Origin of the sequence: Phaeobacter sp. B1627, from assembly GCF_006265095.1 — a bacterium.
In the GTDB taxonomy this organism is placed as follows: Bacteria; Pseudomonadota; Alphaproteobacteria; order Rhodobacterales; family Rhodobacteraceae; genus Epibacterium.
Genome location: NZ_VCNK01000023.1, coordinates 57672 through 113736, shown reverse-complemented (window position 1 = coordinate 113736; position 56065 = coordinate 57672). Strand labels below are relative to the sequence as shown.

Annotated in this window: 55 protein-coding genes (2 of these 55 only partly in view); 32 read left to right on the top strand and 23 right to left on the bottom strand. The window is 60.2% G+C overall.

Annotated elements, in window-relative coordinates; translation table 11 throughout:
- Positions 1–336 carry the 3' portion of a shikimate kinase gene (locus FGE21_RS13825; protein ID WP_139663888.1) on the top strand. Its footprint begins 258 nt before the window's first position, so the window shows 336 of its 594 coding nt (coding positions 259–594); the start codon falls outside the window, past its left edge; its stop codon occupies positions 334–336.
- Positions 336–1454: a 3-dehydroquinate synthase gene (gene aroB / locus FGE21_RS13820; RefSeq protein ID WP_139663887.1), complete on the top strand. Its 1119-nt coding sequence runs from the start codon at positions 336–338 to the stop codon at positions 1452–1454. The genes FGE21_RS13825 and aroB overlap by 1 nt, the downstream gene beginning before the upstream one ends.
- A 332-nt stretch (positions 1455–1786) precedes the next feature.
- Here aroB and ssb read toward each other — a convergent pair whose 3' ends face one another.
- Positions 1787–2347, bottom strand: a complete 561-nt coding sequence (gene ssb, locus FGE21_RS13815) for a single-stranded DNA-binding protein (protein WP_139663886.1) — start codon at positions 2345–2347, stop codon at positions 1787–1789.
- 258 nt (positions 2348–2605) lie between these two features.
- On the opposite strand from ssb, the gene FGE21_RS13810 reads away from it, so the two are divergent.
- The 4 genes from FGE21_RS13810 to FGE21_RS13795 all read left to right on the top strand — a co-directional run bounded on the left by FGE21_RS13810 (position 2606) and on the right by FGE21_RS13795 (position 6545).
- A complete protein-coding gene (locus tag FGE21_RS13810) occupies positions 2606–3181 on the top strand; it encodes a lytic transglycosylase domain-containing protein (RefSeq protein WP_139663901.1) in 576 nt (191 codons plus the stop codon).
- Positions 3182–3320: 139 nt separating this feature from the next.
- Complete coding sequence (locus tag FGE21_RS13805) at positions 3321–3698, top strand: hypothetical protein (RefSeq protein WP_139663885.1); 378 nt, start codon at positions 3321–3323, stop codon at positions 3696–3698.
- A 150-nt stretch (positions 3699–3848) separates the two neighbouring features.
- Positions 3849–4979, top strand: coding sequence for a cytochrome-c peroxidase (locus tag FGE21_RS13800; protein ID WP_139663884.1), 1131 nt, complete (start codon positions 3849–3851; stop codon positions 4977–4979).
- Between the two features lie 150 nt (positions 4980–5129).
- Positions 5130–6545: a sulfotransferase gene (locus FGE21_RS13795; protein ID WP_139663883.1), complete on the top strand. Its 1416-nt coding sequence runs from the start codon at positions 5130–5132 to the stop codon at positions 6543–6545.
- Positions 6546–6787: 242 nt separating this feature from the next.
- On the opposite strand, the gene FGE21_RS13790 is transcribed toward FGE21_RS13795, so the two are convergent.
- The 6 genes from FGE21_RS13790 to miaA all read right to left on the bottom strand — a co-directional run bounded on the left by FGE21_RS13790 (position 6788) and on the right by miaA (position 15371).
- Complete coding sequence (locus FGE21_RS13790; RefSeq protein WP_139663882.1) at positions 6788–8875, bottom strand: ABC transporter ATP-binding protein; 2088 nt, start codon at positions 8873–8875, stop codon at positions 6788–6790.
- 92 nt (positions 8876–8967) lie between these two features.
- Positions 8968–10404 (bottom strand): ABC transporter permease, encoded by a 1437-nt coding sequence (locus tag FGE21_RS13785; RefSeq protein ID WP_139663881.1) that lies wholly within the window; start codon positions 10402–10404, stop codon positions 8968–8970.
- A gap of 15 nt (positions 10405–10419) precedes the next feature.
- Positions 10420–11472: an ABC transporter permease gene (locus FGE21_RS13780; protein WP_139663880.1), complete on the bottom strand. Its 1053-nt coding sequence runs from the start codon at positions 11470–11472 to the stop codon at positions 10420–10422.
- Positions 11473–11636: 164 nt separating this feature from the next.
- Positions 11637–13301 (bottom strand): ABC transporter substrate-binding protein, encoded by a 1665-nt coding sequence (locus tag FGE21_RS13775; protein WP_139663879.1) that lies wholly within the window; start codon positions 13299–13301, stop codon positions 11637–11639.
- Positions 13302–13548: 247 nt separating this feature from the next.
- Positions 13549–14379, bottom strand: coding sequence for an AraC family transcriptional regulator (locus FGE21_RS13770; protein WP_139663878.1), 831 nt, complete (start codon positions 14377–14379; stop codon positions 13549–13551).
- Between the two features lie 128 nt (positions 14380–14507).
- Positions 14508–15371 (bottom strand): tRNA (adenosine(37)-N6)-dimethylallyltransferase MiaA, encoded by an 864-nt coding sequence (gene miaA / locus FGE21_RS13765; protein WP_139663877.1) that lies wholly within the window; start codon positions 15369–15371, stop codon positions 14508–14510.
- Positions 15372–15513: 142 nt separating this feature from the next.
- On the opposite strand from miaA, the gene pyrH reads away from it, so the two are divergent.
- From pyrH to lpxB, 14 genes are all read left to right on the top strand, one after another.
- Positions 15514–16260: a UMP kinase gene (gene pyrH / locus FGE21_RS13760; protein ID WP_139663876.1), complete on the top strand. Its 747-nt coding sequence runs from the start codon at positions 15514–15516 to the stop codon at positions 16258–16260.
- Positions 16261–16502: 242 nt separating this feature from the next.
- On the top strand, positions 16503–16946 hold the full coding sequence (locus FGE21_RS13755) for an F-box protein (protein ID WP_176695442.1): 444 nt from the start codon (positions 16503–16505) through the stop codon (positions 16944–16946).
- Between the two features lie 301 nt (positions 16947–17247).
- A complete protein-coding gene (gene frr, locus FGE21_RS13750; protein ID WP_139663874.1) occupies positions 17248–17811 on the top strand; it encodes a ribosome recycling factor in 564 nt (187 codons plus the stop codon).
- Between the two features lie 63 nt (positions 17812–17874).
- On the top strand, positions 17875–18591 hold the full coding sequence (locus tag FGE21_RS13745) for an isoprenyl transferase (RefSeq protein ID WP_139663900.1): 717 nt from the start codon (positions 17875–17877) through the stop codon (positions 18589–18591).
- Positions 18588–19361, top strand: a complete 774-nt coding sequence (locus FGE21_RS13740) for a phosphatidate cytidylyltransferase (protein ID WP_139663873.1) — start codon at positions 18588–18590, stop codon at positions 19359–19361. Before FGE21_RS13745 ends, FGE21_RS13740 begins: the two co-directional genes overlap by 4 nt.
- A 3-nt stretch (positions 19362–19364) precedes the next feature.
- Positions 19365–20537 (top strand): 1-deoxy-D-xylulose-5-phosphate reductoisomerase, encoded by a 1173-nt coding sequence (dxr, locus tag FGE21_RS13735; protein ID WP_139663872.1) that lies wholly within the window; start codon positions 19365–19367, stop codon positions 20535–20537.
- Positions 20538–20541: 4 nt separating this feature from the next.
- Positions 20542–21894, top strand: coding sequence for an RIP metalloprotease RseP (gene rseP / locus FGE21_RS13730; RefSeq protein ID WP_139663871.1), 1353 nt, complete (start codon positions 20542–20544; stop codon positions 21892–21894).
- A gap of 176 nt (positions 21895–22070) precedes the next feature.
- Positions 22071–22199 carry a hypothetical protein gene (locus FGE21_RS20435; RefSeq protein ID WP_255731592.1) on the top strand — a complete coding sequence of 43 codons (129 nt, stop codon included), beginning with the start codon at positions 22071–22073 and terminating at the stop codon, positions 22197–22199.
- A 307-nt stretch (positions 22200–22506) separates the two neighbouring features.
- Positions 22507–24792: an outer membrane protein assembly factor BamA gene (gene bamA, locus FGE21_RS13725; RefSeq protein ID WP_255731594.1), complete on the top strand. Its 2286-nt coding sequence runs from the start codon at positions 22507–22509 to the stop codon at positions 24790–24792.
- Positions 24793–24829: 37 nt separating this feature from the next.
- Positions 24830–25420, top strand: a complete 591-nt coding sequence (locus FGE21_RS13720) for an OmpH family outer membrane protein (protein ID WP_139663869.1) — start codon at positions 24830–24832, stop codon at positions 25418–25420.
- Between the two features lie 63 nt (positions 25421–25483).
- Positions 25484–25966, top strand: a complete 483-nt coding sequence (fabZ, locus tag FGE21_RS13715; protein WP_139663868.1) for a 3-hydroxyacyl-ACP dehydratase FabZ — start codon at positions 25484–25486, stop codon at positions 25964–25966.
- Positions 25966–26751 carry an acyl-ACP--UDP-N-acetylglucosamine O-acyltransferase gene (gene lpxA, locus FGE21_RS13710; RefSeq protein ID WP_139663867.1) on the top strand — a complete coding sequence of 262 codons (786 nt, stop codon included), beginning with the start codon at positions 25966–25968 and terminating at the stop codon, positions 26749–26751. Before fabZ ends, lpxA begins: the two co-directional genes overlap by 1 nt.
- Before the next feature lie 15 nt (positions 26752–26766).
- Positions 26767–27555, top strand: a complete 789-nt coding sequence (locus FGE21_RS13705) for an LpxI family protein (RefSeq protein WP_139663866.1) — start codon at positions 26767–26769, stop codon at positions 27553–27555.
- A 1-nt stretch (position 27556) separates the two neighbouring features.
- Positions 27557–28741: a lipid-A-disaccharide synthase gene (lpxB, locus tag FGE21_RS13700; RefSeq protein WP_139663865.1), complete on the top strand. Its 1185-nt coding sequence runs from the start codon at positions 27557–27559 to the stop codon at positions 28739–28741.
- Positions 28742–28947: 206 nt separating this feature from the next.
- Here lpxB and mnmA read toward each other — a convergent pair whose 3' ends face one another.
- Positions 28948–30093, bottom strand: coding sequence for a tRNA 2-thiouridine(34) synthase MnmA (gene mnmA, locus FGE21_RS13695; RefSeq protein WP_139663864.1), 1146 nt, complete (start codon positions 30091–30093; stop codon positions 28948–28950).
- A gap of 157 nt (positions 30094–30250) precedes the next feature.
- Between mnmA and FGE21_RS13690 the strand changes: the two genes are divergently transcribed.
- The 5 genes from FGE21_RS13690 to FGE21_RS20430 all read left to right on the top strand — a co-directional run bounded on the left by FGE21_RS13690 (position 30251) and on the right by FGE21_RS20430 (position 36206).
- Positions 30251–30529 (top strand): DUF1153 domain-containing protein, encoded by a 279-nt coding sequence (locus tag FGE21_RS13690; RefSeq protein ID WP_139663863.1) that lies wholly within the window; start codon positions 30251–30253, stop codon positions 30527–30529.
- Between the two features lie 125 nt (positions 30530–30654).
- Positions 30655–31374, top strand: coding sequence for a response regulator transcription factor CtrA (gene ctrA / locus FGE21_RS13685; protein WP_139663862.1), 720 nt, complete (start codon positions 30655–30657; stop codon positions 31372–31374).
- 245 nt (positions 31375–31619) lie between these two features.
- A complete protein-coding gene (gene ligA / locus FGE21_RS13680) occupies positions 31620–33839 on the top strand; it encodes an NAD-dependent DNA ligase LigA (RefSeq protein ID WP_139663899.1) in 2220 nt (739 codons plus the stop codon).
- A 7-nt stretch (positions 33840–33846) separates the two neighbouring features.
- Positions 33847–35937 carry an ATP-dependent DNA helicase RecG gene (gene recG, locus FGE21_RS13675; RefSeq protein ID WP_139663861.1) on the top strand — a complete coding sequence of 697 codons (2091 nt, stop codon included), beginning with the start codon at positions 33847–33849 and terminating at the stop codon, positions 35935–35937.
- Positions 35938–36083: 146 nt separating this feature from the next.
- Positions 36084–36206 carry a hypothetical protein gene (locus tag FGE21_RS20430; protein ID WP_255731590.1) on the top strand — a complete coding sequence of 41 codons (123 nt, stop codon included), beginning with the start codon at positions 36084–36086 and terminating at the stop codon, positions 36204–36206.
- 252 nt (positions 36207–36458) lie between these two features.
- On the opposite strand, the gene FGE21_RS13670 is transcribed toward FGE21_RS20430, so the two are convergent.
- On the bottom strand, positions 36459–36911 hold the full coding sequence (locus tag FGE21_RS13670) for an iron-sulfur cluster assembly scaffold protein (protein ID WP_139663860.1): 453 nt from the start codon (positions 36909–36911) through the stop codon (positions 36459–36461).
- Positions 36912–36971: 60 nt separating this feature from the next.
- Between FGE21_RS13670 and hisI the strand changes: the two genes are divergently transcribed.
- Positions 36972–37361: a phosphoribosyl-AMP cyclohydrolase gene (gene hisI / locus FGE21_RS13665; protein ID WP_139663859.1), complete on the top strand. Its 390-nt coding sequence runs from the start codon at positions 36972–36974 to the stop codon at positions 37359–37361.
- Positions 37362–37363: 2 nt separating this feature from the next.
- On the opposite strand, the gene gluQRS is transcribed toward hisI, so the two are convergent.
- The 3 genes from gluQRS to trmFO are packed head-to-tail and all read right to left on the bottom strand — an operon-like array spanning position 37364 to position 40212.
- Positions 37364–38224, bottom strand: coding sequence for a tRNA glutamyl-Q(34) synthetase GluQRS (gene gluQRS / locus FGE21_RS13660; RefSeq protein WP_139663858.1), 861 nt, complete (start codon positions 38222–38224; stop codon positions 37364–37366).
- Positions 38221–38835, bottom strand: a complete 615-nt coding sequence (locus FGE21_RS13655) for a class I SAM-dependent methyltransferase (protein WP_139663857.1) — start codon at positions 38833–38835, stop codon at positions 38221–38223. The genes gluQRS and FGE21_RS13655 overlap by 4 nt, the downstream gene beginning before the upstream one ends.
- Positions 38836–38868: 33 nt before the next feature.
- A complete protein-coding gene (gene trmFO, locus FGE21_RS13650; RefSeq protein WP_139663856.1) occupies positions 38869–40212 on the bottom strand; it encodes a methylenetetrahydrofolate--tRNA-(uracil(54)-C(5))-methyltransferase (FADH(2)-oxidizing) TrmFO in 1344 nt (447 codons plus the stop codon).
- 382 nt (positions 40213–40594) lie between these two features.
- Between trmFO and FGE21_RS13645 the strand changes: the two genes are divergently transcribed.
- Positions 40595–41017, top strand: coding sequence for a PaaI family thioesterase (locus FGE21_RS13645; RefSeq protein WP_139663855.1), 423 nt, complete (start codon positions 40595–40597; stop codon positions 41015–41017).
- Positions 41018–41071: 54 nt separating this feature from the next.
- Here FGE21_RS13645 and speE read toward each other — a convergent pair whose 3' ends face one another.
- From speE to FGE21_RS13630, 3 genes are all read right to left on the bottom strand, one after another.
- Positions 41072–41926 (bottom strand): polyamine aminopropyltransferase, encoded by an 855-nt coding sequence (gene speE, locus FGE21_RS13640; RefSeq protein ID WP_139663854.1) that lies wholly within the window; start codon positions 41924–41926, stop codon positions 41072–41074.
- On the bottom strand, positions 41923–42429 hold the full coding sequence (gene speD / locus FGE21_RS13635) for an adenosylmethionine decarboxylase (protein WP_139663853.1): 507 nt from the start codon (positions 42427–42429) through the stop codon (positions 41923–41925). Before speD ends, speE begins: the two co-directional genes overlap by 4 nt.
- Before the next feature lie 247 nt (positions 42430–42676).
- On the bottom strand, positions 42677–42907 hold the full coding sequence (locus FGE21_RS13630; protein WP_139663852.1) for a DUF1127 domain-containing protein: 231 nt from the start codon (positions 42905–42907) through the stop codon (positions 42677–42679).
- A gap of 92 nt (positions 42908–42999) precedes the next feature.
- Between FGE21_RS13630 and FGE21_RS13625 the strand changes: the two genes are divergently transcribed.
- The 3 genes from FGE21_RS13625 (at position 43000) to rpsI (ending at position 45539) form a co-directional block, all read left to right on the top strand.
- Complete coding sequence (locus FGE21_RS13625; protein WP_139663851.1) at positions 43000–44415, top strand: PLP-dependent aminotransferase family protein; 1416 nt, start codon at positions 43000–43002, stop codon at positions 44413–44415.
- 171 nt (positions 44416–44586) lie between these two features.
- Positions 44587–45045 carry a 50S ribosomal protein L13 gene (gene rplM, locus FGE21_RS13620; RefSeq protein ID WP_139663850.1) on the top strand — a complete coding sequence of 153 codons (459 nt, stop codon included), beginning with the start codon at positions 44587–44589 and terminating at the stop codon, positions 45043–45045.
- A gap of 5 nt (positions 45046–45050) precedes the next feature.
- The gene (gene rpsI / locus FGE21_RS13615; RefSeq protein WP_139663849.1) at positions 45051–45539 is read left to right on the top strand and encodes a 30S ribosomal protein S9; all 489 of its coding nucleotides are present in this window, start codon (positions 45051–45053) and stop codon (positions 45537–45539) included.
- A gap of 88 nt (positions 45540–45627) precedes the next feature.
- Here rpsI and FGE21_RS13610 read toward each other — a convergent pair whose 3' ends face one another.
- The 7 genes from FGE21_RS13610 to guaA all read right to left on the bottom strand — a co-directional run bounded on the left by FGE21_RS13610 (position 45628) and on the right by guaA (position 53108).
- Entirely contained in the window at positions 45628–46248 is a 621-nt protein-coding gene (locus FGE21_RS13610; protein WP_139663848.1) for a TetR/AcrR family transcriptional regulator, read from the bottom strand.
- On the bottom strand, positions 46241–47110 hold the full coding sequence (gene ppk2 / locus FGE21_RS13605; RefSeq protein ID WP_139663847.1) for a polyphosphate kinase 2: 870 nt from the start codon (positions 47108–47110) through the stop codon (positions 46241–46243). Before ppk2 ends, FGE21_RS13610 begins: the two co-directional genes overlap by 8 nt.
- Positions 47111–47177: 67 nt before the next feature.
- Positions 47178–48116, bottom strand: a complete 939-nt coding sequence (gene metA, locus FGE21_RS13600; protein WP_139663846.1) for a homoserine O-succinyltransferase — start codon at positions 48114–48116, stop codon at positions 47178–47180.
- 57 nt (positions 48117–48173) lie between these two features.
- Positions 48174–49037 (bottom strand): ATPase, encoded by an 864-nt coding sequence (locus tag FGE21_RS13595; RefSeq protein WP_139663845.1) that lies wholly within the window; start codon positions 49035–49037, stop codon positions 48174–48176.
- A gap of 158 nt (positions 49038–49195) precedes the next feature.
- Entirely contained in the window at positions 49196–50335 is a 1140-nt protein-coding gene (locus tag FGE21_RS13590; protein WP_139663844.1) for an OmpP1/FadL family transporter, read from the bottom strand.
- Between the two features lie 130 nt (positions 50336–50465).
- Positions 50466–51335: a DMT family transporter gene (locus FGE21_RS13585; protein WP_139663843.1), complete on the bottom strand. Its 870-nt coding sequence runs from the start codon at positions 51333–51335 to the stop codon at positions 50466–50468.
- Between the two features lie 210 nt (positions 51336–51545).
- Positions 51546–53108: a glutamine-hydrolyzing GMP synthase gene (guaA, locus tag FGE21_RS13580; protein ID WP_139663842.1), complete on the bottom strand. Its 1563-nt coding sequence runs from the start codon at positions 53106–53108 to the stop codon at positions 51546–51548.
- 260 nt (positions 53109–53368) lie between these two features.
- On the opposite strand from guaA, the gene FGE21_RS13575 reads away from it, so the two are divergent.
- Positions 53369–54913: a trimethylamine methyltransferase family protein gene (locus FGE21_RS13575; protein WP_139663841.1), complete on the top strand. Its 1545-nt coding sequence runs from the start codon at positions 53369–53371 to the stop codon at positions 54911–54913.
- 51 nt (positions 54914–54964) lie between these two features.
- Here the strand turns inward: FGE21_RS13575 and FGE21_RS13570 are convergent, their stop codons facing one another.
- Positions 54965–55321, bottom strand: coding sequence for a DUF6477 family protein (locus FGE21_RS13570; protein WP_255731584.1), 357 nt, complete (start codon positions 55319–55321; stop codon positions 54965–54967).
- Between the two features lie 233 nt (positions 55322–55554).
- Between FGE21_RS13570 and FGE21_RS13565 the strand changes: the two genes are divergently transcribed.
- Positions 55555–56065, top strand: the 5' portion of a protein-coding gene (locus tag FGE21_RS13565; protein WP_139663840.1) for a DUF6456 domain-containing protein. The gene runs 539 nt beyond the window's last position; 511 of the gene's 1050 nt are visible here — the first part of the coding sequence; its start codon is at positions 55555–55557; its stop codon lies beyond the right edge, outside the window.

Sequence of the window (56065 nt, the reverse complement as noted above, 5' to 3'; positions counted from 1 at the left end):
CTCCTGAAGGAGGAATGCGGCGTGCTGTCGACCGGGGGCGGTGCCTTTCTGGCCGAGCGCAACCGTGCAGTGATGTCAGCCGCCGGTGTTTCGGTCTGTTTGCAGGCCGATCTCGATGTCCTGTGGAAACGGGTCAAGGGCCGCGATTCACGGCCTTTGCTGCGGTCTGCGGATCCCTATCAGACGCTGGCGGATCTGTATCAGGCGCGGGTGCCGGTCTATGCGCAGGCGGATCTGGTTGTGCCGTCCGACGGGGTGGTCTCGATCGAGAGAATGGTGGACAGGGTGCTGGAGGCGCTGGCCGCCCGCCCCGACGTGATGGAGGAGGAGAAGTGATGGAACGGACGGTACATGTGGCGCTCGGGGAGCGGGCCTATGATGTGGTGATTGGCCCGGATCTTGTGGGGCAGGCCGGTGCCCGCATTGCGCCGCTGCTGCGGCGGCGGAAAGTGGCCGTGCTGACGGATGAGACGGTGGCCGGGCTGCATCTGGAGCACCTACGGGCGGGGCTGGCGAAAGACGGCATCGAGCTGGATGCGCTGGTGCTGCCGCCGGGCGAGAGCACCAAGGGCTGGCCCCAGTTCACCCGCGCGGTCGAGTGGCTGCTGGAGACCAAGGTGGAGCGCGGCGATATCGTGATCGCCCTGGGCGGTGGGGTAATCGGCGATCTGGCCGGCTTTGCAGCGGCCGTTCTGCGGCGCGGCGTGCGCTTTGTGCAAATCCCGACCTCGCTGCTGTCGCAGGTGGACAGTTCGGTCGGGGGCAAGACGGGCATCAACGCTCCGCAGGGCAAGAACCTGATCGGGGCCTTTCATCAGCCTTCTCTGGTGCTGGCCGATACGGCGATCCTCGCCACGCTTGCGCCCCGGGATTTTCTGGCGGGCTACGGCGAGGTGGTGAAATACGGCCTGCTGGGGGATGCGGATTTCTTTGCCTGGCTGGAAACCCATGCGGCTGCGATGGCTGGTGGGGACCTGGCGCTCCGGACCGAGGCGGTGGCGCGGTCGGTGCAGATGAAAGCTGACATCGTGGTGCGGGACGAGACGGAACAGGGCGACCGGGCCCTGCTGAACCTGGGCCATACATTCTGCCACGCGCTGGAGGCGGCGACGGGCTATGGCGACCGGTTGTTGCATGGCGAAGGGGTGGCGATCGGCTGCGCGCTGGCGTTTGAACTCTCGGCGCGGCTGGGCCTGTGCAGTCAGGAGGACCCGAGCCGGGTGCGGGCGCATCTGAAGGCGATGGGAATGAAAACCGATCTGTCCGACATCCCCGGAGACCTGCCTCCGGCCGCCGATCTGGTTGCGCTGATGGGCCAGGACAAGAAGGTGATGGACGGGCAGTTGAATTTCATCCTTGCGCGCGGCATCGGTTCGGCCTTTGTGACGGCAGACGTGCCGGGCGATGCGGTTCTGGCGGTTTTGCAGGACGCGCTGGATCAGAGGGCAGGCTAGCCCCCGGCTGCCTGCATCGGGGACGGGCGTCAGAGGCGTGATCTGCATCAGGTTTCCGCTGCAGGCGGGGGCGGGTTCCGGCGGCGTTTGAAGGGGCAAAGACTGCGCCTCCCTCGTTTTGGCCCCCGTTTTGGCCGCCTTCTTGGCCCCCGTCCCGAACCGCGTCCCGAACCTCGTCCTGAAATTGAAAAAGCCCGGTCAGCTTTCGCTGCCGGGCTTTGATGTTGTCTGTCCTGCCGGATCTTCGCGCCACCTGATGTTCAGGTCAGCGGATGTTCAGGTCGGCAGATATTTGGGCCGCCTGGCCAACCTGGCCTCGCGGGAAACTGTTCTCAGAACGGGATTTCGTCGTCGTCGATGTTCTGGGAGGGGCCACCCTGACCGCCGCCAAAGCCACCGCCGGACTGACCACCACCGCCGTAGCCACCACCGGACGGACCGCCGCCGCCATAGTTGCCACCGCCGTAATCGCCACCGCCGCCGCCGTAGTCACCGCCGCCGCCCTGGCCACCACCGCCAAAGCCGCCGCCTCCGCCTTCGCCGCGACCGTCAAGCATGGTGAGCGTGGAGCCAAAGCCCTGCAGCACGACCTCGGTTGAATAGCGGTCCTGACCGCTCTGGTCCTGCCACTTGCGGGTCTGCAGCTGGCCTTCGATATAGACCTTGGAGCCTTTGCGCAGATATTGTTCCGCGACACGCACCAGACCTTCGTTGAAGATGGCCACGGAATGCCATTCTGTCTTTTCGCGGCGTTCGCCGGTGGTCCGGTCCTTCCAGTTCTCAGAGGTGGCGATGCGCAGGTTGCACACTTTGCCTCCGTTCTGGAAACTGCGGACTTCCGGGTCGCGGCCCAGATTACCGATGAGCATTACTTTGTTCAGGGAGCCGGCCATATGGATCCTGTCCTTTGTTTCTTTCTATATCGAGAGCGTGTGCGACGGGTCGCCTGAACAGGATGTCGAATCCCGTCCGTTGCCTGGCCGGTACAGTAGCCGCCCCTGCGGTGTGATGAAAGGGCAGGACGGGGGTAGAGAGGGCGGGAAACGGCGCAATTTCACCCCGGCGCGGTCAGAAGATGTGGATATCTTTCTTTTCGCTCAGAGATGACTATATTGCCCGCACCTGAGGAAACAGACGGTTCCATTGCCAAGATGCGACGCTTAACCACTGCTGCCCTGATTTTGACGACCTGCGCTGCCCCCGTGGCGGCCTCTGATCTGTTCAAGACCAAAAACAAGCGCAAGACGTTTGCCGCCCAGACCCGGTTTCTCGACACCCGGGCCGCCAGTCAGTACCAGAATTCCGAACGGCTGAGGCCGGACAGCCTGCAGGATGATATCCTGCCGCTCTATCGCGGCAGCTACCGGGGTGAATTCCTCGAGGTCGCCCGCAGCGCAGCCCGCGCCAATGGGGTGCCGGAGGATCTGTTCCTGCGGCTGGTCCAGCAGGAGAGCAATTGGAACCCCGCCGCCCAGTCGCACAAGGGCGCTCTGGGGCTGGCGCAGCTGATGCCGGGGACGGCCCGGCTGTTGGGGGTCGACCCGCTGGTCCCTGCCGAGAACCTGCGCGGTGGCGCAAAATACCTGGCGCAGCAATACCGCAAGTTCGGCTCCTGGCGCCTGGCGCTTGCGGCCTATAATGCTGGTCCCGATGCGGTGCGCAAATATGGCGGTGTGCCACCGTTTGAGGAAACAATGACCTATGTGCGCCGGATCCTCGGGAGCTGAGGCGAAAACCGGCACAGGCGTAGCCTCGACCGGCCCCGCGCAAGGGGGCGTTAACCATTTGCCCCGCTGATTTCGTTAACCGGTCATTAACCTGCCTTAATCAGACGTAAATATCGGTCCCAATACGGAGGGACTGAGTATGAGTGGCAAAACGTTTCAGGGGCAAGTGGACCGCATGAGCTGGGTTCCCGGTGCGCAGCCCCGTCCCGAACTGGTTGATGCGATCCTGTCTCATCATGGCAAGGCGACGCCGCAGCGCGAGATCGCTCCGACACTGATGGGTGTCGTCATGGGAGCGTTGATCGGAGTGCTGCTGAAAGGAATGGCGCTGCCGGGTGTGCCCTGGGGGCCGGAGACCGGCCTGATCGGCCTGCTGGTCGGCTCCGTCGCCTTGCTGGGCTTTGGTGCCTCTGTCGCAGCCGCGGGTCTGGCCATTGTCATCGGCCGGAGGCATCCGCATCTGCTGCAATGGGCGTCGGTCAATCTTCTGACGGTGTTGATTGTGGTGCTCGTCTGAGCGGCAGCCGGACCTGATCCCGCGGGTGGGACCGGGTGGGACCGGGGGGAGAGAGGGACGCGGTCGGAAACGGCTGCGTCCATTCTGCATCTGGAAAATCGCTCCGATTTGCGCTAGGTCACGGCCCTGACCACCGGAGATATCCCACCCATGGTTTTGCGCGCTGCTGCCTGCCTGATATGTTTCTCCTCACCGCTTCTGGCCGAGGGCTACGCCACGCCAGTGGAGCTGGGCGAGGCGCTGTTTTTCGAAACGGAGCTGTCGGCAAACGGAACGCAGTCCTGCGCCAGTTGTCATGACCCCAACGCAGGGTTTGCCGATCCCCGCCGGGACGCCAACGGGGCCTTTTCCCGGGGCGATGACGGCGTGTCTCTGGGGGCGCGCCATGCACCGAGCGCCGCCTATGCGGCACTGTCGCCGGCCTTTCATCGCAACGCCGACGGCGCGTGGGTCGGCGGGCAATTCTGGGACGGTCGCGCGGCGGATCTGGAAGAGCAGGCGGGCGGCCCCATTTTGAACGCGATCGAGTTGGGGCATAAAACCGAGGCAGAGGCCGTCGCGCGTCTGGCCGCGGACCCCGACTATGTGGCGGCCTTTGCCGCTCTCTACGGTGTGGACATCAGGTCAGATGCGCGGGCGGGGTTCGCCGCCCTGACCGCAGCCTTGGCGGAATTTGAAGCCAGCCCTGTGTTTCAGCCCTTTGACAGTAAATACGACCGGTTCCTGCGCGGCGAGGCGGAGCTGTCGCGCGAGGAAGAGCTGGGGCGGGTGCTGTTCTTCTCGCAGCAGTTCACCAATTGCAACCAATGCCACCAGCTCCGGCGCAGCGCCATGGACCCCTCCGAACCCTTCACGGATTTTCGCTATCACAACATCGGCGTGCCTGCCAATCTGGCCGGGCGGCAGGAAAACGGCGTCGGCGCCGATTGGGTGGACAATGGCCTGTTTGACAACCCTCTGGTGAAGGATCCGGCGCAACGGGGCAAGTTCAAGACGCCGACGCTGCGCAATGTGGCGGTGACGGGTCCCTATATGCACAATGGCGTGTTTCAGGATCTGCGCACGGTCATTGTCTTCTACAACAAATACAACAGCGCCGCAGAGGCCGCCCGGATCAATCCGGAAACCGGCATGGAGTGGGGCGCAGCACCGGTGCCGGAGACCCTGTCTACCACGGAGCTGACCCATGGGCCGGCGCTGGATGCGCGCCGGATCGACGCGCTGGTTGCGTTTCTGGAAACACTGACAGATTCTCGGTACGAGACGCTGCTTGGCGACTGACATATTTGCTTTTGAGCGGCAAATCCGGCGAGTAAGGCAGGTTTGCGTGAATTTCCAAGAAAAAGACACAATTTTGAACCAGCCGCTTTACCGGTGATTCACTTCTCTGCAGCAGGGTCGGGCGCATCGTTATAGAAGGGCGAACGTTTCATGCTGGTAGAAAACAGCCAAATTCCAGATGCCTTGACCGAGGCATTCGCAACCGTCGATGGTCTTATGGCCACGGGCAAATATGCGCGATCTCTCAGCGTGATGTTGCCGCATGTGCAGTCAGGCGAACTTGATCCCGGCCTGCTCGACCGCACGGCCGATTGTTTCTTTGAAATGCGTGATTTTGATAACGCAATCAACATTATGAAACACCTCACCAAGAGCTTTCCGGACGACACGGCGAGCTGGGGTAAGCTGGGCCTGATGCTGCAGACCAATGGCGATCTGGCCGGCGCGTCAGCCGCCTTTGAAGAAGTGCTGCGCCGGGACCCGAACTCCATTCCGGCACTGACCGCGCTGAATGGGATCGAGACCTTCGCGATTGACAGCCTTTATGCGCAGCGGCTGCTGTCGCTTTCGGAACGTGAAACCCTGGAACCGAACCTGCGCGCCCTGGTGCATCACGCCTTGGCGCAGATCGCGCATGCGGCGGGCGAGACTGCGGTTGCATACACGCTGTTTCAGTCCTCCCGTCAGGAAGTCGCCGGCGCGTTTGCTCCTGCGATCTTTGACGAAATGGTGGCGGAACAGGAAAAACTGTTCGAGCCCTGCGCCACCACCGAAGAGGCCGCGCTCCTGCCGAGCATCGTCTTCATCGGTGGTATGCCGATGGCGGGCACCGGTCTGGTGGAGCGTATCCTGTCCAAACATCCGGGCGTCTTCAGCGTCGGCCAGAACACGGCCCTGTCGCGGACGCATGGTGCGATCCGCATGCATATGGCCAAAACGGATCGTCCCTGTAATTACTGGGACTGGATGGATCAGATGACCGCTGAGGAAGTCGATATCTTCCGTCAGTATTATCTGGAACGCGCCCTTGGTGGGCAGGTTGCGGGCGGCAAGACAATCGTCGATGCGCATCCGCTTGGTTGCCTGGAATTCGCACTGGCGCAATTCCTCTTCCCGGAGGCGAAATTCGTCTTTATGTCGCGTCACCCTCTGGAAACCGCGCTGGCCAATATTGCGTCCAACGTTCTGAACGGCAACGCGCTTGCCTCTCGCGCAGAATGGATCGCAAAAGTGACAGGCGTGGTCTATTCCTCTGCATCGCATTATGCTGCGAAGCTGGGCGATGCGATGCGGCTGCAGTCCTACGAGGCGCTGGTGAACAATCCCGAGGCCGAAATCGCGCTGCTGCTGGAGCACGCAGGCCTGCCGTTCAAGGACGCGTGCCTGACCCCCAACCCGCTGTGTGATCTCGACTCTCTGGCGGATACGCTGGGCCACGAAGAGCTGTCACCGGCCACGCAGGGTCAGTGGCATGCCTACGCCGAGGAGCTGAAGCCAGTGTCCGACGCGCTGGGAGGTGAGCGTTGGATCGCGGCCTGGGAGGCCTTTGACGAGACGCTCCGTTGAACCTGGCCGTTGGCTCGGACCGCCCTTCTCTGATCTGATCTGATCGGGGGTGAGGATCTACCTACGGTCTGGCAGTTGGGTCCGGTAGTCGGGTCTGGCAGTCGGGTCCGGCAGATGGATTCTGCCTCGGTCAGATGGGTATCCAGATCAGCATATCGGAGCCGTCTCACCCCATTCTGAGGGTGAGACGGCTTTGCACGGGCAACTGTAGCGGAATATGTCGGGGGCGGAGCTGTATCCGGTCATTCGGCTGCGATTTTGATCACGGGTTCCATGCTGGCGAGCACGTCCTCGCTCAAATGGCATTTGATCTGGTGGCCATTGTCTGATGTGCGGATTGGCGGGACTTCTTTGTCGCACAAACCGCCGGGAACCTGCGATTTCCACCGGCACCGGGTCTGGAACGGACAGCCGGACGGCGGGTTCATGGCAGAGGGTATATCGCCTTCCAGCACGATATGTGTCTTCTGAACGGATGTATCTGCAATCGGCACCGCCGACAGCAGGGCTTCGGTATAGGGATGATAGGGCGGCGAGAACACCTGATCCGTATCACCCAATTCCACCACATGGCCCAGATACATCACCATCACCCGGTCCGACAGATACCGCACGATGGACAGGTCATGGCTGATGAACAGCAGCGTGGTCTTTTCCTCGCGCTGGATTTCCATCAGGAGATCCGTCACGGCCGCCTGCACTGACACGTCTAGAGCCGAGACCGGCTCATCCGCCACCACGATGCGGGCGCCGCCGGCAAAGGCTCGGGCAATGCCAACCCGTTGCTTCTGCCCGCCGGACAATTGCCGCGGCATCCGGTCCGCAAAGGCGCGCGGCAGTTTCACCAGATCCAGCAGTTCAAACATCCGCTGTTTGCGATCGCTGTCGCTGTCGCCAATGCCAAAGATATCCAGCGCCCGGCGGATCTGACGTCCGACCGTCATGGAGGGGTTGAGCGTGTCGAATGGGTTCTGAAACACCATCTGAATGTCGGAGACCGTGCCCGCGTCCCGGTTCTGAATCGGAATTTGCTCGATATTGCGGTTGTCGAGCAGGATCTCTCCCTCGGTTGCGGTTTCCAGCCCCATCAGGACCTTGGCAAAGGTCGACTTGCCACAGCCGGACTCCCCCACGATGGCAAGGGTCTCGGATTCGCGGGCCTCAAAGCTCAGGCTTTCATTGGCCTTGACCACTTTGGTTGTGCCGCCGCCAAACAGCGCATTTGCGGCGACCTCGTAGTATTTCTTCAGATTGTCGATCTTCAGCACAACCCGGCCGGGTTCATTGCGCGGCTTCTGTTCGCCCAATGCAATCGGGGCGGTCCAGTCGATCTCTTCGAATTTCACACAGCGTGTATGATGGCGTTCATTGCCCGTGATGGTGACCATCGGGATGTCGCCCATGTCACAGCGCCCGGCCTCGAAGTAATCGCAACGGGGGCCGAAATTACAGCCACGCGGACGTTCATGGGGCAGGGGAAAGTTCCCCGGGATGGCCACCAGAGGCCGCGCGGTCTTGTCCGCGCCCGGCAAGGGGATCGATCTGAACAGAGCCTGGGTATAGGGGTGGCGCATGTGATCGAATACATCCTCGATGGAGCCGCGCTCCACTGCCTCGCCGGAGTACATGACACAGATCCGGTCGCAGGTTTCCAGCACCAGACCCAGATTGTGAGAAATGAACAGCATCGAGGTGCCGTATTTCTTGCCAAGATCCTTGACCAGTTCGACGACCGCGGCCTCGACAGTGACATCGAGCGCAGTGGTCGGCTCGTCCAGGATCAGCAGCGACGGTTTCGACATCAAGGCCATGGCGATCACGATCCGCTGCTGTTGCCCTCCCGACAGCTGATGCGGGTAGGAGCCGAGGATGCGCTTGGGGTCCGGCAGCTTGACGTCCGTCACCACCTCCAGCGCGCGGGCGTAGGCCTCTTTTTCACCGATCTTTTCGTGGATCATCGGCACTTCCATCAGCTGCTTGCCGATTTTCATCGCCGGGTTCAGCGAGGCCATCGGTTCCTGATAGATCATCGCGATCTCGTTGCCGCGCACATCACGGAGCTCTTCCGTGCTCATCCCCGCCAGATCGCGGCCTTTGAATTTGATCGAACCCCCGACGATGCGACCGTTCTTGCCGAGATCCTGCATGACGCCCAGGGCAACGGTGGATTTACCGCAGCCGGACTCTCCGACGAGGCCGACCGCTTCGCCCGGCTGCACGGAGACGGAAAAATCCATCACTGCCGGGATCTCGCGCAGGCGGGTGAAGAAGGAAATTGACAGCTTGTCGATCTCGAGGATCGGGCCGGCATGGTCTGCAAGTTTGCTCATCTTTGGCTCCCTGGGAGGCTGATGAGGTCTGATGCCTCAATCGGCCCAAAATACCTTGGGGGCCGGGGACAGGACCCCCGGCCGCGGTCATGTCAGTCCTTCAGGCTTTCTTCGCGCAACCCGTCGGCCAGAAGGTTCAACCCCAGGACCATGGTCATCAGCGCCACGGCTGGCGGTAGCGCCGGGTGCAGGTAGATCTGCAGCAGCTTGCGGCCGTCATTGATGGTCGATCCCCAGTCGGGGCTTTCCGGCGGCAGGCCGAGGCCGAAAAATCCGAGCGTTCCCAAAAGGATGGTGGTGTATCCGATGCGCAGGCAAAAATCCACGATCAGCGGCCCGCGGACGTTGGGGAGGATCTCCCACAGCATGATGTACCACGGGCGTTCCCCGCGGGTCTGGGCCGCAGCCACATAGTCCCGGGTTTTGATGTCCATCGCCAGGCCGCGCACGATACGGAACACGGTGGGGGAGTTCACGAAGACCACCGAGACGAAGACCACCAGCACACCGCCCGGAATGTCAAAGAAATCCAGCGGCCAGAAATCGATTTTGGACCCGGCGGAATTGATCAGGGACATGTAGGCCAGAAACACCGGCAGCAGCACCGCGATCATCCAGAGCGCGTTTTTCTTCGGCTGGGTCCGGAAGCGCGAATGGATCAACACGCCGCAGAAGATGATCGGAAAAGCAAAGAGCACTACGGCCATGTATTGAGGCAGTCCGGTTGCGACGATTTCCGGGGTCACCAGCAAATAGAACAGCAAGATCACCGGGAAGGCGAGGATCAGATTGGCGAGAAACGACAGGGCTGTGTCGAGGCGGCCGCCGTAGTAGCCTGCAGGCAAGCCCAGCGTGATCCCGACCATAAAGGCAAAGAGGGTCGCCAGGGGCGCGTATTTCAACACCTCCCACGCGCCTTTCACCATACGCGAAAAGACATCCCGCGCGAGGTTGTCCCCGCCCAGAAGATACCAGCCGTATTCCCCGGCCTCCGCACCGCGCACCGGGGTGCCGGGCAGCTTGTTCTTCATGCCGGACACCTGCGAGAGCGGGTCATGCGTCGCAATCAGGTCCATCGCGCCGAAAATGCCGGTGAAGACCCAGAACATCACGAGTGCAAATCCGATCACGCCGATCGGGCTGTCAAACAGTTTGCCATAAAGCCCGAGGCGGCGCTTGAAACAGACCGAAAGGCCAAACAATAGGACCAGCGCCGTCCAGGTGGGCAGCAGTTGCCGCGAGATCGCCCCGACGATCCCTGCGCCGGACCCGATCACGAGGCCAAACAGAAGATAGGCCAGCGCGATGAGAGATACGGCGATAAAGGCGAAGCGCAGGCCAAGGCTGGCGATGGCCTGCGGATTGCCGGCCAGCGTGATGGTGCCATCGGCATTGGCGACCTGGCGGGTACCCGCGGCCGCAATGCTCAGCAGCATCCAGATCACAATGGCGGCGGCCAACGCCGTCAAGGCGATGGCGAACAGTGGGTTGAGAAAGGCAAGCGCGCCCGTCCAGGTCAAAGGTTCCATAAGATGCGTCCTGCCTCAAGAAATACGGATGCGCGGGTTCAGGAACACATAGCCGATATCGGAAATCAGCTGCGTGAGCAGAACCACAACGACAGAGACAACAGAGACGGCGAGCAGCAGCTCGATGTCATTGTTGCTGGCCGCTTCGACCAAGGCCCAGCCAAAGCCTTTGTAATTAAACAAACTCTCCACGATCACCACGCCGTTCAGCAGCCAGGGAAACTGCAGCATGATGACGGTAAAAGGCGCGATCAGCGCATTGCGCAGCGCATGTTTCAGCACGATATTGGGAAAGCTGACCCCCTTGAGCCGCGCGGTTCGCACGTATTGCGCGGTCATGACCTCGGTCATCGAGGCCCGTGTCATGCGGGCGATATAGCCCATACCGTAGAGGGCGATGGTCAGCACCGGCAGAAAGAAATTCTCGAAGGTGGGGTTCTCCATCGCCGCGGTTGCCGTGCCCTTGAACCATTTGAGCCCCACGGTCGAGGAGGCAAAAACCGCGATGAATATGACACCGGAGACATATTCAGGCGTTGCGGTGGTCATGATCGACAGGGTCGAGAGCGAGCGGTCCGTAGCCGAGCCTTCGCGCATGCCCGCCAGCACACCCACGATCAGCGCCGAGGGGATCATCAGGATCAGCACCCACATCATCAGATAGCCCGTGTTGCCGAGCCGGGTCTGAATGATGTCGCCGACGCCGGTCTTGAACCGGGTGGAATAGCCCCAATCGCCCTGAAGAATGCCACAAAACTGAGGCGCCTGAGCCACAGTTGTCGGCTCCACGGCGCCTTTGATGCAGCGGCCTGTGATGCCGTCCTCGCCCACACGGGTCCAGCCGGGCACCACGCCGAGCCATTGGCCGTATTTCACGATCATCGGTTGCGCATAGCCGTTTTTGTCCAGCCAGCTGGCCACGGCCTCGTCCGACATGCGGAAGTTGCCTTCGGTCTTGGCGAGCTTTTCAAGGTTCGGGTAGAGATTTGTCAGAAAGAACACGATGAACGTCAGGCACAACGCCGTAATGATCATCACGCCTGAACGACGCAATATGAATAGTCCCATGTGATCCCCTGCAGACTGGCGGTCGGCTGGCCCTGATGTGCGCCGGAACTGGGTCTTCCGGGCTGGGAGGCCGTGTTCTTGTTGATTTTATTTGTTTTTGTGGTGTCCGCCCCCAGCGGCGATTGCCGGGGGCGGATCTGGGGTATGGGCGTGATCAGAGCTGATCAGGCCGCCCAGCCCCATTTGTAGTGGTGATGCTCAAAGGAGATATGCATTTCCGCACCGGAGACGCCTTCGCGCATGTGACGGTAGAGGGAGCGCCAATAGGGCTGGATGGTGACGCCTTCGTCCTGGATCAGTTTTTCCATCTTCTTCATTACCAAACGACGTTTGTCAGCGTCCGCAATGGCGAGTGCTTCGTCCAGAAGACCGTCGAATTCCGCATTGGACCAGCCGAATTCGTTCCATGCCTCGCCAGAGCGATAGGCGAGGGCGTGGATCTGCACGCCGAGCGGACGGTGGTTCCAGTTGGTGGAGCTGAAGGGATATTTCGTCCAGTCGTTCCAGAAGGTGGAGCCGGGCAGAACGGTGCGTTTGACCTTGAAGCCTGCATCGCGCAGCTGTGCGGCAACCGCATCGGTGGTGTTCTTGCGATAGTCGTCGTCGATCGAGATGATTTCATGCTCGAAATCCATCATCCCGGCCTCTTCCATCAGCGCGCGGGCGCCTTCGGGGTCGACAACCTGCGCGGGCAGTTCGGCATATTCCGGGTGGATCGAGCCGACGTGGTGATTTTCCGCCACAACGCCGCGATTGCCGTAGCCGAGTTCCAGGCAGATGTTGTTGTCGACGGCCATCTGGATCGCCTGACGCACCCGCTTGTCCGCATAGGGCTGCTTGCCATCGACTTCGGCCAGCTGGTTGGGGCGCACCACCACGGTGGACATGGTCACCACCTCGGATTTGACAAAGCCCAGCGCGTCCATCACGTCGATGAATTCGCCGACCGATTCATAGAGCATGTCTACTTCTTCGGATTCGAGCGCGGAGAGCCACGACGACGGATCGGTGCCAAAGTCGATATATTCGATCCGGTCCAGAGCCGGCTTGCCAAAAACCTCTTCGCCCCACCATGTGTGGTCGGTGTTGCGCTCAAGCGTACATTTCACGCCCACCTCGAGTTCGGTCATCAGATAGGGGCCGGTGCCGATGTTCTGAGTCATGTCTTCGGTGGAGAAGCTGGCATGGGTCATCGCCGCCGGGTAATCCGCCATGCCCGCAATGATCGAGATATCGGATTTGGGCAGGTTGAGCTTGACCGTGTGGCTGTCGACAACCTCGACGGCGCCGTCCAGGGCGGCTCCGGTGGCTTCGTCGATCAGGCTGGCGAAACGGCCGGCCATGGAGTTGCCTTCCAACGACTTGTCGCACCAGCCCAGCACGTTGCGGGCCACATCTTCGGCGGTGAAGTCGTCACCATTGTTCCATTTGACGCCCTTGCGCACGTTCAGGGTATAGACGGTGGCGTCTTCGTTGACCTCCCAGCTTTCAAGCAGCATCGGCGTGATCGAGCCGTCGTTGTTGTACTCGACAAGATATTCCAGCGTGCCACGGGTCTCATTGCCCATTTCCGACCAGTCGTAGGTGCGGGGATCTTTCAGTCCTTTGACACTCATCTGAACGCGCAGGGTACCGCCGTCCTGCATGTCCGTCGCAGCCCGAACCGGCGCGCCGAGGCCGATCATCGCATAGGCTGCGGTCGCCGAAACGCCGAGTGCGGTGGCCCGGGTCAGGAACTCGCGGCGAGAGATCCTGCCTTTTTTCAGTTCCTGCGCGTGCATCTCAGCCGCCCAATGGGGGGTCGTGCGCGTGGGGGTGGTGGTGGTCATGAGTGTCTCCCTGTTCTCGCCCGTCTGGGACTGGCCCTCTGCCGATGAGAGGTCCAGCGCCGCGGGCTTTTTGTATCGTGTCGAGACATTTGAGTTGCCACAATGTTGCCCGACGCCACCATACGGCAACAGAACAAGGGCTAGGTCAATGCACAGTATCGGCAGCTCAAGGTAAAAAAACGACATCTTGGCTGTCGGGAATGAGAAAAAGACACTTCTGTCCAGTTTTCGCTCGGGATCATGCCATTCAGGGGTGCAGGGCCTGCGTTTTTGCGTCACCACCTGCTGTTTTGCGCAGGGTGCTCGGGGTTTCGCCGGTGTGCTGCGTGATGAAGCGGGTGAAATAAGCAGCACTTCCGAAGCCGAGCGATTGTGCAATGTCCCGGATCGGCAGGCTGGTTCTGATCAGCAGGCTGCGCGCGGCGTGGAGCTGGCGTTCCGTCAGCAGGACGGCGGCCGTCTTGCCGGTCTCCTGTTTGCAGACCCGGGTCAGATGGGTGGGCGTCACCCCCAGTTCCGAGGCGTGGCCTGCCATATTATAGGTGCCTTCGCCGTCCTGGGCGAGGCGGGTACAGAATGCCCGGCACAGCCGCCGCGCGGCTGACGCGCTTTGGGTCTCGCCGACTGACTGCCACTGCCGTTTCAATTGAATTCCAAGAAGATCTGCGTAGCTTCGGATGGCACGATGGGCGTAGTCGTCGTTGATCTGCTGTTCGCGGAGCATGGAATCGAACAGACCGTTGAGCCGCGCCTGTTCCTGCATATCGCTGATCCGGATCTGCATTGGTGTCTCCGGCAGACCGCAGGGGATGGCTTCGCCGACACGCAGCACCTGACCGATACTCTGACGCCCAAGCTCGAGCGAGAATAACGTGCGCGCCGGCAGGCTGATCGCCGTATGGGGGCCAAAGCCGCGACAATGCCCGTCCATCATGACCCGCCCCTGACCGCGCGTGATCCAGATGACCAGATGACAATCCCGTTCGTGTGCCAGTTCGATTTGCCAGGCCCCGCCCGACATCAGTCGCAGCAGGGGGCTGACATCAAGTGGCCCAGTGGCTTTTGGATCAAAGGGCATGGCGACTGCGCTATCTGGTCAAAGTTGGCGGGAGCTTGGCGTGATGAAGTGATTCGATCAATTTTTTTGCAGTGGTTTTTGCAAGTCCCGTGATTTTGGCGCGCAAAACGTGAAAAAACAGTTCGATTTTACGATTTTGGCGTCAGTTTTGACCATTCTCCCATACGAGACCGCAACCATGTGCGCTGACGTTTGGCGTATTGGCGTGTTGCGATCGAGGCCTGTTCCTCCGCCTGGCTGAGGGTCAGTTGCCCTTTGAGGTGGGCCATGAGTTCCGGGACGCCGATGGCTTTGCAGGAGGGCAGGGCCGGATCATAGCGGTCCAGCATGGCGCGGGCCTCCTCCAGCGCGCCCTCTTCGATCATCCGGGAAAACCGGCGTCTGATGCGCGCTTCGAGCCAATCCTTGTCCGTGTCCACCACAAAAGCCGCACAAGCGCTGCGTGGCAAAAGCGGCGCCGGGGTGTCGTCCTGCCAATCCGCCAGCGCCCGTCCGGTCGCCCGCAGCACCTCCCAGGCGCGTTGCACGCGGGCCCGGTTCCGCAGGTCGATCCGCGCGGCAGTGCGGGGATCCAGCGCCTGTATCATGGCGTCCAGAGACAGGTCGTCGCCCTCGGCGCGCACCTCGGGCGGCGTTGCGGGGATCTCGGCCATGCCTTCGGTCAGGGCGAGGAAATAGAGCCCGGTGCCACCCACGATAATGGGGCGCTCGGGGCCGGTCAGAAGGGGCGTGACCTCGCGCAGCCAATGCCCGGCAGAATAGCCGGCATCGTAGGGCAGGTGGCCGTAGAGCGCATGCGCAGCCGCGGATTCGTCCGCCTCTGACGGGCGTGCGGTGACCACGCGCCAGCAGTCATAAACCTGGCTGGCGTCGGCATTGATGATCACCCCGCCCCGGGTCGTTGCGATCTCCATCGCCAGGGACGACTTGCCCGAGGCGGTGGGCCCAGCAATCAGAACAGGTTGGTCGTTGGGGATATTATCAAGCTGCATCAGTATCTTCCGCGGCAAAGTTCAGCATGTTTTCAGGTCATTTCGAGGTGATGTGGAATAAAGCCATTGGCTGCATTGATCCCGGACGGCTTTTGCTCCATTTTGCCGACAGATTTAACCCCGACATATTGCGGAGCACAACATGCCCCAGACCAGTGAACAGCCGGACGTCTCGCCGGCCGCGTCCTATAACCGTGTCATGCTGAAGATATCCGGCGAGGCCCTGATGGGCACGCAGGGCTTCGGTCTGCATCCGCCCACCGTGCGCAGAATTGCGGAAGAGGTCAAATCGGTCCACGATCTTGGCGTCGAAATCTGCATGGTGATCGGAGGCGGCAACATCTTTCGCGGGCTCTCCGGCTCTGCCCAGGGGATGGAGCGGACCACGGCGGATTACATGGGGATGCTTGCCACCGTGATGAATGCACTGGCGATGCAGTCGGCGCTTGAGGACCTCGGCGTCTTTACCCGGGTGATTTCGGCCATCCGGATGGATGAGGTGGCAGAGCCCTATATCCGTCGCCGGGCCGTGCGCCATCTGGAAAAGAAACGGGTCTGCATCTTTGCGGCCGGCACCGGCAACCCGTATTTCACCACCGACACGGCGGCGACGCTGCGCGCCAATGAAATGGCCTGCGAGGCGATCTTCATGGGGAAAAACGGTGTCGACGGTGTCTACGACAAGGATCCCAAAACCAATCCCGATGCGGTGAGATATGACAGCGTCAGCTACGATGACGTGCTGACCAAGCGTCTGCGGGTCATGGATGCCTCGGCGATCGCGCTGGCCCGCGACAACAACCTGCCGCTGTTTGTCTTCGGGCTTGATGAGCCCGGTGGTTTCCGCGGCGTTCTGGCTGGCGAGGGCACCTGTACAAAGGTGATGTAGGCCGGTGCCTGAGGTTCTGATCACAACTATTGCAGAGCGCGCGCGGGCCCAAAGGTCGCGCGCGCTTTGTCTTTTGAGTTGAAAAAATATTGATTTGTGCAACCATTGGGCGGTCGGTTGAATTTGTGACCCATGGATTTGTGTTCCTTGGTTTATGGGGCCATTGGGTCGGCCCTTTCTGGCGTCTGGTTTCTGGGCGCCACACCAATTCACTTCACATGTTATTTGAGAGGAGTTTGAATATGCCGGACCTAGATGACTTACCCCCGGAGCTGATCAGTGAAATCGGCTCCAAGCTGGAAATGGTGGACCTGCGGAACTTGCAGCAGGTGTCTACGTATTTTCGCGATATCGGACGGGATGTGGAGCAGATCCACGAGCGTAAATATGCCAAGCAGAAGAAACTTCTGGACGAGCTGACTAGCAACATGACGAAGGCGACGGTCATTGCGAAAAAGGTGAAGGGCAAGACGAAAGTCTCTCCCTTGCTGATGTTGAATGAGTATAATCCAGTCTACGCCAAGAGCCTTTTGATGCATCTCAAGGCAGGGAGCGACGACTTGCGCCATATCAACCAGTTCCAGAAACAGGTGCGTAACAATAAAGACAAATTCCCGCGTGAGATCATTCGATCCGCGATGGCCTTCAAAGACGCAAAAGACAAGCTCAAGCAGGCCTTGGCCTGATTGTCGCGCGCGTCGTGGGTGGCAGGTGTCGGCAACACCTCGACGCGGTGATCTAGGGTGCCGTGAAGCGGCTGCGCGCCGGTCCGGCGTCGTGGGTGAACCATGTTCGGCCCCACGGACATGGCGTTGGTCTGTGTTTCTTGATGGCCTGTGTTTCTTGATGGTCCGTGTTTGTTGCTGGTGCGTGTTTGTTGCTGTCCTGAGCGGCAATAGGTGTTTCTAATTCAAGATTGCTATACAATCTCCTGCCAATCGCTTAAGAGCGGTGTAAAGACGACCTCAAGTCAGGGGAGAGAGCAGAATGTCTGATGATTTTGAACTGGATACCGACGATCTGAAGCGCCGCATGGACGGTGCGATGAGCAACCTCAAGACCGAGTTCGCAAGCCTGCGGACCGGCCGTGCCTCGGCCTCCATGCTGGAGCCTGTGATGGTGGACGCATACGGGTCCATGACGCCGATCAACCAGGTCGGAACCGTGAACGTGCCGGAACCGCGCATGGTCACCATCAACGTCTGGGACAAAGGTCTGGTCGGCAAGGTGGAAAAAGCCATCCGTGAAAGCGGCCTCGGTATCAATCCGCAGCTGAACGGCACCATCATCATGCTGCCGATCCCGGAGCTGAACGAGGAACGCCGCCGTGATTTGACCAAAGTGGCCGGCCAATACGCTGAACATGCCCGCGTGTCGATCCGCAACGTGCGGCGTGACGGCATGGACCAGATCAAGAAGGCCAAGGCAGACGGCATGTCCGAGGATGACCAGAAGTTCTGGGAAACCGAGGTGCAGGAGCTGACCGACAAGATGATCAAAGTGGTCGATGACGCGCTTGAAGCGAAGCAAGCCGAAATCATGCAGGTCTGATCGCATCTGATGCCCTTTCGGACCAACATCGGGACCTGTGAACAGACCGGCTGTGACGGCGAAATGGCCGGGCCTGACTGCGGCCCGCGGCATGTCGCGATCATTATGGACGGCAATGGCCGCTGGGCTCAGGCCCGCGGCCGACCGCGCCTGTTTGGGCACCATGCCGGTGCCCGCAGGGTGCGCGAAGTCGTGGAATGCTGTCCGGCCTTGGGTGTCAAGTATCTGACAATATTTGCGTTTTCGACAGAGAACTGGAAACGCACACAAGTGGAAGTGGCCGGGCTGATGAGCCTGTTTCGCCGCTATATCTCCAAGGAGATGAAAGCGCTCGCGGCCAAGAACGTCCGGGTTCGGTTTATCGGCGATCGGGTCCGCCTGGATGCCAAGCTGATCAACCTGATGGACGCGCTGGAGCACGAGACCGCCGAGAACGACGGCACCCATCTGACCATCGCGCTGAACTACGGCAGCCGCGATGAGGTGGCGCGCGCGATCCGGCGGCTGGCGCAGGATGTCGCCGATGGCAGGCTCGATCCGGCCAATGTGGATGAAGAGACGCTGCCCCGCTATCTGGATACCCATGTTCTGCCCGATCCCGATCTGGTGATCCGCACCAGTGGAGAGGCGCGGATCTCGAATTTTCTGCTGTGGCAATCGGCCTATGCGGAGTATGAGTTCATCGACACGCTTTGGCCGGATTTCACCGCCGAGGAGCTCGCGGCGCTCTGCCGGAGCTACGGGCGTCGGGACCGTCGGTTCGGTGCGGTCAAACCATGACAGCGCGGGGCCGATGGGCTGATCTGCTGCCGCGCACCCTCTCGGCGCTGGTTTTGCTGTCGGCGGGGGCCGGGGCGCTGTGGTGCGGAGGGCTGATTTTCACGATATTCGTGGCGGTTCTGACGGGCGCGGTGATGTGGGAGCTCGTACGTCTGCTCGACACCTCCAGCGGTGAAGTGGCGCTCAATGTGGGAATACTGTCGGCGGCGGCCCTGGTGGTGGCGACGGTATCCTATATCGCGATGGTGCCGGTGATGCTGCTGGTGCCGCTGGCGCTGGGGCTGGTCCGTCTGCGCCGTCAGAGGGTCCGCTTTGCCATATTGGGGCTTTGGGTCATGATCGGGGCCTTTGGGTTGATATGGCTGCGAAACATACAGGGGCTGCCCTGGGCGATGTGGTTGATCCTTGTCGTGGTTGCCACTGATGTTGCCGGATATTTTGTCGGAAAATACATCGGCGGGGCAAAGTTCTGGCCCGCGATCAGCCCGAACAAGACGTGGTCCGGAACGGCTGGCGGATGGGCGGCTGCGGCGTTGATTGGCCTCGGATTTGTTGTGCTGGGGGCGATGCCCGCCTCGCTGATTTTGCTCTCTGTCGGCGTCTCGATGGCCAGCCAGCTGGGGGATATCGTCGAAAGCGCCGTGAAGCGGCGGATGGGCGCAAAGGATGCGAGCAACCTGATCCCGGGGCATGGCGGGGTGTTTGACCGGTTTGACGGCATGCTCGGCGCCTCCGCCTTGTGTTTTCTCGTGGTGGTTTTCTGGGGGTAGCCCATGCGCAGGATCTCGATCTTCGGGGCCACCGGCTCCATCGGGCAGAATACCATCGATCTTGTGCGCCGGGATCCGGCAGCCTATGAGGTCGTCGCCCTGAGCGGCGGGCACAATATCGCCCAGTTGGCAAAGGATGCGCGCGAATTTCGGGCCGAGACCGCGATTACCGCCCATGAGGACCGGCTGGAGGAGCTGCGGGCTGCTCTGGCGGGGACCGGGATCGAAGCGGCGGCCGGCAGCCAGGCGCTGATTGAGGCGGCAAGCCGTCCTGCGGATTGGATCATGTCGGCCATCGTCGGTGCCGCAGGCCTTGCGCCGGGCCTTGCGGCGCTGAAACAGGGCAGCACTCTGGCGCTTGCGAACAAGGAATCGCTGGTCTGTGCCGGGCCTTTGCTGATGCAGACGGCGGCGCGATACGGCGCCCGTATTCTGCCCGTGGACAGCGAGCATTCCGCCGTCTTTCAGGCTCTGGTGGGCGAGCGTATCGAAGAGGTGGAGCGGATCATCATCACCGCCTCCGGCGGAGCGTTTCGCGATTGGCCGCTGGAGGATCTGAAGTCCGCAACCCTTGCACAGGCGTCGTCTCATCCGAATTGGGATATGGGCCAGCGGATCACTGTTGATAGCGCCTCCATGTTCAACAAGGCGCTGGAGGTCATTGAGACAAAAGAATTCTTTGGCGTTACCCCCGAGCAGATCGAAGTCCTGGTGCATCCGCAGTCTCTGGTTCACGCGCTGGTGGGGTTTCGCGACGGTGCGCTGATGAGCCACCTTGGCGCGCCCGATATGCGGCATGCCATCGGCTATGCGCTGCATTGGCCGGACCGCAAGAGCCTGCCGGTGGCGCGGCTGGATCTGGCGGCCGTGGGGCAACTGGAGTTTCGCGCCCCGGAGCAGGGCCGGTATCCGGCGCTGCGGCTGGCCTATGACGTGATGGCGCGCGGTGGGTTGAGCGGAGCCGTGTTCAACGGCGCCAAGGAGCGCGCGCTCGATCACTTTATCGCGGGGCGTCTTGGCTTTCTGGACATGGCTGACGTAACCGAAGATGTGCTCGCGCAGATCGAGGCTGACGCGGGTCATATTGATGACGCAATGACACTTGAAAACGTGTCGCGAATGGATGATCTCGCCCGGCGGGCGGTGGATCGTCGTATGGCTGAAAAAGCAGGATAAGAATTTGGACGTAGTATCGCTGATCTCGCAACTTGGCAGTTTCCTATTTACGATCGGCAGCTTTGTCGTTGTTTTGTCCGTCATCGTCGCGGTGCATGAATACGGCCACTATATCGTCGGCCGATGGAGCGGCATCCATCCGGAGGTCTTCTCTCTCGGGTTCGGCCCGGTGCTGCTGAGCGGCGTCGACCGGCGCGGCACCCGATGGCAGCTGGCGGCGATCCCCTTTGGCGGCTTTGTGAAATTCCTCGGCGATGCGGATGCGGCGTCAGGCCGGGACCCGGCGCAGATCGAGACGGCGAAACAAGACCCGCAGATGCTGCGCAAAACCATGCACGGGGCGCCGCTGTGGGCGCGTTCGGCGACGGTCGCGGCAGGTCCGATCTTCAACTTCTTGTTGTCGATCGTTATTTTCACGGCGGTGAACCTCAGCCAGGGGCGGGTGCAGGACCCATTGGCGGTGGGCGAAATCCGCGATCTGCCCGAACTGGGCTACACGTTGCGTCCGGGGGATGTGATTTTGGCGGTCGCCGGAGTGCCCATTCCGAATGCATCCGAGGGTGGGTCCTGGGACCAGTTTCAGGCAAGCGTGCCGGTGGAACAGCCGCTGGACTATCGTGTTGGCCGCGGCGGCAGCGAACTGACCGTCTCCGGACCGTATCTGATGCCCAGTTCCGTGTCGCGCATCGCTCCGCGCAGTGCGGCTGCGGACGCAGGTCTGCGCGCGGGTGACGTGATCACTGCGGTGGACGGGGAGGCCATATTTGCCTTTTCGCAACTGAAGCAAAAGGTCGAGGCAGGCAAGGGCGCGCCGTTGGTGCTGACGGTCTGGAACGAGGGCGAAACGCGCGAGCTGACGCTCAGCCCACGTCGCACGGACGAGCCCGCAGCCGATGGCGGGTTCGAGAGCAATTGGCGGATCGGGATTGCGGGCGGGCTTGCCTTTGATCCGGCCCGCGAGGCGATGTCTCCGGTGACGGCGGTCGGGCAGGGGGCAGCTCAGGTCTGGCTGATGATCGGGCGGTCGCTTTCGGGGCTGAAACACATGATCACCGGCGACATCAGCACCTGCAACCTGTCGGGCCCTGTGGCGATTGCCGAGACCTCCAGCACGATGGCAAGTCAGGGCGCGGTGGATTTCATCTGGCTGATTGCCGCATTGTCCACCGGAATCGGATTGTTGAACCTGTTTCCGGTGCCGGTTCTGGATGGTGGCCATCTGGTGTTTTTCGCCTATGAGGCCGTGTTCCGGCGTCCACCCAACGATCGGGCGATGCAGATTTTGATGATGATTGGCCTGGGCCTGATTCTGAGCCTCATGCTGTTTTCAATCAGCAACGATCTGCTGTTTTGCTGACGCCACATGGCTGCACAGGGCCCGAGACACCGCCAGCGTGAGGCCTGCGCGACGGCAGGATGTGCGATTGCCGCCGCTTTGCTGCCCCTTTCTCGCCATAAATCCTGAATAGCGTTGGGCTTGGGTGAGTGATTCCGAACAACCTGTTCGGGACGTATGAAAACTGGGAGCATGCCATGCAAACCTTGCAGCGGTCCTATACGGGCCTTGGCCTCTTGATGCGGCTGAATGCGGACCGCGTGTTGTGCGCGGGCGCGATCGGTGCCGCGCTTATGCTGGGGACCTGGATTGTCTCTGGCCTCTGAGGATTAGGTCAAACCGTTTGAATTCAAAGGGTTGTTATATATGCGACCTCAGTTAAAGCAGCGGCAACATGCCTGCTGCTTTTCTTGTTTTTGACAACCGCTGCCAAACCCGATACGCAGATTTTAAGCTGCTATAACAATTGGGTTAAAACTGATGCTCTGGGGGAAAAACGCGGCAAATGTCCGCGAGGCGCGCCGCGTGTGTGCTGTGTCTGGTTCTGCACGTTCTGGTTTTGTACGTTCTGGTAATGCAAAGAGCATTCTTGGCTCCACCGCGCTGTCAGCGGTTTTGGCTGTCGGCCTTGGCATGGCGCCGATGGCCGCTCTGGCGCAGGATTTCAGATTCACAAACGTCCGTGTCGAAGGAAATCAACGCATTCAGAGCGCCACCATCGTCGCCTATACCGGACTAGAGCGGGGCGAAACGGTGAGTGCCGGGGCGTTGAACGATGCCTATCGGGGCGTCTTCGACAGCGGTTTGTTCGAGGTCGTGGAGCTGGTGCCAAACGGCAATACGCTGGTGATCAAGGTGGTTGAATACCCGACGATCAGCCGGATCAATTTCGAAGGCAACCGACGGATGAAGGATGACGCGCTGGCGGAGGTGATTGACTCGTCGCCGCGCCGGGTCTTCAGCGCCGATCAGGCCGAACGGGACGCCGCCGCCATCGCCGAACTCTACAAGGCGCAGGGGCGTCTTGCGTCCACTGTGACACCCCGGATCATCCGCCGGAACGACAACCGGGTCGATCTCGTCTTTGAAATCGCCGAGGGCGATACCGTTGAAGTCGAGCGCGTGTCCTTCGTGGGCAACCGGGCCTACTCCGACCGCCGTCTGCGCCGGGTTCTCGAGACCAAGCAGGCGACCTTCCTGCGGGCGCTGATCAACCGGGATACGCTGATCGAGGACCGGATCCAGTTCGACCGGCAGGTGCTGACCGATTTCTATCAGTCCCGTGGCTATGTGGATTTCCGCATCAATAGCGTCAACGCCGAAGTGACCAAGGAGCGTGACGCTGTGTTCCTGGTTGTCGATGTGACCGAGGGGCAGAAATATGCCTTCGGCGAGATCTCGGTGACCAGTGAATTCGCCGATGCCGATCCGGATCTGTACCGGGCGCAGCTGCGGGTGAAGCCGGGGGTGACCTATTCGCCGCTGGTGATTGAAAACGCGATTACCACGCTGGAACAGCTTGCGGTGAAGCAGGGCATCGACTTTTTGCGCGTCGAGCCGCGGGTGACCCGAAATGACCGGGACCTGACGTTGAATGTGGAATTCGCGATGGTGCGCGGGCCGCGGATCTTTGTGGAACGCATCGATATCGAGGGCAACACCACGACTCTGGACCGCGTGATTCGCCAGCAGTTCAAGATTGTCGAAGGCGATCCGCTGAACCAGCGTGAGATCCGCAACTCCGCCGAACGTATCCGCGCGCTGGGTTTCTTCTCTGACTCCGAAGTTGATGTCCGCGAGGGCAGTGCCCCCAATGAAGTGATCGTCGACGTTGATGTGGTCGAGCAGCCGACCGGCTCCTTCACGCTTGGCGGCTCCTATTCCGTGGATGACGGGATCGGGGTGGCAATCGGCATTTCCGAGGATAACTTTCTGGGCCGTGGTCAGAAACTGTCGTTCAATATCTCGACCGCTGAGGACACCGAAGCCTACAATCTGCGCTTCGTCGAGCCCAAGCTGCTGGGGCGGGATCTGCAGTTCGCCATCGATCTTGGCCTGAGCGAGACAGAATCCAGTTTTGCGGAATACGACACCTCTGCCATCATCTTCCGCCCCTCGATCACCTTTGACACCAGCGATACCACATCGCTCACCCTGCGCTACTCTTGGGACAAGGACGAGATGATTTCGCGCGGCGAGGACACCAACGGCGATCCCTATGCCGGTCCTGTCTTTCGCAGTGACATCGCCGAAGGCGAGCGGGTCACAAGCTCCGTTGGCGCCACCTTCACCTATGACAGCCGTCGGACCGGTCTCAACCCGACCGCAGGCTTCCTGATCCAGAGTGGGTTTGACTATGCGGGCCTGGGCGGTGACAACGAATTCATCCGGGCGACCAGCAAAGTGGTGGCGCAAAAGCTGGTCTTCAATGAAGAGGTGACCCTGCGGGCGACCTTTGAGTCGGGCTATCTGGGCTGGTTGGGCGACAACAAAAGCCGCACAACGGACCGGTTCCTGTTGTCCTCGGAATTGCTGCGCGGGTTTGAACCTGGCGGCGTCGGCCCGCGGGACATCTCGCCGATTGCCGGCGGTGGCAACTATAGCGACGCATTGGGCGGCAACCTCTATGCCGTGGCCCGCTTCGATGCGGAGTTCCCGCTGGGGCTGCCGGAAGAGATCGGCCTGAAAGGCGGGGTGTTCTATGACGTGGGCAACCTTTGGGGGCTAAACGATTCCAACGCGGCGGCGGCCGGAAACAATGTGGTCGGGCGCAACGGCTCCTTCCGCCATGTGGTCGGGTTTTCCCTGCTTTGGACAACCGGACTTGGTCCGCTGCGGTTCAATTTCTCCAAGGCTATCGTCAAGGAAGATTTTGACAAGGAACGCAACTTCGACCTGACCATTCAGGCGCGGTTCTGACCCATTGCGGGGCTGTGCATCAGCGAAACTCCTCTGGATGGCCGGGCTTTTGGCCGGGCTGTCCTGTGGTGTCTCTGTGGCGCAGACCCCGTTTCCAAGCGCGGGCGTCGGGCAATTCTCGACGTTCCAGAACCTTGGGCTGCCCAATAGCCAACTGCTGACGATCCATGCGGACAGGCTTTTTACCGAAAGCGCCTATGGCAAGCGGGTGGCGCGGGAAACGGAGGCGCGCAGCGCGGTTCTGATGGCGGAAAATCGCAGGATCGAAGCTGAGCTGCGGGCGGAAGAGCTGGATCTGGCCGAGCGCCGCTCCACGATGGAGCCCGACGCCTTTCGGGCGCTGGCCACTGCCTTTGACCAGAAAGTGCAGGAAACCCGGCGCACTCAGGAAGCCAAGTTTCTGGAAATCACCACAGCCCGCGATGACGCACGGCGCGCCTTTCGCCAAACCTCGATCCCCATTCTCGAACAGATCATGACGGAAACCGGGGCTGCAGCAATTCTGGAACAGTCTACTGTGTTGCTGAGTGCCGATGCCATCGACGTGACAGAGCTTGCCATCTCGCGTGTGGATGCCATCCTCGGTGACGGGACAGTCTCCGACGAGGCAGAGGCGGCACGGCCCTGAACTTGCCCCTTCCGCCGGGACTTGCTAGGACAATCAACGACCTGAAACCATTGGAACATGATCATGACCTCTGACGCCAATCCCGACCTGAAAAGCGCCGATATCGGCCTGATCCAGAAAATCCTGCCCCATCGCTACCCGTTTCTGCTGGTGGACAAGGTTCTGGACATCAACGGTTTTCAGTCCGCGCGCGGCATCAAGAACGTGACGATGAACGAGCCGCATTTTCAGGGCCATTTCCCCGGAGCTCCGATCATGCCGGGGGTCACCATCATCGAAGCGATGGCGCAGACCTCGGGCGTCATGCTGGGGGTCGGCATGGATCTGATCGGCACCGATATGCTGATATATTTCATGAACATCGACAAATGCAAATTCCGCCGGAAGGTCGTTCCCGGTGATGTGCTGGAGATGCATGTGGAAACCCTGCGCGGCAAGCCGGGGGGCAAGATCTTCAAATTCTCCGGCCGTGCCACCGTCGAGGGCGAACTGGCGGCCGAGGCCGAATTCACCGCGATGATTGATCGCGACGGAAAGGACGGCTGATGAGTAAAATTCACCCCAGCGCCATTATCGAAGACGGTGCCAGACTGGGCGAAGACTGTGAAATCGGTCCCTTCTGCAGTGTCGGCGCTGAGGTGGTTCTGGGCGACCGGGTGGTGTTGAAATCCCATGTGGTCATCACCGGAGACACAGAGATCGGCGATGAAACCGTCGTATTTTCCTTTTCCGTCCTCGGCGAGATCCCGCAGGATCTGAAGTTCAAGGGCGAGAAATGCCGTACCGTGATCGGCAAGCGCAACCGCATCCGGGAGCATGTGACCGTCAATGCCGGGACGGAAGGCGGCGGCGGTATCACCAGGATCGGCGATGACGGACTGTTCATGGCCGGGTGCCACATTGCCCATGACGCACAGGTGGGGGATCGGGTGATCGTGGTGAATTCCGCAGCGATTGCAGGGCATTGCGTCCTGGAAGACGACGTGATCATCGGCGGTCTGTCGGGCATCCACCAATGGGTACGGATCGGGCGCGGCGCCATCATCGGGGCGGTGACCATGGTGACAAATGATGTGATCCCCTACGGTCTGGTCCAGGCCTCGCGCGGCGAGCTGGACGGGCTGAACCTCGTTGGGCTGAAGCGGCGCGGTGTCAACCGGTCGGACATAACGGCTCTGCGGGCCGCATTTCAGATGCTGGCACAGGGGGAGGGGACGTTTTCGGAACGCGCCCGCCGTCTGGGCGAGGAAAGCGAGAGCGCCTATGTGCAGGAAATCGTTGCCTTCATCACCGGTGAAAGCGACCGCCATTTCCTGACCCCAGGTGGCTGAGAAAGGCCTAGAAACATGATTGCACTGATTGCCGGCCGTGGCCATCTGCCCGCCGAACTGCTGGACCGTTTGCCGACCCGGCCCCTGGTCTGTGCCATGGCTGGATCGGAACCGGATCAGGTCGATGCGGAGATCATCTTTCGGGTCGAGCAGCTCGGGAGCTTTCTCGAGCGTCTGAAGGCCGCGGATGTGACCGACATTTGTCTGGCGGGCGCCGTGGCGCGGCCACATATCGACCCCTCTGCCATTGACGCAGCGACGCTGCCATTGGTGCCGGTGTTGCAGGGGGCGATTGCTCTGGGCGACGATGGTGCATTGCGGGCGGTGATTGCCATTCTGGAGCAGAGCGGCTTTGCGGTCAGGGCCGCGCATGAGATCGCGCCGGATCTGCTGATGGAAGAGGGCATTCCGACCAAAGTGAAGCCGGGCGAGATCGACAAGGCCGACGCGGAGCGGGCGGCATCGATTGCGGCGGCCCTGAGCGCTGTTGACGTGGGACAGGCCTGCGCCGTGCGCTCTGGTCAGGCGATTGGCATCGAAACGCTTTTTGGGACCGACTGGATGCTGGCAAATCTGGCCGCGCGCCCGGATGGGCAGGGTGGCCTCCTGTTCAAGGCGCCCAAAACGGGCCAGGACCGTCGCGCGGATCTGCCGACCATTGGCCCGGCGACGGTTGAAGGAGCCGCGATGGCGGGTCTGAACGGTATCGTTCTGGAGGCGCAGGGCGTCATCGTGCTGAACCGCGATGAGGTGATTGCGGCCTGTGACCGGCGCGGCATGTTCCTGTGGCTGAGACAGAGTTGAGATGAGCCTACGGGTTTTCATTCTCGCGGGTGAACCGTCCGGAGACCGTCTGGGGGGCGCGCTGATGCGGGGGCTGAAGACGCTGGTGCCCGACGTCACCTTTGACGGCATCGGAGGGCCACAGATGCAGGCCGAGGGCCTGCAGTCGCAATTCCCCATGGAAGAGCTTTCGGTCATGGGGATCGCCGAGATCCTGCCAAAATATTTCGCGCTCAAACGGCGTATTCAGGAAACCGCGGATGCGGTCCTGAGCCTGCAACCGGATGTCATGATCACCATCGACAGCCCGGATTTCTCCTTGCGCGTGGCGAAGCGTGTCAAAGAAAACAGCAGCATCAGAACCGTACATTATGTGGCGCCATCCGTTTGGGCCTGGCGGCCAGGGCGGGCGGTGCGGATGGCCGAGGTCATCGACCAGGTCCTGGCGCTGCTGCCGTTCGAGCCCCCCTATATGGAGGCGGCCGGCATGGAATGCGATTTTGTCGGTCATCCGGTGGTGGCCGAAGCAAAAGCCACAGCGGCAGAGATCGCCGGTTTCCGGGCCACCTACGGGATCGGTGAGGCTCCGGTCCTGCTGGCTCTGCCGGGCTCGCGCCGCTCCGAGGTCAGCAGGCTGGCAGATATTTTTGGCGCCGCCTTGACCCGGTTCCACGCCGAGCATCCCGAGTATCGTATCGTCGTGCCCATGGCTGGGCCTGTGGCCGCGATGTTGCGGGACAAATGTGCCGCTTGGCCGGATGGCTGCGTTTTGCTTGATCCGGCGGACACCGAGGGTCCTGTCTTTGCGGCCCACAAACGGGCGGCTTTCGCGACGGCAGAGCTGGCGTTGGCTGCGTCCGGTACCGTTTCGCTCGAATTGGCAGCGGCCTCAACGCCGATGGTGATCGCCTACAAGTTCAATTGGCTCACCTGGCAGATCATGAAGCGGATGGCATTGATTGATACGGTGACGCTGGTCAATCTGGTCAGTGACAGCCGCGTCGTGCCGGAATGCCTCGGCCCGGAGTGCACTGCCGATCTCATCGCGCTGAAACTGAACGAGGTGCTTGCGGCGCCGGGGCTGCAGCAGGATGCGATGCGCCTGACGATGGAGCGGATCGGCGAGGGCGGCGAGGCCCCGGGCCTCCGAGCGGCGCGTGCGGTGCTGGCGCCTTTGGACAGGAAGCGCGCTTCTGGCGCGCGCTGACGACAGCCTGCCCTTTTGGGTGTGCGGACTGATTTCTGTGCGAATTTTCTGTGCGGACTGTTGTCGGGGGCGGGTGCACTGCCGTCAGCAGGGATCACCCATCCGTAGAAAGATGACCACCCGTATAAAAAGGCTCACCCGTATAAAAAGGACCAGGCGCAGAAAAGGCCCCTCCGCGGAAAAGAGCGCAGGCCCGCAGGAGAGGGTCAGTTCCCTCTCCAGATCCAGCCCCCACCGAAGATCCTGCTGCTGTCGGGATCATAGAACACACAGGCCTGGCCGGGCGATATGCCTTCCTCCGGAGTGAGCAGTTCCACCTCGGCCTCGGTGTCCGAGATCGGGCGCACGATGGCGTCGCGGGGCGGTCGGGTGGAGCGGACCTTGATACTGAGGTGCCATTCCTTGCGGCTGGTGAAGGGCTCATCCCCCAACCAATTGATTTCGCGAACCGGAACAGTGCGGGAGGCCAGCATATCTTTTGGCCCGACCACCACCTGTTTGCTGTCCACGTCCAGCTTGACCACATAAAGCGGATCGCTCAGCCCGCCGATGCCGAGACCGCGGCGCTGACCGATGGTGTAGTGGATAACGCCGTTGTGTTGGCCCAGCACCCGACCATCGGCATGCACGATGTCGCCCGGCTCGGCTGCACCGGGGCGCAGCTTTTCAATCACGGCGGCATAGTTGCCGTTTGGCACGAAGCAGATGTCCTGGCTGTCGGGTTTATCCGCCACCGCCAGACCGTATTGTGCGGCCATCTCGCGGGTCGCGTCCTTGGAGGGCAGATGCCCGAGGGGGAACCGCAGGAAGTCGAGCTGATCGGGGGTGGTGGAGAACAGGAAATAGCTTTGGTCGCGATTTGCGTCCTCGGCGCTGTGCAGTTCGGGCCCGTTCGGACCCATCTTGCGCTGGATGTAATGGCCGGTTGCCATGCAATCGGCCTCGAGATCCTTGGCGGTCTCCAGCAGATCCTTGAACTTCACCCGCTCGTTGCATCGGATGCAGGGCACCGGAGTCGCCCCCGCCAGATAGCTGTCGGCGAACTCGTCGATCACGGCATCCTTAAAAATGTTCTCATAATCCAGAACGTAATGGGGAAAGCCCCGTTCCTCGGCAACGCGGCGCGCATCGTGGATATCGATCCCGGCGCAGCAGGCGCCTTTCTTGGCGAGCGCCGCGCCGTGGTCATATAGCTGGAGCGTCACACCGACGACATCATAGCCCTGATCTGCCAGATATGCCGCCACCACAGAGCTATCGACGCCGCCGGACATGGCAACGACGACGCGGGTCTCGGATGGGGGTTTGGCAAAACCAAGCGAATTCACTGGGGCCTCATTGTCCAGTGCCATGGTGTACTCCTTAACGGTCTGAGTGGGGATCGGGAAAACATCGAAGAATATATGAAAATGCAAAGTAATCTCAAGGGGGGCATTTCACTTAGCGTTAAGCCCTGCACGCCAATCTCCCCTAGGAATACAGAAGACGCATCCTAGTAAGGGTATAGCGATGTTTTTGAAGAAAGTAGATGGCCCACGTGCGGTCACATTGCCGGATGGTACAGTCATGACGCGGGCGGATCTTCCGCCGCAGACAACCAAACGCTGGGTCGCCTCCCGCAAGGCGGCTGTGGTGCGGGGGGTATTGTATGGGCTGATTCCCCAAGGTGAGGCGTTGAAGCTGTACAATTTAAGCGAAGAAGAGTTCCGAAGCTGGATAGCTGCGGTTGCAGATTTTGGCGAAGAGGCGCTGAAAACCACTCGATTAAAGGACTATCGTAAGCCCTAAGGAAAAAACACCTCCGTTAACTTGTGCGATTCTTCAAAATTAACCAACATGGTAACGGGACATTAACCTTTTGCCAGCAAGGTTAATGCAACTTGAGGAAAACAGAGTACAGGCGGAGACGAAATATGCGCATTCTTCTCGTTGAGGATGATCCTACGACAGCGAAAAGCATCGAGCTGATGCTCACACATGCAAACCTGAACGTTTACACGACTGATCTCGGCGAAGAAGGCATTGATCTGGCGAAACTCTATGACTACGATCTGATCCTTCTGGATCTGGGTCTGCCGGACATGAACGGCCATGAGGTCCTGCGTCAGCTGCGGTTGTCGCGGATTGAGACGCCGATCCTGATTTTGTCCGGCGCAGATGATACCGAGAACAAGATCAAGGGATTTGGGTTCGGTGCCGATGATTATCTGACGAAGCCCTTTCACCGTGAAGAGCTGGTCGCACGGATCCACGCGATTATCCGCCGGTCCAAAGGGCATTCGCAGTCGATCATCAAGACGGGCAAGATCTCGGTCAACCTCGACGCCAAGACCGTGGATGTCGAAGGCAAGTCCGTACATCTCACCGGTAAAGAGTACCAGATGCTGGAACTCTTGTCCCTGCGCAAGGGCACAACCCTGACCAAAGAGATGTTCCTGAACCATCTTTACGGCGGCATGGACGAGCCGGAACTGAAGATCATCGATGTCTTCATCTGCAAGCTGCGCAAAAAGCTCAGCACCGCAACCGAGGGCGAAAATTACATCGAAACCGTTTGGGGTCGTGGCTATGTTCTGCGTGATCCCCAGGAAGATCACGTTGCGGGCGGGCCGCGTATGGCGGTTGGTGCCTAGGTTCCCGCTCCGACTTTTCTGCTTCAATGTTCCCGTGTCTGGGGCGTCCTAGCCTTTAGATCGGATCGATTTTCAAAACCCCGTCTGGCCGTTTGGCCCGGCGGGGTTTTTGCGTCATGTGGCCGACGGGGTTACATTCTCATCCGGAAAGGTCTCTGGACCTCGTCAGGATCGAGCAGTATCACCGGAGCGATATGTTTACCCCAAGGGGCAGAGCCAGAATGACAGATCACGACCTCCGGTCAATGGATGTGGCCGACGCACGCGCAGAATTCCGGCAGTTGGAATCACAGATCGAAACGGCTGATCTCGACTACCATCAGAAAGACGCTCCCACTCTGTCTGACGCCGAATACGATCGGCTGAAACGCCGCTATCTTGCCCTGGCCGAAGCGTTTCCGGAACTGGCCGCGGACGCGTCCCGGATTGGATCGGTGGGAGCGCCTGCCGCTTCGGGGTTTGGCAAGGTGTCTCATGCGGTGCGCATGATGTCGTTGGGCAATGCCTTTGAAGATCACGATGTTGAGGATTTCGTAGCGGGCCTGCGCCGGTACCTGGGGATGGCGGCGGACGCGGCACTGGCGTTTACGGCAGAGCCCAAAATTGACGGGCTGTCCCTGTCTCTGCGCTATGAAAACGGACGGCTGGTGCAGGCGGCGACGCGGGGGGATGGCGCTGTCGGCGAGAACGTGACTGAGAACGCCCGGACCATCGAAGATATTCCACAGGAAATTTCTGCTGCGCCCGAAATTCTGGAAGTCCGCGGTGAAGTGTATATGAGCCATGCCGATTTTGAGGCTTTGAACGACAGGCATCTGCAAACTGGTGGAAAGATCTTTTCAAACCCACGCAATGCCGCCGCGGGGTCCCTGCGGCAGCTGGATGCGGAGATTACCCGCGCGCGACCTTTGCGATTTTTTGCATATAGCTGGGGCGAAACATCCGAGAAGATTGCGGAAACGCAAATTGAGGCGATTTCCAGATTTCAGTCCCTCGGCTTTCAGACCAATCCGCTTACCCGAGTTTGTGACAGCGTGCAGACCTTGCTTGCCCACTACCAGTCCATCGAGGAGCAGCGCGCGGAACTTGGCTATGACATCGACGGGGTCGTCTACAAGGTCAACGATCTTGCGCTGCAGGATCGGTTGGGGTTCCGCTCGACAACGCCGCGATGGGCGATCGCTCACAAATTTCCCGCAGAGCTAGCCTGGACGCGGCTCGATGGGATCGACATTCAGGTCGGCCGGACCGGGGCGCTCAGCCCGGTGGCGCGGTTGCAGCCGGTCACCGTCGGTGGGGTCGTGGTCTCCAACGCGACGCTGCACAATGAGGACTATATCGCCGGTTTGGATTCCAAGGGCGCGGTCATTCGCGACGGCAAGGACGTGCGGGTCGGGGATTGGGTTCAGATCTACCGCGCGGGCGATGTGATCCCCAAGGTCGCGGACGTCGATTTGAAACGGCGACCTGATGGGGCCGGGCGGTTCGTGTTTCCGACCCGGTGCCCGCGCTGCGGAAGCCCCGCGGTGCGCGAAGAGGGTGACGCGGTGCGCCGCTGTAGTGGCGGTCTCATCTGCCCGGCGCAGGCAGTGGAAAAGCTCAAACATTTTGTCTCGCGCGCGGCCTTCGATATCGAGGGCCTCGGGGCAAAGCAGGTCGAACAGTTTCACAGCGACGGCTGGGTGAGGGAACCGGCCGATATCTTTGAGTTGCAAACAAATTATGGCAGTGGCCTGCAGCAGCTGAAAAACCGCGAAGGCTGGGGGGAGAAATCCGCCTCCGCATTGTTTTCGGCCATCAACGACAAGCGCAGCATCGCGTTTGCGCGGCTGATCTTCGGCCTTGGTATTCGCCACGTCGGCGAGGTCGCGGCCAAGGATGTGGCGCTGCATTTCCGCAGCTGGGAGGCGCTGGCAACGGCGGCCGATCTGGCTCGTCCCGCAGCGCTTGCACATCGGGCAGCGGATGAGGCGGAGTTGCAGGAGCGCCAGCGCGCCCAGTCGGAAGGGCGCCGGGCCCGCATCTCCGAGGTGCGCAAGGCGGCGATTTCAGAATCTTCAGTCTCATCGGACGCGCAGGCGGCCTGGGATGATCTGATCAGTGTCGATGGGCTCGGCCCGTCGGTGGCTTTGTCGTTGTCCGATGCTTTTGCCAACGCCGAAGAACGGGCCGCATTTGATCGGCTCCTGGCGCATCTGGAGGTCATCCCCCCCGATGCGCCGGCCCAGGACAGCCCCGTGGCGGGGCAGACGGTGGTCTTCACCGGGACGCTGGAAAAGATGACGCGCGCGGAAGCCAAGGCACGGGCCGAGGCGCTCGGCGCGAAGGTCGCCGGGTCAGTGTCGAAAAAGACTGATATCCTCGTCGCGGGGCCGGGGGCAGGCTCCAAGGCGACCAAGGCCGCAGATCTGGGTATTCGGATCATGGATGAGGACAGTTGGTTGGATTTGATCGGGCGGGTATGAATAAAACATGAAGGGGCGTCCGGAACAGCTGTTCCCATTGTTTGGGGAAATGGAGACATTGCAAGGCGTCGGTCCGAAAACGGCTGAACACTTTGCACAGCTGAATATCATCGCCCCGCGAGACTTGCTGTATTCGCTGCCGCATGGGGTCGTTGATCGTCGTCGGCGCGCATCCATCGCAGGACTGGAGCTGCCCGCGACCGCCACGGTGGAGGTCACGGTCGGTCAGCATCGCCCGGCGCGAAACAAGGGCGGAGCCTACCGGATCGACTTGACTGATCAGGACACCGAGTTTCAGCTTGTGTTCTTTCACGGCCGCAGCCGGTATCTGACGGCGCAACTGCCCGAAGGATCCCGTCGTATCGTGTCAGGAAAGCTGGAGCTGTTCGATGGCGCTGCGCAGATGGTGCATCCGGATTACATGCTGCCCCTCGCCGAAGCGGATGAAATTCCCGAGTTCGAACCGGTGTATCGGCTGACCCATGGGATCACTCAGAAAACCATGTACAAGGCGGTGCAGAGCGCACTCACACGGCTGCCGGATCTGGCGGAGTGGATCGACCCGTCGTTCAAGGCGAAGAAAAACTGGGCGGGCTGGCAGGATGCGATGGTGGCCGCTCATGCGCCTGCCGGGCTGGACGATCTTCTGGCTGATGCGCCCATGCGGGAACGCTTGGCCTATGACGAGCTGTTCGCGCATCAGCTGACTCTGGCCATCGCGCGTTCGGTGGAACGGGAGCAGCCCGGCCGACCTTCTGTCGCCACCGGGAAGCTGCAGAGCAAGGTTCTCGCGGCATTGCCGTATCGTCCCACCGGGGCTCAGGCGCGGGCGATTGACGAGATCTCCGCAGATATGGCGAGGGCGCGGCGCATGAACCGCTTGCTGCAGGGGGATGTGGGAGCGGGAAAAACGCTTGTGGCCTTTATGGCGCTGCTGGTCGCGGTTGAGGCGGGCGGGCAGGGGGTAATGATGGCGCCAACCGAAATTCTCGCACGCCAGCACCTGGAGGGACTGCAGCCGCTGGCCAATGATGCGGGCGTTGTGCTGGAGATCCTGACCGGGCGTGACAAGGGTCGCGACCGAAAGGCAAAGCTGGAGGCGCTGCAGCGGGGTGATATTCACATTCTGGTCGGAACCCACGCGGTGTTTCAACAGGATGTGGCGTTTCACGATCTACGGCTGGTGGTCGTGGACGAACAGCACCGGTTTGGGGTGCGCCAGCGTATGGAGCTGGCCGAAAAAGGTCAGCGCGCCGACGTCCTGGTGATGACGGCAACCCCCATCCCGCGCTCTCTGGCCCTGACCCAATATGGCGATATGGAGGTCTCGGTTCTGGACGAGAAACCGCCGGGGCGCAAACCGATCAAGACGGCGATCATCAGTACGGAACGGATGTCAGAGGTGGTGGACCATCTGCGCACGGCCATCGCGGAGGGCCGACAGTGCTATTGGGTGTGCCCGCTGGTCGAGGAGTCCGAGGTGATGGACCTGACGGCGGCGGATGCTCGGTTCAAACATCTGCGTGCGGTTCTGGGCGAAGAGGTGGTTGGGCTTGTGCACGGGCAGATGCCGCCACAGGACAAGGACGCGGCCATGGCGGCGTTTCAGCAGGGGCGCACGCGCGTGCTGGTGGCCACAACCGTGATTGAGGTCGGCGTCAACGTGCCGAATGCCTCTATTATGGTGATTGAAAGGGCCGAGATCTTTGGCCTCGCACAACTGCATCAGTTGCGTGGGCGGGTTGGTCGCGGCAGCGCAGAATCGACCTGTCTGCTGATGTATCAGCCGCCTCTGACCGAAGGCGGGCGCAAGCGGCTGGAGGTTCTGCGGCAGAGCGAAGACGGTTTCGTGATTGCGGAAACGGATCTGCAGATGCGCGGGGCCGGGGATGTCATCGGCACGGCGCAATCGGGGCTACCCCGGTTTCAGATTGCCGATCTGGAACGTCAGGCAGATTTGATGGCGATAGCACAAAGCGACGCCCGTGCGCTGATGACCGCCGATCCGGACCTGTCCGGCACGCGGGGGCGCGCGGCGCGGACGCTCTTGTGGCTGTTGCGGCAGGACGAAGCCATTCGTCTGATCTCTGTGGGCTGAAACCTCTTCTGTTCTGCTGAGGTCTCGGGTGTTCTTATTTGTTCTCAAATGTTCTTAAAAAGTTCTTTACACGACTCGCGCAAAATGAGAACAAAGAGACAACAAGAGCGTTGAGCTCGTTTGACAGAGAACGAAGAGGTCCCAAGATGGTTACGCAATTCAAATCCGCCCTGCGCAATTCTCAATCGACGCTGCTTCAGGATGCGTTGGGCGCGGCCTCTCTCGTGGTGATGCTTGTTGTCGGCCTCCACCTGCCGGGGATGTTCTGAGCATCCCGTTCCGAGATTTTTCTTTTTGCCTGTGTTTTCATGCCGGATGGGCCTGCCGTTTGTCTGGCAAGGATCGATTGCCTGTTCGATCCGCACCTGTGGCATCTGCCTTTGGTGCTTGGTTCACTCCGGGTCCCGCATGAAAATGCTCTCACTGGCCGCCGCCATCTGCCCGGATGTGCGGCGGTTTTTTTACGCGGATCGGGTGGGTCTCTTCTGATGTCAGAGAGATAAACCGCTGCGGGGGCGGGGTCAGGCGCAGTTCGATTTCAGCGCTGTCTGCATCGCTTCGAGGGTCGCGTCGAGCGCCAGCTGTATGGAGGCGTGGCGGTTTTTGAATTCCCGCGCGGGGATCAGAACCTCCAGCCCGTCAAAGGGGCGATCGGGGACCGGGCCGGATGCGGACAGCATCGCCTTGAGCTGATCGCGAGCGGTTTCCACCTCGGAGAGCGTGCGGCCGATGATCACCTGACCGACGATCGCCGCCGAGGCCTGCCCCAAAGCGCAGGCCTTTACATCCTGCGCAAACCGCGACACTTTGCCGTTTTCCAGCGCGATATCGACCGTCACGGTGGATCCGCAAAGCGGCGAGCGGCGTTTGACTGTGGCATCGGCGTCGTCAAGGCGTCCCTGATGGGGGATCTCCGCCGCCAGAGCGAGGATCTTGGTCGAGTAGAGTTTGATCAGGTCAGTTTCGCCGGACATATTTCTTCCTTGGGGTTTCCCTTGGGGCGCATTCTCCATACATAGGGGCGCGCCCCGCAGATGCAAAAGGTTTTTCAAATGCAAATCCCGGTGAGTTTTTCCGCTGAAACACTGACATATAGCGACGCGGGGCTGGTGCCGTGCATTGCTCAGGATGCCGATAGTCACGAGATCCTGATGATGGCGTGGATGAACGCCGAAAGTGTTGCAAAGACACTTGAAACAGGACGTGTAACCTATTGGTCTCGTTCGCGGCAATCGTTTTGGGTCAAGGGTGAAAGCTCTGGGAACCTGCAGGAATTGGTCGAGCTGCGCATCGATTGTGACCGCGATGCTCTTCTTGCCCTTGTGCGGCAGACCGGACCCGCATGTCACACCAACCGACGCAGCTGTTTCTACACGGCTGTCCGGGGTGGTGATGAGGTTGAAATCATGACGCCAATGACCTGATTTCAGGTCAGAATTCCGCTCAGCCCAATCAGGTCCCGGATGTCGGCCGGGCGCGCGCCTTCGCTGCGATATTTGGCGATGGCGCGCGCGTCATCGCGTTTTGCCAGTCGCTTCCCGGCAGAGTCTCGGATCAGGCGATGATGATGATAGCGCGGCACCGGCAAGGAGAGCAGGGTCTGCAGGACAACATGGATCTGGGTGGTCTCGAACAGATCGGCGCCGCGGACCACATCGGTAATTCCCTGATCGGCGTCATCCACGACCACCGACAGATGATAGGAGCTGCCCATATTCCGGCGCACCAGGATGATGTCACCGACACCGGTCAAAAGATGTTCCGGGTCTATTCGGATACGCCCGCCAAGGTCCTGCGAGGTCTCGCCAAAAGACAGCGGGCCCAACTGTGCCAGAGCGGCCCGCATATCAAGCCGGATAACATCCTGGGGCGCGGGCGTGGCGATACGGCGATCCCGGCAGGTGCCGGGGTATATCCGACCATCGGGGCCAAATTGCGGAACGCCTTCTTGCGGCGCGCCGGCGGCAGCTTCGATATCGGCGCGATTGCACCGACAGGCATAGGTCAGCCCCAAGTCGGTCAGGGTCTTCAGCGCGGCCGTATAGCGGGGTAAGCGATCTGATTGGCGCATGACGGGACGTGGCCAATCAAGCCCGAGCCAGGCGAGATCCTCATAGATCTGTTTTTCCCAGGCGGGGCGCGCCCGCGATTGGTCAATGTCTTCGATGCGCAAAAGAAACGTGCCATCGTGCTGATCGGCCAAATCCGATGCAAGAAGCGCCGAAAACGCATGCCCGAGGTGCAAGGGGCCCGTCGGCGATGGCGCAAATCTCGTGGTGAAGGTCAAGCTTTTTCAATCACGTAGACGTCAGCGTTCAAGTCGAGGCCGGGCAGGTGGGGCCCGTGTTCGCGAAACAGCAGCCGCGCCGCTCCGCAATCCAGCCACTCGTTGATGGCGCCGGTGTAGGAAGGATCCGCAAGTGCATGGTCATTCAGGGAAAATGCCAGAAGCTCTCCCTTCGAAAGGCTGTGCATCAGACGCCCAAAAACGGCGGGCGGAGCTGCTCCGGTTCCAAGGACGCCACAGGCGACAACAGCCCGATATGTGCCGGGCGCATAGGGTACGGAGTGATCGGCCTTCAGAAGCGAAAGCCTGCGATGTGCGCTTTTTGTGCGTGCGACATCCAGCATCGCCGGAGAGGGGTCCAGCCCGTCCACGGTTTCATAGCCCACTCTGCGCAGCGCTATGCCGGACAGTCCGGTGCCGCAGCCAAAATCGAGGACCGGCGCCTGAGGGGATGGCAGGAACGACCACAATGCATCGGCAATCCGACCGGGCGTGGCATAGTTGTTTTCCGCGATTTCCGCATCGTAACTCTCAGCCCAGCGATTGTAATGCTCCAGGGTCTCTTTCACGGTCCCGAGCGCATAGGTTTTTTCGAGAAACTTTTCAGTCATGGTCCCAGTGTAGCGCCAGGACCATGACAGCGTCTATGAAAAGTTACCAAGCCAGTCCTGCCAGGCCAATTTCGCCCGGTCCGTATAGGCCTTGTAGCGATCCTTGCGGCCGCGGCGCCCGCCTTTGACGCCGTCCAGCGGACGGAACAGGCCGAAGTTCACATTCATCGGCTGAAACGTCTTGGCGTCCGCGCCGCCGGTAATGTGGTGGATCAAGGCGCCCATGGCGCTGTCCTGAGGAACCGGAGGCAGCGCCATCCCAAGCATCTCAGCGGCGGCGAGACGGCCAGCCAGCAGCCCCATGGCGGCGCTCTCGACATAGCCTTCGACCCCAGTGACCTGCCCGGCAAAGCGGATATTGGGCCGGGATTTCAGGCGCATCTCCTGATCAAGCAAGGTCGGTGAGTTCAGAAAGGTGTTGCGGTGAATACCCCCAAGCCGTGCGAAACTGGCGTTTTCAAGTCCCGGAATCATCCGGAAAACATCAGTTTGCGCGCCGTATTTCATCTTTGTCTGAAAGCCGACGATATTGAACAAGGTCCCCAACGCGTTGTCCCGGCGCAGTTGGACGACGGCATGGGCCTTGACGTCTGGCTGGTGCGGATTGGTCAGACCCACGGGTTTCATGGGGCCATGACGCAGGGTTTCGCGCCCTCTTTCAGCCATCACTTCGATCGGCAAACAGCCATCGAAGTAGCCGGCGGTTTCGCCCTCGTGGAATTCGGCCTTCTCCGCAGCCAGAAGCGCGTCGATAAAGGCATCATACTGATCTTTGTCCATGGGGCAATTGAGGTAGGCAGTGCGCTCTTCCTCCGTGTCGCCCTTGTCATAGCGGGACTGCATCCAGGCCTTCGACATATCGATACTGTCGGCGTAGATAATCGGAGCGATTGCGTCAAAGAACGCCAGACGCTCGGTGCCGGTTTCGCGTTGAATGGCCGCGCCCAGTGTCGCCGAGGTCAGAGGGCCGGTGGCAAAGATCCACTGACCTTGGTCCGGCAGCTCGGTGATTTCTTCGTAGGAGACCTGTAGGTTGGGCAGCGCCTTCAGCCGCGCGGTGACCGTTTCGGCAAAGGGCTCGCGGTCTACGGCCAGCGCGCCTCCGGCCGGCAAGCGGTGTTGGTCCGCCGTGGCCATGATCAACCCCTCGGCCGCGCGCATTTCCCAATGCAGCAGGCCGACCGCGTTTTGCTCGTCATCGTCGGATCGGAACGAGTTGGAACAGACCATCTCGCCCAGATTGCCGGTCTGATGGGCAAAGGTTTCAACCTTCGGACGCATCTCGTGGAGGACCACGTTGACGCCCATGTGGGCGGCCTGCCAGGCTGCCTCGGATCCGGCCATTCCGCCGCCGACGATGTGAAGCTCTTGTGTCATGACTGGCCAAATAGGGCAGGCAGACTGCGGGCGCAATATCACGAATGGGGGAGATCGGTCGGGGAGTGAAGAAAATTTGGGCCGCAGCTTCGTGAACGTCAAATCCGGGTGAGAGATCCGGGAGGAGGGACGGTTCGAAGCAGCGGCCCGAATTGTGACAAGCCATCAGGCTTGCCCAACTCTTGCCATTTTCTTGCCTTCATTGAAAGCCTCAATAGGGAAACAATAGATCGCGATTGGTAAACAAAACCTGAATTCGTGGATAATTTTAGAAAAATTTGAGTAATTCAGCGGCAGAGCTATCGTGCCGTCACGTTTCGCTTTCATTCTGGCGCATGCTCAGTGCAGATTGAGCGGGCGAAAATCGTGGGAGGGCAATGCTATGGAGCTGATTTTTGATGCGCAGGAATTGACCGCGTATCTGGAGGAAGTCTTCCCTCAGGTCCGGGAGGACTTCACCGTGGACACGCTGTCATCGGGCAGTCTTTCGATGCGCCTCAACGTGCAGGACCGGCACCTGCGTCCCGGCGGAACGGTCTCCGGTCCGTCGATGTTCGCTCTGGCTGACGTTGCGGTCTACGCGCTGGTTCTGGCGCATCTCGGGCGAGAAGCGCTGGCTGTGACCACGAATGCCTCGTTCGACTTCATGCGCAAGCCGCAAGCCGGTCGTGATCTGATCGGCCAGGCCCGGCTGCTGAAGCTCGGCCGCTCGCTCGCGGTCGGAGACGTGCTGGTGTTTTCCGAAGGGGTGGAGCAGCCGGTCGCGCGGTCGACGATGACCTATTCAATTCCGCCGAAACGGTGATATCCGCCCGCCGATGTGACGGGCGATACCTGAACTATCGACCCCAACACACGGTCAGGGAATGAGCTTTTGTACATATCCGGGCAGGGCAAATGCGGCCTTGTGCACCTCGGGCGTGTAGTAATCCGGAACAAGTCCGGCAGCAGCGAAACGGTCCTTGAGCGTGGCGAGATCCACGGCACGCGCGCTCGTGGAGTGGCTGCCCCAGCCAAGCGCCATCGGTCCGCCGACATAGGTGGGGATCGTGGCAAGATAGCAGGTGGCGTCAGCAAACAGCGCCTGAAACGCCCGCATGGTATTGGTCAGCTCGTCCCCCTGCATGAAGGGCACGCCGTTCTGGGTCACGATGATGCCATCTTGCGTCAGGGCGCGGGCGGCGTGGCCATAGAATGTGTCGGTGAACAACACCTCGCCGGGACCGATCGGATCGGTGGAATCAACGATGATCACGTCGAACTTGGCGTCAGTCTCCCTCATGAAAGCCGCACCATCGTTGATCACCAGATCGAGGCGCGGATCGTCAAAGGCACCCAGGCTCAACATCGGCAGGTATTCTTTGGAGAAATCAACCACTCCGGCGTCGATTTCAACCATGGTGACATGCTCGACTGTGGCGTGCTTCAGGACTTCGCGTGCAATGCCGCCGTCGCCACCGCCAATGATCAACACCCGTTTTGCAGCTCCATGCGCCAGGATTGGCACATGGGTTAGCATTTCATGATAGATGAAATTGTCGCCTTCGGTAGTCTGTACCACGTCGTCCAGAGTAAGAACGCGCCCGAACGTGCCGTTTTGAAACACTTTCAGTCGCTGATGTTCCGTCTTGCTGTCATAGAGCATTTCGCCAATCCGCAAAGATTGGGCAAAGTGATCATGCAACCGTTCGGTGTTCCAGACCTCATCCGTCATGCGGCAACCTCTTTGGCAATCAGCTCTTCTCCGCGCAGCAATTCACGCACTTCGACCATGTCAGTCTCGAAGGCTGATTTCAGAACGTCGACTGCATTCCACGGTTCTGCGTCGCCGCACATGAAGACGTCAAACGCACCGTAGCCGATTTCGGGCCAGGTGTGCACCGAGATGTGGCTCTCGGCCAATACGGCAACGCCCGAGACTCCCTGCGGGGAGAATTTATGCGTATGGATATGCAGCAAGGTCGCGCCGCAGACTTCGACCATTCTGCGAAATGCGGTTTCAATCAGGGCCTGACTGTCCAGACCGGTCCCCTTCATCACCTCAATGATAAGATGGGTTCCGGCAAACACTTTGCCGTCGCGGCGGATGAAGTGATCTTCGCGGTTGCTATCGACCAATGCGTCGCAAATCGCGGTGGTTTCACTGCGGTTGGTTTCTTCCTCTTGGGCGCCTGTCTCCAGACCGATCCCCAGTTGGAAGAGGTTGGCGTCCGTCATGACACTCCCCTTCGTTCCAGTAGATGACAATCCAGACGGTCCTTAGCGCCCCCCCGAATAAGAGTTCAGGGTTGGGATCGGTACCGAAAGTCAGGCGCAGATAGGCAAGTCGAGAGATTCGATCAAGGTTCAATGCGACGAATTCTACAAATGGGTCGCGATGAGATTTGGGGGGCGACAAAAAAAAGGGCCGGGGACATGCCCCGGCCTGACAGTTGGTTCTGGGCCTTGATCGCCTCGGGGGAAATCAGGGTCTCCAGAACGGAAGAGTTCCTTCGCGCATGGCCTCCTCGCGGGTGACGCCGATGTCATGCAACTGTTGTGTGTCGAGACGCATCAGCTGGCGGCGTCCCCGTTTTCGCACGGACCATTTTGTCGCCAGAACCGCGACGCCGATTGCCATTTCCGCAACCATCGGCAGGGCCGGGCGGTTGTTCAGGTAAGCAAGCTGTGACGAGTGTTCTGAAACTTGTATCATGGTCTGTCTCACATTTTGTATTGATGCAATTCAATTGTATCGGTATGCATTGCGTACAAAGGCTAGCGGAATTTGTCTAAGAGGGAATTGTTATGGGTACAATTTGGCCCTCCACATTAACGGGATCCCTCGCTGAAAAGCCGGGCCCCAAATATAAGCGGGTCGCCGATACGATACGGTCTGCGGTGGAAAATGGTACATTGAATGTGGGGGCAAAGCTGCCACCTGTGCGCGAGCTTGCCTACCAGTTGAGCATCACGCCGGGGACCGTGGCACGCGCGTATACGATTCTGACGGATGAGGGGCTTTTGCAGGCCGAGGTCGGGCGTGGCACATTCGTCGCGGAACGCGAAACCGTGGTGATGGACGATGTCTGGTCCCGGCAGCTGCATCTGATGGAACGCTCCAATCCCGATCACGTCAGCCTGTTCAGCCCACGCCTCGTTGACGTGGGGCAGGTGAACCTCATTCGGGAAGCTCTCAGAAAATCAGCGGACTGCGACCGGTTGGCTCTGTTGAACTACCCAACGCGGGATGCCTATCAGGCGGTTCGGCAGGCGGTTGTGAACTGGATGTCGGACACCCCGCTCGGTCCGCTCGGAGAGCGCGATATCGTGTTGACCCATGGGGGCCAGAATGCCGTGATGACCGTCATGCAGGCCATCCTGAAAGACAGTACTCCGACCATTCTGGTCGAAGACCTATCCTATGCGGGCTTTCGCAGAGCCGCAGAAATCCTGCGCGCAAAGGTTGTGGGCGTCGCGATTGACGAGCAGGGAGTCGTCCCCGAGGCGCTCGACGCGGCGATCCGGAAATCCGGTGCATCTTTGCTTTGTACCAGCCCGGAGGTGCACAATCCGACCGGCAGCTTCACTCCATTGGAGCGGCGGAAGGAAATTCTGCGTGTGTTGCGGCGTCATTCGGTACAAATCATCGAAGACGACTGCTACCGGATGGGGGAGGCCCGGGCACCGACCTATCGCGCGCTGGCACCGGATCTGGCCTGGCATGTGACCTCAATTTCGAAATCTCTGACACCGGCCTTGCGTGTGGGGTTTGCCATTGCGCCCGTGGGAAAATCCGCGGATCTGCGCCGGGTGGCGGAATATGGCTATTTCGGCCTGTCGCAACCGCTCGCCGAGGTGACGCGGATCCTGTTGTCGGATCCGCGCAGCAAAGCGATGGTGCAAAAGGTCCGGGACGAAATGGCAAACTACGTGCGCGTGGCCGTCAATGCCCTTGGCGCATTCGAGCTGACCTGGGATGCGCAGGTTCCGTTCCTGTGGCTGAAACTGCCGTCGGGCTGGCGGGCCGGTGCGTTTACCCGCGCCGCAGAAGCTGAGGGCGTGCAATTGCGGTCCGCTGATGAATTTGCCTTGCGGGACGGGCGCGCTCCCAACGCCGTGCGGATCGCCGTCAACGGTCATGTTACGCTGGCGCGGTTCGAGGGGGCCATGGAGCGATTGCGCATGCTTCTTGACAATCCGCCGGAACAAATCAGCGTTTGACGGCCATTTTGTGGGGTATTTTAATACCTATTTCACAAGATATTGAAATCAATGAATTTAATCTTTTCTCCCTGTGTTGACTGCTGTGTGACAGCACCGTAAACCCCGTCCATCGAATTCAGGTGGAGTCGGCTGCGGCCCCATCGTCACGACAAACAGGATTGACCTGACATGAAAACCTACTCTGCTACCCCGGCAGATATCGACAAGAAGTGGATCATCATCGACGCCGAAGGCGTGGTGCTGGGCCGTCTTGCGTCGATCATCGCCACCCGCCTGCGCGGCAAGCATAAAGCCACGTTCACACCGCATATGGACATGGGCGACAATGTGATCGTCGTCAATGCTGACAAGATCCAGATGACCGGCAAGAAGCGTGAAGAGAACTTCTACTGGCACACCGGCCACCCGGGCGGAATCAAATCCCGCACCAAGCAACAGATCCTCGAGGGTGCACACCCCGAGCGCGTGGTCTTTCAGGCCGTCAAGCGCATGTTGCCGGGAAACCGTTTGTCCCGCCAGCAGATGACCAACCTGCGCATCTATGCAAGTGCCGAGCACCCGCATGAAGCCCAGAGCCCCGAAGTTCTGGATGTCAAATCCATGAACAAGAAAAACACCCGGAGCTAATGACGATGGCTGATCAGATCACTACTCTCGAAGAGCTGGGCGCCGTCGCAGGCGTCGAAACCGCAGTCGAAGAGCTGGAAGCACCGCGCGAACCCGTTCGTGACGAGCTGGGCCGGTCCTATGCAACCGGCAAGCGGAAAGATGCGGTTTCCCGCGTCTGGATCAAGCCCGGTTCCGGCAAGGTTGTCGTCAACGGCAAGGAAATGAAGGCTTATTTTGCACGCCCCGTGCTGCAGATGATCCTGCGCCAGCCGTTCACGGTTGCCGGTGTGGAAGACCAGTTTGACGTCTACGCAACCGTCAAGGGCGGTGGCCTCTCCGGTCAGGCCGGTGCGGTCAAGCACGGCATCTCCAAGGCGCTTCAGCTTTATGATCCGTCCCTGCGCGGCGCACTGAAGGCTGCGGGCTTCCTGACACGCGACAGCCGCGTTGTGGAACGGAAGAAATTTGGCCGCCGCAAAGCGCGTCGTTCCTTCCAGTTCTCCAAGCGTTAAGCTTCAGCGACGTTGCGATATTTGCAAAAGGCCACCTTCGGGTGGCCTTTTCTTTATGTGATGTGAGCTGGGATCAGCCGCGACGGATCTAGGCGTCCGGCTCTATCAGCCCAAGACCACGCAAGTAGATCCCGATGCCGGTTTCCAGAAGATCTTCTGGCGCATAGGGGGAAGCCGCTCCCGGCGCATTCCTGGCATAAAGCTCAACCACCCCGTGACTCATGGCCATGATATGGGCCGAGAACATGGAGGCGGGCGGACGTTTCTCGACCGGAATATGCTGACTGAGCTCTGAGGCTGCGCGTTCGAGAACGCCTCTCGCCCGGGCGGCAGCTTCGGAAAGTTCCGGCGTCCGGTTGGCGGAGATGCCGCTTTCAAACATGGCGATGTAGTGACCCGGATGCTTGCGTGCAAAGGCCAGATAGGCGCGCCCGGTTGCCTCAAAGGCGGCGAGGGCGGAGGGTTGGTATTTGTCGTAGGCGTGCAGCATCAGGTCGGCAAACATCAAGAAGCCCTGCCGCGCGGCCTCTGCGATCAACTCTTCGCGCCCTTCAAAATGCCGGTATACGGCGGCGGGGGTCACACCGGCCTGTTTGGCGGCTTCGGACAGGGTAAAACCGGTCGGGCCTTTGGCCTCGATCAGGCTCAGAGCGGCCTCGACCAGTGCCTGACGCAGGTTGCCGTGGTGATAGCCGCGTTTTTTAGGCATCCCAGATGTCCGGGCCTCCACATATGGAGGGATCGGCCTCTCCAATGGCCGCCGTATCCTTGTTGTCATAGTCAATGGACAGAAGAACGTGCCGGATCGCCTCGAGCCGTGCCCGTTTCTTGTCGTCCGAGCGCACAATCGTCCAGGGGGCGTGCGCGCTTTGGCTGCGGTCAAAGGTCTCGCGAATGGCGTCGGAATAGGCATCCCAGCGTTTCAGGCCTTCGACATCAATCCAGCTGAGCTTCCAGTGTTTCAACGGATCCTGTTCCCGGGCAAGAAACCGCCGCAGCTGTTCGGCGCGGCCGACGTTCAGCCAGAACTTGAAGAGGTGGATACCCTCGTCGACCAACATCCTTTCAAAATCAATAACCTGCGAGAAGAAGTGTTCGCGTTGACTGTCGGTGCAAAAGCCAAAGACCGGCTCCACAACGCCGCGATTGTACCAGCTCCGGTCGAAACACACGATTTCTCCGCCGGCGGGAAGCTGGCTGATGTAGCGCTGAAAATACCACTGCGTGGCCTCGGTCTCTGTCGGTTTGGAGAGGGCAACGACCCGTGCCCCCCGTGGATTAAGATTCTCGCGAAAGCGTTTGATCGTTCCGCCTTTTCCCGCAGCATCCCGCCCTTCGAACACGATCGCGACACGCTGCCCGGTGGATTTCACCCAGGCCTGCAGCTTGACCAGTTCGATCTGCAGCGCGTCGAATTGCTGCCAATAGTCCTTCTTTGCGATGACAGCGTCATAGGGGTAGCTCTCGCTCAGGATGTCATCCTTTTTCGCAGCTGTGATCGCTTTGCGGATGGGCTTGGGGGCCTCATCATTGAAATACTGGCTGATCGCACCGTCAAAGGGCAGGGTCATGTTCGATCGGTCCTTTCTCGTTCCATCCAAAATGCAATGCGGTCTGGCCAGGCGGGGGGCGCGCCGATCAGGCTCTGAGGTCGGCGGTCTCCAGGCCAATCCGGTTCACGTCATATGGCGTGGTCTGATAGATTTCGGACAGCCAGTTGCCATACAGCAGATGCGCATGGCTGCGCCACCGGTTCAGAGGCTTGCGGCTCGGGTCATCATCCGGGTAGTAATTCACCGGCACATTGATCGCTGTGCCGCTTTCCACATCCCGATCATATTCCTGTTTCAGCGTATCACTGTCATATTCGAAATGGTTGAAGATATAGAGCGCCCGGTGCTCGGGATCTTCGACCAGACAGGGGCCGACGCCTGCGCTGCCCAAAAGCGTGGTCAGACCGGGCGTATTGTCGATGTCACTCTGGCTCATTTCCGTCCAGCGCGACACCGGGATCACAAAGTCGTCGGAAAAGCCCCGCAGATAGGGCGAGGTCGGTTGCAGGTTCAGATGCCGAAAACACCCAAAGGCCTTTTGGTCGAGGCTATGTTTGGTGATGCCGTGAAAGTGGTTGATCATCGCCATGCCACCCCAGCACACGCCGAAGGTGGAATGTACGTTGGTCTGCGTCCACTCGAACACCTGCTTCAGCTCATCCCAGTAGGAGACCTCCTGAAAGGCCAGGTGTTCGATCGGGGCGCCGGTGATGATCAGCCCGTCGAATTTCTGATCCTTGATTTCCTGAAACGGGCGATAGAATTCTTCCATATGCTCGGCGGCCGTGTTCTTGGTTTGATGCTCCGTCATGCGGATCAAAGACAGTTCGATTTGCAACGGAGTCGCGCCGATCAGCCGGGCAAACTGGTTTTCGGTCTGAATCTTTTTTGGCATCAGATTCAACAAGCCGATTCGCAGCGGCCGGATATCCTGACGTGCCGCATGATCCGGCGACATGACCATGACGCCTTCGTTCGACAGAACAGAATAGGCGGGCAGGTCTGCGGGGATCGTGATGGGCATGTCTTGTCCTCAATGAATGGCCGAAAGGGATCCGGAAGGTCCCCGTAAATAGGGCCGTTAGCTTTGGGCCTCAAGGGTAGATGAAATCAACTCCTCGAAATCGGCGGCTGTTTTGACCGCGGAAATCTGATCAGCGGTGACCGTCACCCCCCATCTGCGCGCCATTTCCCGGTATCGGGGTTGGCGGTGCGCCAAAGCCTGCGCATAGGTCCAGCGCAGGAAGGCCTGGGGATCAACATCCTCCGGTTGGACATTGTGATTGTTCAGATAATCATCCCAGACCTGGGTCAGGAATTCGGGTTGATAGGCCATCGGTTTCGGCGCCCGGTCAAAGCGACGGATCAGTTCTTGGGTGTGGGCCTCGGTGCCCTCGATCCAGATCAAGAGCGTGTCGCGGCTCAGATCCCGCAGGAGCGGATCTTCGGGATCGGCGGCGTCCACCCATTCACAGATCGACCCCCCCGTGTCGCAGATGAAATTGGGGTAGCCATAGATCCGTTCGGAGCGCTCGATGAAATAACGTGTGTCCAGAAGGGCTTCGATTTCGGAGCGGCGAAACTGGTCCTGCCGGCGCCGGTACTCTTCGATCTGCAGCCCCCCTTTTTCGGGGTCTCCGGGGACACCGAGATAGGCGGCGACGGCGTTGAGGTTCTCGAAGGTGATGTTGGGCGTGATGTCGATCGAGTCGTTCAGCAGCAGATTTCGCAGGAACGGCACCTTCATCGCCTCGGCTTTGGCGTTATCGGCAATGTACTCGCCCATGTAGCGGGTGCCGATACGGTAATCGATGGAATAGTGAAACCAGTCGCCGGAACTGCGCAGGATGTTGCTGATATAGGTCTTTCCGAGGCCGGACATGCCGAAGAAGAGAACCCGTTTCGACGGCGCGTCACGCCACGCCTGAGCAGAGGAATAAAGCATGTACCAGAAGCCTTTGTCGCGATCTTTGCACCCTTGCTAGAGAGCCAGATGAGCGCCGTCAATTCAAGCGACTGCACGGACCCTATGCAATTGTCTCTGCTGCATGGAAAAGCCCCACCGAAAGCGGCGGGGCCAAACCAAATCACATGCTGTGTGGATCAGAAGTAGAAACCGACCTTCAAACCAAAGCTGAGCGCGTCATTGTCGGTGAAGCTGGCCCGCGCGGTGTCCGGCGTGCCGGTTTCGGCAAAGGCGTCTTCAAGCATCGTGTAACGTACGCCCGCGGTGACTTTGACCTTGTCGTTTTGGTATTGCACGCCGAGACGAATGGCTTGCGATCCCTTAGTCGGCGCCAGCGGCGAAACCAGATCGTCGCCATCAACATCCTCATAGATATAGGCGAGAGATGCGGACCAGTTGTCGTTCAGTCGCCGGCCGACACCCAGCGTATAGGTGATCGAGTCATCGAGTGTGATCAGCTCGACAGGAACCGGAAGGGCTGCGTTGACGGCCGCGGGGTCAAGGCGGGTGGTGCTGTGTTCGACCCAGCGAATTCCGGCCAGAAGCAGCGTGTCCTTGGCGATCCCGGTCTGGAAATCGACATTGAGCGACTGCGGTGTCTTGGTTTCATGTTCCGTGTTGGCCGTAGCGCCACCAAGAGCGGTCGGGAAATTCTCGGTGATCTGGAAATCATGCGTGATTTCAGAGCTGTAGGTGACCGCCAGCCGCAGAGCGATATCGGGGATCTCATAGGCACCACCGGCGACAAAGCCAAAACCGCCTTCCTTGGCGACGTTGACGTTATAGCCGGACAGGGCGCCGTAGGCGGCACCCGCGAGGGTCACATCCCCTTTGATCTCCTGATAGCGCAGACCGCCATGCAGGCTGAACCGATCATTGAGCTTGTAGCGCAGCAGGGTGGTGATCGCATTGGAGGTCGCATCTGCGGCGGTGCCGTTCAGCAGCGCGGAGCCACCGGTGGCCGGGTAGCTGACGTCAACGCCCCAGGGCTGGTCAAAGACGACGGCCAGCGAGAGGCGGTCATTGATGTCGGTCTTGAAACCGCCGGAAACAGAGTTGAAACGGTTGCCAACATCACCGGTTGCCGATTGCGCCGGGTTGAATGTTGACAGGTCATTGCCGCTCAGCTCCGGAGAGGTGGTGGCAAAAGAGAACTCCGCGTAGGTCCCTTCTTCAAAGATGATCCCGGTCGGCTGTCCGGTCCGGTCAAGTCCAGCCGCAATGGCAGTTGACGCCATCAGGGTCGTCGCAACAGATGCGGCGATGAAATGTTTCATAAGTTTCCTCCCTCAGGTGTGGAGTGAAAGAATATTTCACACCACGTTAAAAGAGACAGTAAAAAATATGTGACACCTCAGGCAATGTTGACGGAACGGCAGGCTCCGCTTTCGTGACGTCGCGTTCCGACTACTGTTGCCGGGATGATACAATATTGATGAGGTTGCCGGCCAGAATGAGGGCCGCGCCGACAAAGAGCCAGATTTCGACCGGCTCGCTGTAGATCAGCCAGCCCAGTATTGCGATGAACGGCAGGCGGGCGAAATCGATCGGGATCACCACCGCAGCGGGCGCCAGCGACAGCGCATTGGTGATGCAGAAATGCGCGCCCAGCCCGGCGCAGCCGATGATCAGCAACAGCGGCAGGTTTTGCGCGTCCGGCAGGGCGATATCCATGTCCCAGCCTGCACAAACCAACCCAAAGACCAACTGCAGGGCGGTCAGCCAGAACATGATGGACCAGATCGTCTCGTGCCGGGTCAGGCGTTTGGTGGCGATCCCGGTCAGGGCAAAGAACACGGCAGAGGCGGCAGCACAGGCAAGGCCGAGGTTGAAGGTCGCGGGGCTTGGCCGGGCGACGATCAATATGCCGATAAATCCCAGCAGCACGGCGAGCGCCCGCATGCGGGTGAGCGTTTCGCCCAAGAGCACGGGCGCCAGCAGAATGACCCAGATGGGCGAGGTGAACTCCAGCGCGAAGACCTGTGCCAATGGCAGGACGGAGACCGCGTAGAACCATAGATTCTGGCCGGCAAAGTGAACCGCGTTGCGCAGCCCATGTTGGCCGAGACGGGCGGTGCTGACGGCTTTCCACCGGCCAAGCGCGGTGATCATTCCGGCGACAACCAACACGCCCACGCAGCTGCGGTACATCATGATCTCAAATGTGTCGAGCGACAGGCTGGCCTCGCGGCCGGCCACGGCCATCGCAGAAAAGGACAGGATTGCGCCGATCATCCAGAGCGCCGCACGTCCGGTTTTGGGGTGGCTGTCCTGCATGAAATGTCCTTGGGTCAAACTGCCTGCAGAAAGTCGTCAAATATCGTCGAGGTCAAGCCCTTGCCGCCGGTGCCTGCGCACAAAATTATCCTGGATCAGGCGCGTTTTTTCAGGAAAATTCATGGGTTTGTTTGGAGAACTTCGCGCAAAAAGAAACCTCCGGTCGCGGGGGGCGGCCAGAGGTTTTTATCATCTTTCCGAGCGGGGGAGTTATTCCCACTCGATTGTGCCCGGAGGTTTGGAGGTAATGTCGTAGGTGCAACGGTTGATGCCCTTGACCTCATTGATGATCCGGGTCGCCGTCTCACCAAGGAATTCGTGGCTGAACGGGTAGTAGTCTGCTGTCATGCCATCCACAGAGGTCACCGCTCGCAGCGCACAGGCATAATCATAGGTCCGACCATCGCCCATGACGCCGACAGTGCGCACGGGAAGAATCGCCACGAAGGCCTGCCAGATGTCATCATAGAGCCCGTGCTTGCGGATCTGGTCGATGAAGATCGCGTCGGCCTCGCGCAGGATATCGAGCTTGGCGCGGGTGATCTCGCCCGGACAGCGAATGGCAAGACCGGGACCGGGGAAGGGGTGGCGACCGATAAAGCTGTCAGGAAGACCCAGTTCCCGCCCGAGCGCGCGGACCTCGTCCTTGAACAGCTCGCGCAGCGGTTCAACCAGCTTCAACCCCATCTTTTCCGGCAGGCCGCCGACATTGTGGTGGGATTTGATGGTGACCGAGGGGCCGCCGGAAAACGAAACGGACTCAATCACATCAGGGTAGAGTGTTCCTTGGGCGAGGAACTCGGCACCGTCGATTCCATCGGCGTATTTCTGGAAGACGTCGATGAAAAGCTTGCCGATGATCTTGCGCTTGGTCTCCGGGTCGGACTGGCCTTCCAGCTCTCCGAGGAACAATTCCGTTTCATCGGCGTGGATGACCTGCAAATTCATATTGTCGCGGAACATGCCCACGACTTCTTGCGCCTCATTCTTGCGCAGCAGGCCGTGGTCGACAAAAACGCAGGTCAATTGGTCGCCGATCGCCTCATGGATCAGGGCCGCCGCGACAGAGCTGTCGACGCCGCCGGAGAGCGCACAGATGACCTTCTTGTCGCCGACCTCGTCGCGGATCTTTTCGACCATCTGCTCGCGGTAGGCTCCCATCGTCCAATCCCCGGCAAAGCCTGCGAGTTTGACGAAGTTCTCGTAGAGCGTCTTGCCGTTGGGCGTGTGGTGAACCTCGGGGTGGAACTGAACCGCGTAGAACTGCCGGTCAAGATCGGCGGTAATCGCGAACGGGGCATTGGGCGATGTGCCGTAAACTTTGAAACCAGGCGCGATTTCAGAGACATGGTCGCCGTGGCTCATCCAGACTTGTTCCTTGTTTTCAAGGAACCAACCATTGAGCAGGTCGATGCGATCTGCGCTCGGGGTGACATGCGCGCGTCCGAATTCAGCGGTGCCATGGCCGGATTGCACCGTACCGCCCAGCTGATGCATCATGACCTGCTGGCCGTAGCAGATGCCGAGGATCGGCACGCCATAGTCGAATATGTCCTGCGGCGCGCGCGGTGATCCCTCCCGTGTGACGCTGTCGGGACCTCCGGAGAAGATCACGGCTTTTGGCGCGAAATCGCGCACAAAGTCCATCGTGACGTTCTGATAGGGGTGGATTTCACAATAGACGTTCAACTCACGCAGGCGGCGCGCAATGAGCTGCGTCACCTGGCTGCCGAAGTCTATAATAAGAAGGCGGTCATGGGCTGTCTCTATCATGCTTGGCTCTTAGGGTCTGACGGAACATCTGGCAAGGGGCCACAGCATGGCGGCGCCGTGTTTTCCCGCCCGTTTCCCCGCCCGCGCGAGGGCTTCGGGCGCGAGCGGTTGCTGGCAAGGCCCGCAAACCCGCGGGTCCGGCCAAAAATCCATGGCAGGATGTCGCATTTATGCGAGAATAGCCGTTATCCTTCGGCGTTGAGGTGACGCGCTCGGATAATCAGACTGCACAGAATTTCATACTGTCGTGAGGAACAACAATGACAGATGCAGCACCGCGTCGCCGTAGTCGGGGTGGCGGAGGCGCCGCCCGTCGTGCAGAACGGACGAGCGTCCATATCGAAACCGCCCGCTACATCGAGCGCAACATCCCCAACTTCGAGGTGCTGAACGAAGAAGCGCTTCAGATCATTGAGGCCAACGCCGAGATCATTCTCGAGGAAGTCGGTGTCAATTTCGTCGATAATCCGGGTGCCTTGCAGCGGTGGCGCGATGCCGGAGCAGACGTGCAGGGCGAGCGGGTCCGCATTCCGCGTGGTCTGGCGCGGAAACTCTGTGAGACCGCGCCAAGTCAGTTCACCCAGCATGCCCGGAACCCGGAGAAATCCGTGGTGATCGGCGGGAAAAACCTCGTGCTGGCACCGGTCTACGGGCCGCCCTTCGTGCGCGATGCAAATGGTGGTCGCCGCTATGCCACGCTGGAGGATTTTCAGAAATTCGTGAAGCTGGGATATATGTCCAAATGGCTGCACCATTCCGGCGGCACAGTCTGCGAGCCGACCGACGTGCCGGTGAACAAGCGCCATCTCGACATGCTGATGGCGCATATGGAGCTGTCCGACAAACCCTTCATGGGCTCGGTGACAGAGCCCAGCCGGGCGCAGGATTCGGTCGACATGTGCGGCGTGCTGTTTGGCAAGGACTTCGTGCAGGACAACACCGTTCTTACCTCCCTCATCAACATCAACTCGCCGCTGACGTTTGATGATGTGATGATGGGCTCGCTGGAAGTCTATGCCCGCAACAATCAGGCCTGTATCATTTCGCCCTTTATCGTCGGCGGTGCCATGGCTCCGGTGTCCGTGGCGGGCACCCTGACGCAGGTTCTGGCCGAAGTCCTGGCCGGCGTTGCCTACAGCCAGCTGATCCGGGCCGGTGCACCTGTCATATTCGGCGCCTTTGTCTCTTCGATCGACATGAACTCCGGGGCGCCCACCTTCGGGACGCCCGAGGCGTCGCTGGTCACCTATGGGGCCGGACAGCTTGCACGTCGTCTGAACTTGCCCTTCCGTTCGGCCGGGTCCTTCTGCGGGTCAAAACTGCCGGACGCACAAGCCGCCTATGAGACCGCGAACTCACTGAACATGGGGCTGATGTCCGGGGTCAACTTCATGTTGCATTCCTGTGGTTGGCTTGAGGGCGGATTGGTCGCGGATTTTGAAAAGTTCGTGATGGATGCGGATCAGCTGGGGGCGTTGCACGGTCTTGCCAAGGGAATCACCGTGGACGAAACAGGGCAAGCGATGGACGCCATCCGCGAGGTGGGTCCGGGCGGGCACTACCTCGGCTGTGCGCATACCCAGGCCAATTTCAAAACCGCGTTCTGGAAATCGGATCTTCTCGATTACAAACCGTTTGAGACCTGGGAGGAGGAAGGCGCGCGCGACACCTACAAGCTGGCCACCTCACGGGTGGATCATTTGATGGCAAACTACAAGCAGCCGGAAATGGACCCCGCCATCCGCGAGTCTTTGCTGGCCTTTGTGGCTGAGAAGAAAGCCTCGATGCCGGATGCCTTCATGTAGGAACGGGTGATTGAAACAGGACTTTGACGGCGCCCTATGTGGCGCCGTTTTTTATTTTATATCAGGTATTTGAGACAAGGAAGACAGGTGGGCGCAGGGGCTTTTTTCGGGGGCGGGGGCTGCTTCTTTCGACGCCAGGTAGAGGCGGCTTTCGGCTGCGATTGCGATCAGAATTTCAACGTGGCGAGTCAGCGAGTAGCTGGGGTTGTTGCTGCGTCGCGCGCCGTCCTGCTCGGCTTCTAGGTCAAGAAGCCGCATCAAAAGCTCACTGAGCCGGTTTGGAACTGTCGCTCCCATAAGGCGCTTCAGATCCCGCGAGCGGGAATAGTCATCCGCGCCGATCCGTGCGGCGCGGGAAAGAAGGCGGGGGCGGCGAAGTGTGAATATTCGGCTGCTCAGGTCCTGCATGAAGTTCCCCATTAATCTGTGAATGACGACCCGAATAATAATCAACCTTTCCGGGTGTTGCGGAGATCCGTGAGTCAGCGAACGGTGTATTTTCAATCGGTTTGAGAATAGGTGGCATGCTTTCGGAGCTGTCGAAATTCAATCGTTCAAAAGAGTGCACGAGGCAGGATAGGAAAATCGGCTCTGTCGTTCTTTCGCTAAAAGTGCCTCTTGAGTAAAATTGGGGGTCAGTGATGAACAGGGTCACACAAACAAGTCTGCCAGCTTGGGTGTCGGACGAGGTATTCCGATATCTGGAACATACAGTTGCCCAAGTCTCCATCCGGGAGCTGTCCCGCAACGCGCAATGCCACGCCTCGACCGTTCTGCGCCAGGTACGCCGCCTTGAGCAACTCAGGGAGGACCCGCTCGTGGACGGCGCTCTGACGCGGCTCTCTGACGTCTTTTACGAAGAGGGGGAGCGCTCCGGTCCGCGGCCGAATAATACCCTTTTTTCCGAATGTGATGCGGCGCGTTGTTTGACCATGTTGACCCAGTCCGGGGCGGTGCTTGTGGCGGGGCGGAACCTGCCCAAGGTGATCATTGTGCGTGGCGTTCAGGAAGACATTCACAAGACGGTGGTGGATCGCCACCTTGCAGAAATACTGGCTCTGCTGGACTGGATCAGCTGTTTTTCGGCCGGGCGGGTCCATCGCTACCGGATCTCCAAGGACGGGCGCAGCGCACTCGCAACCATGATGGCGG

Bases quoted from the DNA above. Each gene is read 5' to 3' on its own strand.
- FGE21_RS13655 (WP_139663857.1), bottom strand. From the start codon at position 38,835: ATGACTGAAAAGTTTCTCGAAAAAACCTATGCGCTCGGGACCGTGAAA.
- FGE21_RS13625 (WP_139663851.1), top strand. From the start codon at position 43,000: ATGGGTACAATTTGGCCCTCCACATTAACGGGATCCCTCGCTGAAAAG.
- FGE21_RS13740 (WP_139663873.1), top strand. From the start codon at position 18,588: ATGACAGCGCGGGGCCGATGGGCTGATCTGCTGCCGCGCACCCTCTCG.
- ctrA (WP_139663862.1), top strand. From the start codon at position 30,655: ATGCGCATTCTTCTCGTTGAGGATGATCCTACGACAGCGAAAAGCATC.
- FGE21_RS13630 (WP_139663852.1), bottom strand. From the start codon at position 42,907: ATGATACAAGTTTCAGAACACTCGTCACAGCTTGCTTACCTGAACAAC.
- FGE21_RS13755 (WP_176695442.1), top strand. From the start codon at position 16,503: ATGCCGGACCTAGATGACTTACCCCCGGAGCTGATCAGTGAAATCGGC.
- dxr (WP_139663872.1), top strand. From the start codon at position 19,365: ATGCGCAGGATCTCGATCTTCGGGGCCACCGGCTCCATCGGGCAGAAT.
- FGE21_RS13705 (WP_139663866.1), top strand. From the start codon at position 26,767: ATGATTGCACTGATTGCCGGCCGTGGCCATCTGCCCGCCGAACTGCTG.
- FGE21_RS13595 (WP_139663845.1), bottom strand. From the start codon at position 49,037: ATGCTTTATTCCTCTGCTCAGGCGTGGCGTGACGCGCCGTCGAAACGG.
- FGE21_RS20430 (WP_255731590.1), top strand. From the start codon at position 36,084: ATGGTTACGCAATTCAAATCCGCCCTGCGCAATTCTCAATCGACGCTG.
- bamA (WP_255731594.1), top strand. From the start codon at position 22,507: ATGGCGCCGATGGCCGCTCTGGCGCAGGATTTCAGATTCACAAACGTC.
- trmFO (WP_139663856.1), bottom strand. From the start codon at position 40,212: ATGACACAAGAGCTTCACATCGTCGGCGGCGGAATGGCCGGATCCGAG.
- rpsI (WP_139663849.1), top strand. From the start codon at position 45,051: ATGGCTGATCAGATCACTACTCTCGAAGAGCTGGGCGCCGTCGCAGGC.
- FGE21_RS13570 (WP_255731584.1), bottom strand. From the start codon at position 55,321: ATGCAGGACCTGAGCAGCCGAATATTCACACTTCGCCGCCCCCGCCTT.
- speE (WP_139663854.1), bottom strand. From the start codon at position 41,926: ATGACGGATGAGGTCTGGAACACCGAACGGTTGCATGATCACTTTGCC.
- ppk2 (WP_139663847.1), bottom strand. From the start codon at position 47,110: ATGACCCTGCCCTTTGACGGTGCGATCAGCCAGTATTTCAATGATGAG.
- FGE21_RS13810 (WP_139663901.1), top strand. From the start codon at position 2,606: ATGCGACGCTTAACCACTGCTGCCCTGATTTTGACGACCTGCGCTGCC.
- FGE21_RS13645 (WP_139663855.1), top strand. From the start codon at position 40,595: ATGGAGCTGATTTTTGATGCGCAGGAATTGACCGCGTATCTGGAGGAA.
- FGE21_RS13775 (WP_139663879.1), bottom strand. From the start codon at position 13,301: ATGACCACCACCACCCCCACGCGCACGACCCCCCATTGGGCGGCTGAG.
- metA (WP_139663846.1), bottom strand. From the start codon at position 48,116: ATGCCCATCACGATCCCCGCAGACCTGCCCGCCTATTCTGTTCTGTCG.
- mnmA (WP_139663864.1), bottom strand. From the start codon at position 30,093: ATGGCACTGGACAATGAGGCCCCAGTGAATTCGCTTGGTTTTGCCAAA.
- FGE21_RS13785 (WP_139663881.1), bottom strand. From the start codon at position 10,404: ATGGAACCTTTGACCTGGACGGGCGCGCTTGCCTTTCTCAACCCACTG.
- FGE21_RS13590 (WP_139663844.1), bottom strand. From the start codon at position 50,335: ATGAAACATTTCATCGCCGCATCTGTTGCGACGACCCTGATGGCGTCA.
- pyrH (WP_139663876.1), top strand. From the start codon at position 15,514: ATGCCCCAGACCAGTGAACAGCCGGACGTCTCGCCGGCCGCGTCCTAT.
- FGE21_RS13745 (WP_139663900.1), top strand. From the start codon at position 17,875: ATGGCCGGGCCTGACTGCGGCCCGCGGCATGTCGCGATCATTATGGAC.
- FGE21_RS13575 (WP_139663841.1), top strand. From the start codon at position 53,369: ATGACAGATGCAGCACCGCGTCGCCGTAGTCGGGGTGGCGGAGGCGCC.
- ligA (WP_139663899.1), top strand. From the start codon at position 31,620: ATGGATGTGGCCGACGCACGCGCAGAATTCCGGCAGTTGGAATCACAG.
- aroB (WP_139663887.1), top strand. From the start codon at position 336: ATGGAACGGACGGTACATGTGGCGCTCGGGGAGCGGGCCTATGATGTG.
- lpxB (WP_139663865.1), top strand. From the start codon at position 27,557: ATGAGCCTACGGGTTTTCATTCTCGCGGGTGAACCGTCCGGAGACCGT.
- FGE21_RS13610 (WP_139663848.1), bottom strand. From the start codon at position 46,248: ATGCCTAAAAAACGCGGCTATCACCACGGCAACCTGCGTCAGGCACTG.
- frr (WP_139663874.1), top strand. From the start codon at position 17,248: ATGTCTGATGATTTTGAACTGGATACCGACGATCTGAAGCGCCGCATG.
- FGE21_RS13800 (WP_139663884.1), top strand. From the start codon at position 3,849: ATGGTTTTGCGCGCTGCTGCCTGCCTGATATGTTTCTCCTCACCGCTT.
- guaA (WP_139663842.1), bottom strand. From the start codon at position 53,108: ATGATAGAGACAGCCCATGACCGCCTTCTTATTATAGACTTCGGCAGC.
- lpxA (WP_139663867.1), top strand. From the start codon at position 25,966: ATGAGTAAAATTCACCCCAGCGCCATTATCGAAGACGGTGCCAGACTG.
- fabZ (WP_139663868.1), top strand. From the start codon at position 25,484: ATGACCTCTGACGCCAATCCCGACCTGAAAAGCGCCGATATCGGCCTG.
- FGE21_RS13780 (WP_139663880.1), bottom strand. From the start codon at position 11,472: ATGGGACTATTCATATTGCGTCGTTCAGGCGTGATGATCATTACGGCG.
- recG (WP_139663861.1), top strand. From the start codon at position 33,847: ATGAAGGGGCGTCCGGAACAGCTGTTCCCATTGTTTGGGGAAATGGAG.
- FGE21_RS13720 (WP_139663869.1), top strand. From the start codon at position 24,830: ATGGCCGGGCTTTTGGCCGGGCTGTCCTGTGGTGTCTCTGTGGCGCAG.
- speD (WP_139663853.1), bottom strand. From the start codon at position 42,429: ATGACGGACGCCAACCTCTTCCAACTGGGGATCGGTCTGGAGACAGGC.
- rplM (WP_139663850.1), top strand. From the start codon at position 44,587: ATGAAAACCTACTCTGCTACCCCGGCAGATATCGACAAGAAGTGGATC.
- FGE21_RS13770 (WP_139663878.1), bottom strand. From the start codon at position 14,379: ATGCCCTTTGATCCAAAAGCCACTGGGCCACTTGATGTCAGCCCCCTG.
- miaA (WP_139663877.1), bottom strand. From the start codon at position 15,371: ATGCAGCTTGATAATATCCCCAACGACCAACCTGTTCTGATTGCTGGG.
- FGE21_RS13805 (WP_139663885.1), top strand. From the start codon at position 3,321: ATGAGTGGCAAAACGTTTCAGGGGCAAGTGGACCGCATGAGCTGGGTT.
- FGE21_RS13795 (WP_139663883.1), top strand. From the start codon at position 5,130: ATGCTGGTAGAAAACAGCCAAATTCCAGATGCCTTGACCGAGGCATTC.
- FGE21_RS20435 (WP_255731592.1), top strand. From the start codon at position 22,071: ATGCAAACCTTGCAGCGGTCCTATACGGGCCTTGGCCTCTTGATGCGG.
- FGE21_RS13790 (WP_139663882.1), bottom strand. From the start codon at position 8,875: ATGAGCAAACTTGCAGACCATGCCGGCCCGATCCTCGAGATCGACAAG.
- FGE21_RS13690 (WP_139663863.1), top strand. From the start codon at position 30,251: ATGTTTTTGAAGAAAGTAGATGGCCCACGTGCGGTCACATTGCCGGAT.
- FGE21_RS13585 (WP_139663843.1), bottom strand. From the start codon at position 51,335: ATGCAGGACAGCCACCCCAAAACCGGACGTGCGGCGCTCTGGATGATC.
- FGE21_RS13670 (WP_139663860.1), bottom strand. From the start codon at position 36,911: ATGTCCGGCGAAACTGACCTGATCAAACTCTACTCGACCAAGATCCTC.
- hisI (WP_139663859.1), top strand. From the start codon at position 36,972: ATGCAAAAGGTTTTTCAAATGCAAATCCCGGTGAGTTTTTCCGCTGAA.
- ssb (WP_139663886.1), bottom strand. From the start codon at position 2,347: ATGGCCGGCTCCCTGAACAAAGTAATGCTCATCGGTAATCTGGGCCGC.